Here is a 57,671-nt window from a genome sequence, read left to right on the forward strand (position 1 = left end):
TTGTCTGTTTTTACTTTACGTAATGTATTATTACCAAAGTCTTTTATTAGTTTAGGATTAATGGCACTTACGAATAAACCAGCGTCTGATAACCACTGCGCCATGGGCTCATAGTATCGGCCAGTATGTTCCATAACAATTCGAGTATCGCCATTTAAGCTTTTCAACTGGCTAATTAGATATGTTATGTCAGAAGATGTGTGTTTTACATCAAATGGTTTAGCAACAATCTCTCCGAATGGGCGGAGGATAGCGATTGTACTTTTGTTTTTTGATACGTCAATACCTACTGCATTCATTGTATTCTCCTTGTTTTGTATTTTGCCAATGGTAAGGTCGGCTTTACTCATTGCTTATTCTAACTACTGGCTGACACGAACGTAATAGCTCTACCTGCGTAAAACGAATGCTGCGAATGAGGGCAGGCTGACATTCTACCGGACGGACGCGAAGTCCAAGTGGGAAGCAGTCATACCATTGTTCCCTTCATTCTAACAGCTTGAGCAATAAGAAGGATATGGACATGGTTGGTTGTCATGTACCTTATCCATAATTCTATTGTAGTAGTGGGAAGGATATAGCCGAAAGCAAGGGTGTCCGCCGTGAGACGGAATCGGAAGGAAGCTGGATATGGGGAACATACTAACCCATGGGCAAATCTCCGGTCTGACGAACAGAAATCACATAAAAGGTTATGCATGAGGGTAAGGCTGCATAACAAGTCGAAGCCCAATAACTACACGGAATCATGCATGATAAATGTGGCAGATAGATGGAGAGAAGGAAACGTGTGGTACCCAGGGAGGTCTGTGTGGAATGCTCTGAAAGGAGTAACCATAACTGTAAGGTTATGCTGAACGCACAGAAGTCAGCAGAGGTCATAGTAGTCGAAAGATGAAGGACCGAATCAATAGGAGCCTTGAGTATGACCGAGAAAGGGAGGAATGACTTACAATGACAGAAAACATGAACAATGGCTGTTCGCAAAGAGATAGTGCGGAACATGAAGGGTATGCGAAAGCGTCTAGGTCGTTCAATCGGATATGGAAAGAAAGAGACAGTGCACAGCCGAAACTCTTAGAGGCGATACTGTACAAGGGCAACATGAACAGAGCGTACAAAAGAGTAAAGGCAAACAAGGGAGCGGCGGGAATTGACGGAATGACCGTTGAAGAAGCACTCCCATATTTAAGGGAACATCAAAAGGAGTTGACAGACCGAATATTAAGAGGGAAATATACTCCGTCTCCAGTAAGGAGAGTTGAAATCCCAAAAGCAGATGGTGGTGTGCGAAAGCTAGGCATACCGACAGTGATAGACCGAACCATACAACAGGCAATAGCACAACAGCTAATGCCAATCTATGAACCACTCTTTAGCGAAACGAGTTACGGATATCGCCCGAACAGAAGCGCAAAAGACGCAATCCTTAAGGTAAAAGAGTATGCAGAACAAGGCTATACCTATGCGGTATCGCTGGATTTATCGAGATATTTTGATACGTTAAATCATGAACTGTTATTAAACCTTTTACGCAAGAATGTAAAAGATGAAAGAGTAATCCAACTCATAAAACGATATCTGAAAAGTGGTGTAATGGAAAATGGAGTGGTAATGGAAACGGAAGAAGGTTCTCCGCAAGGTGGAAATCTTTCGCCGTTACTGGCAAATATCTATCTGAATGAGTTTGACCAAGAGTTCTTTAAGAGAGGTGTGCCTTGTGTCAGATATGCTGATGACATAGTGTTGTTAGCAAAGAGCAAGCGAGCATCAGAAAGACTGTTGGAAAGCAGTACGAAATATCTCGAAGAGAAACTGAAACTAACAGTGAACAGAAAGAAAAGCCGTACTGTCAGTGTGTTTGCAATCCGAAAATTTAAGTTCCTTGGCTTTACGTTGGGAAGGAATGGTAGTGGCATATATGTCCGAGTTCATCCAAAGTCATGGAAGAAATTTAAGTCAAAACTGAAAACCTTATCTTCCCGTAAGAAGTGTCAGAGCATAAAACCGAGTCTTGAAGAGATAAAGGTGTATGCTAGGGGCTGGCTGAATTACTACGGAATCGCAAGCATGAAGAACAACATAGAAGATATCAACGGATGGCTCTATCACAGAATACGCATGTGTATATGGAAACAGTGGAAGCTGCCTAAAACGAAAAAGAGAAATCTAATCAGAATGGGAATTCCAGAATACTATGCACATATAGCGGCTAACAGTCGAAAAGGACATTGGTTCTCTTCAAATCTTACGACAGTAAAGAGAGCTATGTTAAAAGAAAGACTGATAAACAGTGGCTTTTATGATTTAGCCACAGCCTATCAGTCTGTGCATGTCAACTATTGAAACCGCCGTGTACCGAACGGTACGCACGGTGGTGTGAGAGGACGGGAGCTAGTCACTCCCTCCTACTCTATTGATTTAATTGTCTTCTTCTGTCATGGTATAGACCTGACGTTTTCTTGCCATTTCATCGCTTGCCAGATATTCATCATAAGTTGTGATCTTATCGATCAGTACGCCATTCGGAAGGATTTCCATAATACGGTTTGCTGTGGTCTGTACGATTTGGTGATCGTGGGAAGCAAACAGAATAACGCCGGGGAACTTGATCATTCCATTATTCAGTGCTGTTATGGATTCCATATCCAGGTGGTTGGTAGGCTCATCGAAGATCAGCACATTGGCACCGGAGATCATCATTTTGGACAAAAGGCATCTTACCTTTTCACCTCCGGAAAGAATGCGGACTTTCTTCACGCCGTCCTCACCGGGAAACAGCATACGTCCAAGGAAACCGCGTACATAAGTGGCATCTTTGATTTCAGAATACTGTGTCAGCCAGTCAGCAATTGTCAAATCATTATCAAATTCTGCTGTATTATCCTTCGGGAAATAGGTCTGGGATGTGGTAACGCCCCATTTATAGGTTCCTTCATCCGGTTCCATTTCACCCATAAGGATTCTGAAGAGTACGGTTTTCGCCTGCTCGTTTCCGCCGACAAAGGCAACCTTGTCGTCATGACCAAGTGTAAAAGATATGTTGTCCAAAACTTTTACGCCGTCAATCGTTTTTGACAGACCATCTACCATTAACACTTCATTTCCGATTTCACGGTTGGGACGGAAATCAATATAGGGGTATTTTCGACTGGAAGGACGCATCTCATCCAGCTGGATTTTTTCCAGAGCACGTTTTCTGGAAGTGGCCTGTTTTGATTTGGAGGCATTGGCGGAGAACCTTGAAATGAACTCCTGTAATTCTTTGATCTTTTCTTCTTTTTTTCGGTTAGCTTCTTTCATCTGTTTGATGAGAAGCTGGCTGGACTCATACCAGAAATCATAGTTACCGGCATAGAGCTGGATCTTACCGTAATCGATATCTGCGGTATGTGTACATACCTTATTTAAAAAGTAACGGTCATGGGACACTACAATGACGGTATTCTCAAAGTTGATCAGGAACTCCTCCAGCCATTCGATGGCATCCAGGTCCAGGTGGTTGGTAGGCTCATCCAGAAGAAGAATATCAGGATTGCCGAACAGAGCCTGTGCAAGAAGAATTTTTACTTTCTGGCTTCCGGTCAGATCTCCCATGATGGAATAGTGGAGGTCTGTCTCAATGCCAAGGCCGTTTAAGAGCTGTGCCGCGTCAGATTCCGCTTCCCAGCCATTCATCTCGGCAAACTCACCTTCCAGCTCGCTGGCACGGATTCCGTCTTCATCGGAAAAATCCTCTTTGGTGTAGATCGCCTCTTTTTCTTTCATGATGTCATACAGACGTTTGTTGCCCATGATAACTGTGTCAAGTACCGGATAAGCATCATATTTGAAGTGGTCCTGCTGAAGGAAGGAGAGACGCTGTCCCGGTGTTATGGTGATATCACCGCTGGTTGTCTCCAGCTGACCGGAAAGGATCTTTAAAAATGTAGACTTGCCGGCACCATTGGCACCGATCAAACCATAGCAGTTTCCTTCCGTAAATTTGATATTGACGTCTTCAAACAGTGCTTTTTTACCGATTCGTAAAGTAACATTATTTGCTGCAATCATGTTAATCCCTCACTTTATAAAAATTTCACAATTTTCTTTGCGTAATCTCTTCCTATTTTACAGTAAAATGTGGAATTTGCAAGCATTTCTTTTAAAATACTTGATAAATTAAGTATACAAAGGTATAATGAACAGCGTTAAGAAAAAAGTGGGCAATCCCGGCCCGGTGCCGGTTTGGCAATATAAGTAAGAGAACAGTAAACGACAGGCAGATATGACTGCCGCAGACCTTGGTGTCTGACGGCTATGCCTCTTTGCATGGCGAGTTAATACCACAGAGAGCACAGGAAAGGAGCACAGGAAAATGCTGATTACAAGAGAATGCGACTACGCGGTGCGGATCGTCCGGGCACTTGCCGGAGGAGAAAAACTCTGCGTGAACCAGGTATGTGAAAAGGAGGAACTGACTCCTGCATTTGTATATAAAATTCTCAAAAAACTGGAAAAGGGAGATTTGGTGAAGAGCTACCGCGGAAGCAACGGGGGGTATGCTCTGAAAAAAGATATCGGTCAGATCACCCTGCTGGATATCTACCTTGCGGTTGAGCCTGAATTTTACATGATCGAGTGTATGAATCCCGATAAACCCTGTGTGAGAAACCAGGACGAGGAGGGCTGCAAGGTACACAAAGAGCTGTGCAGAATTCAGAAAAACCTGCTGAAAGAGCTCGGTTCAAGGTCAATCCGAGAAATTATGGAAGAAGAGTAGTCAGGATTTGTTTTTTTGGAAAAACATTCGACTTATTTTCGTTAAAAAATGGACATGCTTCGCGAATCGTGATATAATTTTGATAGACTTCGGGGAGCGAAGTGGAACATTGTTTATAACAATTTTCAAGGAGGAAAAAAACAAATGGCTAGAAAGATGAAAACCATGGATGGTAATCATGCAGCGGCTCATGCGTCTTACGCATTTTCCGATGTTGCAGCGATTTACCCGATTACCCCGTCATCTGTAATGGCAGAAGCTACAGACGAATGGGCAACACAGGGAAGAAAGAACATTTTCGGACAAGAAGTACAGGTTACTGAGATGCAGTCTGAGGCTGGTGCAGCAGGTGCTGTACATGGATCCCTGGCAGCAGGTGCCCTGACTACTACATATACCGCATCACAGGGTCTTCTGTTAATGATCCCTAATCTTTATAAAATCGCTGGTGAGCAGTTACCGGGTGTATTCAACGTATCTGCTCGTGCACTGGCAAGCCACGCACTGTCAATTTTCGGTGACCATTCCGATGTATACGCATGTCGTCAGACAGGATGTGCTATGCTCTGTGAATCTTCCGTACAGGAAGTTATGGACTTAACACCGGTTGCTCATATGGCATCTATCAAAGGTAAAGTTCCGTTTATCAACTTCTTTGACGGTTTCCGTACTTCTCATGAGATTCAGAAGATCGAGACATGGGATTACGAAGACTTAAAAGAGATGGTAGACATGGACGCTGTTGATGAATTCCGCGCACGCGCACTGAATCCTAACCATCCGTGCCAGAGAGGTTCTGCTCAGAACCCTGACATTTTCTTCCAGGCAAGAGAAGCATGTAATCCGTACTACGATGCTTTACCGGCAATCGTTCAGGAATACATGGACAAAGTAAACGCTAAGATCGGTACAGACTACAAACTGTTCAACTACTACGGAGCAGCAGATGCTGAGCACGTAATCGTTGCTATGGGTTCTGTAAACGATACAATTGAAGAGACAATCGATTACTTACTGGCAGCCGGCAAAAAAGTCGGTGTTGTAAAAGTTCGCCTGTACAGACCGTTCTGTGCTGACGCATTGATCGAAGCTATTCCGGAAACTGTAAAACAGATCACTGTTTTAGACAGAACAAAAGAACCGGGATCTCTGGGTGAGCCTTTATACTTAGACGTTGTTGCTGCATTAAAAGGAAGCAAATTCGATGCAGTTCCGATTATGACAGGACGTTACGGTTTAGGTTCCAAAGACACTACACCGGCTCAGATCGTTGCTGTATATGAGAACACAGAGAAGAAAAAATTCACAGTCGGTATCGTGGATGACGTTACAAATCTGTCTCTGGAAGTTGGTACTCCTATCGTTACAACACCGGAAGGAACCATCAACTGTAAATTCTGGGGTCTGGGCGCTGACGGTACAGTAGGTGCTAACAAGAACTCCATTAAAATCATCGGTGACAACACAGATATGTACGCACAGGCTTACTTTGACTATGATTCAAAGAAATCCGGCGGTGTTACAATGTCTCACCTGCGTTTTGGTAAAAAGCCGATTAAATCTACATACCTGATTAAGAAAGCAAACTTCGTTGCATGCCATAATCCGTCCTATGTAAGAAAATACAACATGGTTCAGGAATTGGTAGACGGCGGTACATTCCTGCTGAACTGTCCTTGGGACATGGAAGGTCTGGAAAAACATTTACCGGGACAGGTAAAAGCTTTCATTGCTAACCACAACATCAAATTCTATGTGATCGACGGTGTTAAGATCGGTATTGAGACCGGCATGGGCCCGACTCGTATCAATACAATCCTGCAGTCCGCATTCTTTAAACTGGCAGACATCATTCCGGAAGCTCAGGCTATCGACTTAATGAAAGCTGCTGCAAAAGCTACATACGGACGTAAAGGAGATGACGTAGTTGCTAAGAACTGGGCAGCTATCGATGAAGGTGCAAAACAGATCGTTGAAGTTCAGGTTCCGGAAAGCTGGAAATCTGCAGCAGACGAAGGTCTTGACCTGACTCATGCTGAGAACGGAAGAAAAGAAGTTGTAGACTTCGTTAATAACGTTCAGGCTAAAGTTACAGCTCAGGAAGGTAACTCCCTGCCGGTATCTGCATTTACAGAATATGTTGACGGTACTACTCCATCCGGAACATCTGCTTACGAGAAACGTGGTATTGCAGTAAATATCCCGGTATGGCAGCCGGAAAACTGTATCCAGTGTAACCGTTGTGCATACGTTTGCCCGCATGCATCTATCCGTCCGGTTGCTATGACAGAAGCTGAGGCAGCAAATGCTCCGGCAGCTCTTGACATGACTGGTATGAAAGAATATAAATTTGCTATCGCAGTATCCGCTCTTGACTGTACCGGATGCGGTTCCTGTGCAAATGTCTGCCCAGGCAAGAAAGGTGCAAAAGCCCTTGTTATGGAGAACATGGAAGCAAATGTGGAATCTCAGAAATTCTTTGATTACGCAGTATCTCTTCCGGTCAAAGAAGATGTTGTTGCAAAATTCAAAGAGACAACTGTAAAAGGTTCTCAGTTCAAACAGCCTCTGCTTGAGTTCTCAGGCGCTTGTGCAGGTTGTGGTGAGACACCATACGCAAAACTGATTACTCAGCTGTTTGGTGACAGAATGTACATTGCAAACGCAACAGGATGTTCCTCTATCTGGGGTAACTCCTCACCGTCTACACCGTACACTGTAAACGCAAAAGGACAGGGTCCTGCATGGGATAACTCCTTATTCGAGGACAACGCAGAGTTTGGTTACGGTATGTTACTGGCTCAGAACGCGATCCGCGGCGGCTTAAAAGAAAAAGTAGAATCTGTAATGGCAAGTGCAGAAGCTTCTGAAGAAGTAAAAGCAGCATGCAAAGAATGGTTAGATACCTACAACTGCGGTGCTACCAACGGTGCAGCTACTGACAAACTGGTTGCAGCTCTGGAAGGAATCGACTGCGATACCTGCAAAGATATCGTTAAGAAAAAAGACTTCCTGGCTAAGAAATCCCAGTGGGTATTCGGTGGTGACGGATGGGCTTACGATATCGGATTCGGCGGTGTTGACCACGTATTAGCAAGTGGAAAAGACATCAACATTATGGTATTCGATACAGAGGTTTATTCCAACACTGGCGGACAGTCTTCTAAAGCTACTCCGACAGGTGCTATTGCACAGTTCGCTGCAGGTGGTAAAGAAGTGAAGAAGAAAGACCTTGCTTCCATTGCTATGAGCTATGGTTATGTATATGTTGCTCAGATTTCCATGGGCGCAGACTTCAACCAGACTGTAAAAGCAATTGCTGAGGCTGAGGCATATCCGGGACCATCCCTGATCATCGCTTACGCTCCGTGTATCAACCATGGTATCAAGAAAGGCATGAGCAAAGCACAGACAGAGGAAGAACTGGCTGTTAAATCCGGATACTGGCACAACTTCCGCTTCAATCCGGAAGCAGAAAGCAAATTCACTCTGGATTCCAAAGAGCCGACAGAAGATTACCAGGCATTCCTGGATGGAGAGGTTCGTTACAATTCTCTGAAACGTTCCAATCCTGAAAAGGCTGCTAAACTCTTTGCTCTGAATGAGAAACAGGCTAAGGAAAGATATGAATATCTGAAGAAACTGGTTACTCTGTATGGAGATGCAGAGAACTAATTGATAGTTTCTTGGAAAATAAATGGCGGGCATCACGGTGGTGGTGCCTGCTTTTTTGGTGTTTATTTAGGGCGGACGGAAGGAAGTGGGTGGTGGGGGATGGGGGTGTGTAATTCCTTCCTGACATCAATCACAGACATCACCTTTGGATTGTTAGAAAAGATAAAAGCATACAAACGAAAAGTTGGATTCATTAGTTTATATTTTTGAGTGTTTTTGTTTTCATTTATCTTTTTTTCCTTTACGTTTCGCATGAGAAAACCAGGGATGAGGCGGGGAGAGGGAAGGGATTTGTGCTGGCGAGGTTAAGCGGAGGGTTCTGTGAGATCCACAGCTTACTAAGACTTAGGCGAGAGCCCATTGGCGAGCGTCTTAGTCGCAGTTAGCTGTTAGCTCACAGGTTCTGCAGCCTCGAGCAGGCAAAAATCCCTTCCCTCTCCCCGCCTCATCCCGTCCCTTTCCCAACCGAAACAATCCCTTGTCATTCTTTTGGATTCATATTATACTGAAACGTATAAATAATAAGGAGGTCACACAATGGGTGATAATCTGATATGGGAAGACCGGAAGCATTTTATGTGGTTTCCATGGTCATTTACGAAATATTATATAGAGAATGAGAGACTGATGATAGAAGCCGGACTTTTGAAAACTACCCTGGATGAAACTCTTTTGTATAGGATCGTGGATGTGACGATGGTACAGACTCTGACAGGTAAAATCTTTGGGACCGGGGATTTGATCGTGAAGACCAAGGTGGACAGCAATCCTGAGATTGTGCTGAAGAATATTTCTGAGCCTAAGAAGGTGCGTTCCCTGCTCTCTGAACTGGTGGAGGACAGCAGACAGAGGAAAAATGTGGTGGGCAGAGAATTTTATGGGGAACACTCCTATGCGGATGAGAATGTGGATGAGGAAGACGAATATTAATTTAAAATCAAGGGGAAGGCTATGAAGAAAATGAAAATCTGGGCGCACAGAGGGGCATCAGGGTATGCACCAGAAAATACCATGGAGGCGTTTTCCGAAGCGGTGCGGCGTAAAGCAGATGGTATTGAGCTGGATGTGCAGCTTACCAAAGACGGAGAGATCGTGGTGATTCACGATGAGAAGCTGGAAAGGGTCAGCAACGGTACAGGATGGGTGAAGGACTATACACTGAAAGAACTGCGGAAGCTGAACTTTAATAAGACTTTTCCGGAACAGGGAAGTGCCAGGATTCCTACACTGAAAGAAGTGTATGAACTTATGAAAAAAGAAGATATGCTTGTGAATGTGGAGCTGAAAACCAGTATTGTATTTTATGAGGGGCTGGTGGATAAGGTGCTGGACCTTGCGGCACGTATGGGGATGGAGGAAAAGGTTTTATATTCTTCCTTTAATCACTATACGCTGCTGGAGATAAAAAAGAAAAATCCCGGAACGCGCACAGGAATGCTTTTTGAGGATGGAATCGTGGATGCACCTGCTTATGGGAAACGTCTGGGTGTGGATGCGCTTCATCCTATATATGCGCATTTGCAGCATCCCGGTTTTCTGGAACAGTGCAGGGAGGAGAAGCTGCCTCTGCATGTGTGGACCGTGAATACAAAAGAACGCTTCCGGCAGATGGAGAAAGCCGGCGTGGATGTTGTGATCACCAATTTTCCGGATATACCATACTGGTAATTGTGTGGCGAAAAGCGTTATGGAAGGCGAAATGAACAGTCACAATTTTGTTAAAAAATACCTATTTTCAGAAATCTTCTCTTTTTTCCTCAAAAGGAGTATGGTATAATAAGCATATAAAAAAAGTAATTGGGGATTCATAAGAGGAGGTATGATTTATGGAAATGGAAGAAAGAATGTTTAAGGTATATGCATCCGGTGATGAGAAAATTCAGTTAAAGGTGATTCCGGGACATTTTGCAACCCCGCAGTCCCACATCAGTCATTATCTGGAGATGACGACAATGAAAACACGATGTGCGGAGGCTTCCAGGATTGCAAAATATCTTTCCACCAAATATGAGACTTCCACACCTGTGGACTCGATCATCTGTCTGGACGGGCTGGAGGTGGTGGGTGCATTTCTGGCGGAGGAGCTGGCAAAGGCCGGTGTTCTGTCCATGAATGCGCACAAAACTATTTATATTGTAACCCCGGAATTTAACGGTAACGGACAGCTAATGTTCCGCGACAATATTCAGCATATGGTACGGAACAGGAATGTTGTGATTCTGATGGGATCTATTACAACCGGTGAGACACTGCGGAAATGTATGGAGAGTATTCTCTATTACGGCGGTACCATTCAGGGTGTGTCTGCAATCTTCAGCGCAGTGAATAAAGTAGCAGGGCTGGATATCAATGCTGTGTTCTATAAAAAAGATGTTCCGAATTATCAGACGCACAAAGCCAGTGAATGCCCCATGTGTAAAACAGGCCAGAAACTGGATGCCATTGTAAACGGGTACGGTTATTCTAAATTGTAAAGGGGGAAAAATTTGAAAGGAAAATTCAGAAAGCTATGTCTGGCTGTGCTGGTACCGCTTCTGCTTTTGGCAGGATGCGGGCAGGGCAAAGAGCAGGCAAAGGAGCAGTCCCCGGAAGAACTTCTGAAAGAAGTGATTTCCAATCAGAAACAGTTCAAATCAGGGAAACTTCACATGACCATGAACTTTAAGGCTGCAGTGCCTCTTGAGGAGGCGCAGGAGCTGCTTGGTGACGTGCAGGAGTCTGCTATTCAGATGGATATGGATGCTGATATGGAGTTCCAGGAAGAGCGTATGCGCATGGACGGAGAATTGAATATGCAGATCATGTCCATGCAGATTCCGGTCCCCATTGAGAGTTATACGGTGAAGAGTGAAGAAAAATACATCACGTATACAAAAAACGGGGAGGAATGGCAGAAGACGGAGATGGATGCTTCCAGCGGTAATATGGGTGCTCTTGTGTTCACCGGCCAGGAACTCTATCAGGGAATCCAGGAGGAGTCTCTGTCCATGACCGAGGATACGCTGGAGCTGGACACTGAAAATTCCACTGAGTGCTATGTGATCCACGCATCCATAGGCGGTGAGGTGCTGAATAGTCTGTTTGATATGGCCAGTCAGGTCCCGGGTCAGGAAGATGTGTTGGGAGATTTCCAGGTGAATGATGAAAAAGTAAATCTGGATTTATATGTTGACAAGAAAGATAAAGAAATCATCCGGACCAGAATTGATATGAAACAGCTTATGGAAAAGATGATGTCAGATCTAACTGCCGAGGCAGGTACAGGCCAGACAATGAACATTGATAAATTTGAGCTGGCTGTTACCGTAAAATCACGTGGCGAAGCGGTGGAGGTGGAAATACCTCAGGAAGCGCTGGATGCGGCGTGACTGGGAATCAGGACAGAAGCTGTTGTCAGAATGCAGAGGCATTGACAGCAGCTTCTTTTTGCTGCTTTTATCACACTCAGTTGGAATAGCTGCAATCTTTGTTCTTTTTCCGTTTTATAATTTCAATAAATGTGGTAATATAAACAATAGAACGTACACTGCCGTAAATAGGCAGTAAATATAACCCATCAAGGAGGTTGACCATGAAAAAAGAAAATGTGCCGGCATACGAACTGGTTTCCTGCCAGGACATTCCGGATATTCACTCCAAAGGTTCACTATGGAGACATAAAAAAAGCGGTGCCAGAGTTATGGTGCTGGAAAATGATGATGAAAACAAAGTGTTCAATATAGCTTTCCGCACGCCGCCTGCTGACAGTACCGGTGTGGCCCATATTCTGGAGCACAGTGTCCTGTGCGGTTCCCAGAAATTCCCCTTAAAAGACCCTTTTGTTGAACTGGTGAAAGGCTCTTTGAACACTTTTTTAAATGCTATGACTTATCCGGACAAGACCATGTATCCGGTGGCAAGCTGCAATGATGCGGATTTTAAGAATCTGATGCATGTATATCTGGACGCTGTCTTTTTCCCGAATATCTATGAGAGAGAAGAAATCTTCCGACAGGAAGGCTGGCATTATGAGCTGGAGGATGTGGACGGACCTCTTAAATTAAACGGCGTTGTTTATAATGAGATGAAGGGGGCATTCTCCTCACCGGAGGAAGTGCTGGACCGGGAGATTTTCAATTCCCTGTTTCCCGATACACCTTACGGTGTGGAGTCAGGCGGAGACCCGTCTGTGATCCCGGAACTGAAGTATTCCGAGTTTCTTTCTTTCCACAGCCGCTATTACCATCCGGCCAACAGCTATATTTATCTGTATGGAAATATGGATATGGAGGAGCGGATGAACTGGATGGACAGGGAGTATCTGTCTAAATACGATGAGATTCCCGTCAATTCAGCGATCCCGAGACAAAAGCCCTTTGATCAGGCAAAGGAAATCATCATGGAGTATCCCATCTCTGAAAATGAGCCTGTGGAGGAAAATTCTTATCTTTCCTACAATGTGGTAGTGGGGGACAGTCTGGATGTGGAACAGTGCACTGCATTTGAAATCCTGGATTATACCCTGCTCTCAGCACCGGGAGCACCGCTGAAGCAGGCGCTTCTGGATGCAGGTATGGGAAAAGATATCCTTGGCTCTTACGATGACGGGATTTACCAGCCGTTTTTCTCCATTGTGGCGAAGAATGCGAAACCGGAAAATAAGGAGGCTTTTGTAAATCTCATTCAGGATACACTCAGAAAGATCGCAAAAGAAGGAATTGACAAAAAAGCCATTGCCGCGGGAATCAATTTCCTGGAATTTCGTTTCCGTGAGGCGGATTTTTCTTCCTTCCCCAAGGGGCTTATGTACGGCATTGATGTGTTTGACAGCTGGCTGTATGATGATGATATGCCTTTTGACCATCTGAAGAAACTGGATATCTTTGAGAGTCTGAAGCAGAAGGCAAAAGAGGGATATTTTGAAACACTGATAGAAGAGTATCTGCTGGACAATCCCCACGCGTCTGTTGTGGTAGTCAACCCGAAACGTGGACTTGCCGCCCAAAGGGATAAAGAGCTGGAAGAAAAGCTTGCCGCTTATAAGGCATCTCTGCCTGCGGAAGCAGTGGAAAAGATTGCGGCAGACACAAAACATTTGAAAGAATACCAGGATGAACCGGAGACGGAGGAGGCTCTCAAGAGTATCCCCATGCTGGAGCGCTCAGATATAGGAACCGAGACGGTTAAGATACACAATCAACCGGGATATGTGGATGACACACTGGTTCTGCACCATGATCTGTACACCAATGGAATCGGTTATCTGACACTGCTCTTTGATGTGAAAAAAGTACCGGAGGAGCTGATCCCCTATATGGGAATCCTGAAGTCCGTACTGGGATATGTGGACACGGAAAACTACAGCTATGCAGACCTGTTTAATGAGATCAATGCCAACAGCGGCGGGATTTTATTTGGCCTGCAGGTATTCGGAGATTCCAAGAATAATCAGAATACCAGACAGATGCTGGGAATCAAGGCAAAAACATTGTACAGCGGACTGCCCTTTGTCTTCTCCATGATCAAAGAGATTATCTGCACATCGAAAATGGATGACACCAAGCGTCTCTATGAGATCATTGCAAAAATGAAATCCAGGCTTCAGATGAGCATGACCAGCGCCGGACACAGCACGGCAGTAATGCGCGCTACGTCCTATTTCTCAGGAAACGCGTATTTCCAGGAGAAGATTGCGGGAATCGACTTTTACCAGTTCATTGACAAAATTGAAAGCCATTTTGAGGAGGAAAAGGGAAAAGTAATAGAAAACCTGAAGCTTCTTATGAAGATGATCTTCCGTCCTGAAAATCTGACAGTCAGCTATACGGCGGACCGGGAGGGTTATAAAGGTCTTGAGACAGAGGTACGCGGTCTGAAAGAAATGCTGCACACCGAGAAGGTGGAACTGGCAGAAGAAAAGCCGGATTATCAGGTGAAGAATGAAGGCTTTAAAACATCAGGCCAGGTGCAGTACGTGGCAGCAGCAGGCAATTTCCGGGAGGGCGGCTTTGAATACACAGGCTGTCTGCGTATTTTAAAGGTGATTCTCAGTTATGAGTATCTCTGGATGAATGTGCGCGTGAAAGGCGGCGCCTATGGCTGCATGAGCAATTTCAGAAGGAGCGGTGACAGTTTCCTGGTTTCCTACAGGGACCCGAACTTATCCAAAACACTGGAAGTGTTCCGCAATACCCCGGACTTTATCCGCGGTTTTGAAGCAGATGAGAGAGAGATGACAAAATATATCATCGGTACGGTCAGCGAACTGGATACGCCCATGACCCCATCCTCAAAAGGTGTACTGTCCCTGGAAGCATGGTTCAGCGGCATCACGGAGGAGGATCTAAAAAAAGAGCGGATGCAGATCCTGAACGCCCAGCCGGAGGATATCCGTGCACTGGGGGACGTGGTAGCGTGTGTGCTGGATCAGAACCGTATCTGTGTTATCGGAAGTGAAGAGAAAATCGAGCAGGAAAAAGAACTGTTTCTGGAAGTGAAACACCTGCTGTAACGAAGGAGAATATATGAAAACAGACTACAAATCAGGATTTGCGGCGATCATCGGACGGCCAAACGTGGGTAAATCCACACTGATGAACCATCTGATCGGACAGAAGATTGCCATCACATCCAGGAAACCTCAGACAACCAGAAATAAGATCCAGACTGTTTACACCTGTGAGGAGGGCCAGATCGTCTTTTTGGATACACCAGGAATCCACAAGGCAAAAAACAAGCTGGGTGAATATATGGTAAATGTGGCGGAGCGCACCTTCAAGGACGCGGATGTGATTCTCTGGCTGGTAGAGCCCACCACTTTTATCGGAGCCGGGGAGCGCCACATTGCAGAGCAGCTGAAAAACTGTAAACTGCCGGTGATCCTGGTTATCAACAAGGTGGACACCGTAAAGAAAGAGGAAGTGCTGAGTTTTATCGACGCATACCGGAAGATCATGGATTTTGCGGAGATCATACCCGCTTCTGCACTGAGAGGGCAGAACCTGGAAACCGTGATCCAGAGTATTTTTAAATATCTGCCTTACGGGCCGCAGTTCTATGATGAAGACACTGTTACAGACCAGCCTCAGCGGCAGATCGTGGCTGAGATGATCCGGGAGAAAGCGCTGCGGACGCTGGAGGAGGAGATTCCTCACGGGATCGCTGTTACCATTGATACTATGAAGGAACGTCCGGGCGGGAATCTGGTGGATATAGAAGCAACCATCATCTGTGAGCGGGAATCCCACAAGGGAATCATCATTGGCAAGCAGGGTGTTATGCTGAAGAAGATCGGCAGTGCGGCACGCTTTGAGATTGAACGGATGCTGGAGCAGAAGGTGAACCTGAAGCTCTGGGTAAAAGTGAAAAAAGACTGGAGAGACAGTGACTATCTGATCAAGAATTTCGGATACGATAAAAAAGAGATATGACAGATACAGTGCAGGTGACCGGCATGGTGTTATCCTCCATGCCGGTGGGGGATTTTGATAAAAGGCTGGTGCTTCTCACAAGAGAACGCGGAAAAATAACGGTATTTGCAAAGGGAGCGAGGCGGCAGAACAGCTCCCTTCTTGCCGTGGCAAATCCCTTTGTATTCGGCACCTTCTCTGTCTATGAGGGGAGGACCAGTTATCAGATGAAATCAGCCTCTGTGCTGCATTACTTCACGGAGCTGGCTTCCAGGCAGCCGGGGGTCTATTATGGATTTTACTTTCTGGAATTTGCGGATTACTATGCCAGAGAATATACCGATGAGAAGGAAATGCTGAATCTGCTCTATGTTACGTTAAAGGCTCTGGTCAGCGGGAAGATTGACAATAAACTCATACGCTGCATTTTTGAACTGAAGGCAATGGTGATCAACGGAGAATATCCCAACCTGTTTGAGTGCATGAAATGCGGAAAGAAAGAGGAGATTTACTGGTTTTCGACAGAAAGATCAGGTGTCTTCTGCGATAACTGCATAGACCAGAAGGACAGATATAAGAGTATCCGCCTGGATGCATCCTCTCTGTATGCCCTGCAGTTTATTGCGGCATCTGAGATTTCCAGACTCTATACCTTCACGGTGAGGCCGGAGGTACTGAAAACCATGCAGAAGGTCATGCGGGAATACACAGGAAAATACATAGACAAAAAGATGAAAAGCCTGCAGGTACTGGAAGTGATGGAGGGAATATAGCAAGAAATCCCTATTTTAACACATTTTCAGGCAGATAGAGGTTGAAAAGAAGGAATATTACGGTTATAATGTTACTATTCGCAGCGCCATAATACAGTTTATAAGACTATGGCAGGCGGACAGCCTTGAATCGAAAAGAAATAGGTAACTGCTGACCATGCCTGAGAGCAGAGGCAGCAGAAATAGATGAAAGTCGAGGAGATAACACGATGGAAAAGACCATGGAAAAAATCGTAGCACTTGCCAAATCCAGAGGATTCGTATATCCGGGTTCTGAAATTTACGGCGGACTTGCCAACACCTGGGATTACGGCAACCTTGGCGTGGAGCTGAAGAATAATGTGAAAAAGGCCTGGTGGAAAAAGTTTATTATGGAAAGCCCCTACAATGTAGGTGTGGACTGCGCGATCTTGATGAACCCGCAGACATGGGTGGCCTCCGGTCATCTGGGCGGTTTTTCCGATCCGCTGATGGACTGTAAAGAGTGTCATGAGCGTTTCCGCGCGGATAAGATCATTGAGGATTTCTGTGCCGAAAAAGGGATCGCCATTGAGGGCAGCGTGGATGCCTGGAGCCAGGAGAAGATGATGGAGTTCATTGAGGAACACCAGATTCCATGTCCTACCTGCGGCAAGCACAATTTTACAGATATCCGTCAGTTCAACCTGATGTTTAAGACCTTCCAGGGCGTTACAGAGGACGCAAAGAATACAGTATATTTAAGACCTGAGACTGCACAGGGTATTTTCGTAAACTTTAAGAATGTACAGAGAACCTCCAGAAAGAAACTGCCGTTTGGTATCGGTCAGGTGGGAAAATCCTTCCGTAACGAGATCACACCGGGAAACTTTACCTTCCGTACCCGTGAATTTGAGCAGATGGAGCTGGAATTTTTCTGTAAGCCTGATACAGACCTGGAGTGGTTTGCTTACTGGAAACAGTTCTGCCTTGACTGGCTGCACAGCCTGGGCCTGAAGGATGAGGAAGTGCGCTACCGCGACCATGACAAGGAGGAACTGAGCTTCTACAGCAAGGCTACCACAGACTTGGAATTCCTGTTCCCCTTCGGATGGGGCGAGCTGTGGGGTATTGCGGACAGAACAGACTATGACCTGACACAGCATCAGAATGTATCCGGCCAGGATATGACATATTTTGATGATGAGACAAATGAAAAATATATTCCTTATGTGATTGAGCCGTCATTGGGAGCGGACCGTATGGTTCTGGCATTCTTGTGCAGTGCATACGATGAGGAAGTTCTGGATGCAGAGAGAAATGATGTGCGTACCGTGCTGCACTTCCATCCGGCCCTGGCACCTGTGAAGATCGGTGTTCTGCCTCTGTCCAAAAAGCTGAACGAGGGCGCAACCAAAATCTATCAGGAGCTGTCCAAACTGTATAACTGTGAATACGATGACAGGGGTAATATCGGCAAACGTTACCGCCGTCAGGATGAGATCGGTACACCGTTCTGCGTGACATATGACTTTGAATCTGAGACAGACGGAGCGGTTACTGTGCGTGACCGTGACACCATGGAGCAGGAGAGAGTAAAGATCGAAGACCTGAAAGCTTATTTTGAGGAAAAAATGGCCTTTTAACGATTGCTGAAAGAATAGATATGCTGCTGTATCCGGCCGGTGACGGGCGGTACAGCAGCTTCTGTTATATACGGGGAAAGAGGTGCAGAAAAAATGGCCAGTATCAGAGACGTGGCAAAACAGGCCGGTGTGGGCGTGGGAACTGTTTCCCGAGCCTTGAATGGAACCGGTTACGTATCGCCGGATACGAAAAAGAAAATTGAAAAGGCAGCCGAGAAGCTGGGATATACGCCCAATGAGCTTGCGAGAAATCTGTACAGGAACCGGACCGGCATTGTAGGAGTCATGGTCCCTGACCTGGACCATCCTTTTTTCTCCTGCCTGGCAAAACATATAGAGATGGAGCTTTACCGCCAGGGGTATAAGACCATGATCTGCAATACTATAGGCATCAGCGACAGAGAGAAGGATTACCTGGATATGCTGGACAGGAATATTGTGGACGGCATCATCACAGCAGCCCATTCCCTGGACGAGGAGGAATACCTGAAGCGGAAGAAACCCATTGTCTCCGTAGACCGGGAATTTGGCCCCGGTATCCCTCTTATCGGCAGTGATCATGCCATGGGAGGGCGCATGGCGGCAGAACTGCTTTTAAAGAACGGATGCAGGAAAGTGCTGCAGATATCCGGTGTTGCCCCGGGCGTTGCCGCCCAGGAGCGCCACAGTGTCTTTAAAGAAGTCATGCAGAAACAGGGCGTGGAGATACTTAACATGGTTATGGACTGGAATGTGTTTGACTGGAACGCCCATTATACGGGAATGGAAAAGTTTCTGGAGGAACACCCTGACATTGACGGTGTGTTCGGCGGGGATATGGCTGCCATTGCCTGTATGAACGCAGTGCTGCAGAAGGGGATCCGGGTGCCGGAGGATATAAAAATCATAGGATTTGACGGCATGGATGTGACACGCATGGTATATCCAAGACTGACAGCTGTTCGGCAGAATGTACAATTATTAGCGGAGCTCTGTGTGAATACCCTTCTCGATCTGGTGGAGGAGAGGAAAGGCGTGCCTCACAGACAGGTTTTGGATGTGGAAATGCAGTTCGGCGGGACGACACTGTGACAAAGTTCTGAATTGGTGTTGCGGATAACTCATAAAAACGACTTTTGGGTTTTGGATAAATTTCATATAAAAAATGGGAAGAGACCTTCGTTTGTGCATGTTGCACAATAAAAACGGGGGCCTTTTTTTGTGTCTTATGGATTCGTACAGAAAAGCACTTGACAAAACCGTCAAACCGTCCTATACTCATATACATGGAACGGGTTCCATAAAATGTTCCAATAATACCTATATAAATAGGAGAAAAATGCTATACATTAAGGGAAAGAATTATAGAACCGGTTTTATAAAGTGCCATACAGGAGGCGAAAATATGATACAAACAGGTGAGTATACATGTCTGGAGATCATGACCAGAACAGTGGAAGGAAAAAAAGGATATGTGGTTCTGAGAGACAAAGAGGGCAGAGAGAACAGATATGAGGCAGGGAAGAAGTATTATCAGTGGCTGAAAATCCCCGTGGAAAGACAGAGCAGTTACGAACTGACAAGCCGGGATGCGGAAATATCACTGGCGTATTTAAGCGGCTGTGAAAATATCCTGGAAAAGGGGATCTGCTTCATAGAACCTGCAGACGGGGGAATTAGTCTGAGCAGCCGGGAAGCGGCAGCCTATTATGACACACCCTATCGGGAACAATATCACTTTGCGCCGTGGAAGAACTGGATGAATGACCCCAATGGCCTTTGCTGGTATCAGGGATATTATCATATGTATTATCAGTACAACCCCCATGGTCAGGAATGGTCCAACATGTACTGGGGGCACGCAGCCAGCCCGGACCTGGTCCACTGGACACATCTTCCCGTTGTTCTGGAGCCACAGAAGGAGGTGTTGGAACAGGCAGATATACGAAAAGGGGGAGCATTTTCCGGAAGTGCGGTGGTGCTGGACGATGAAACGGTTTTCTATCTGACCAGACATCTGGGACCCATGGAGGACGGAGAGGAGACCGTGCAGCAGCAGTGGATGACCAGAAGCCGGGATATGCTGGAATTTGAACCGGAGAAGCTGGTGATCGGGGAGCATCCCGTGGGAGCATCCTTTGATTTCAGGGACCCTAAGGTATTAAAAGTCGGTGATGTGTGGTACATGGTCCTGGCAAGTGCTGTGGATGGGCAGGCAGCCATACTGCTGTACCGGTCTGAAGATATGGAGCACTGGGATTACGTGAAACCCCTGGTTACGGAGCCGGAAGAAGGTGTGCGCTGCTTTGAATGCCCTGACTTTTTCCCTCTGGATGGAAGTTTTACTGCGTGGGGAGCACTTATGTGCCACAGGGATGTGTACGGCAGATATCAGATGTCCCGTTATTACATAGGAGAATTCAGGGATGAGAATTTTACCGTGAAGAGCACAGGATGGTTTGATTTCGGGAGCAACTGCTATGCCATGCAGAGCTTTGAGCACGAGGGAAGAAGAATCGCCATTGGTTGGATCTCAGATTTTTACGGCGAACATGTGGAAGTGGAGAACGGCGCCTATGGGAGCATGACCATTCCAAGAGTGCTGCATGTAAAGAATGACAGGCTTTATATGACTCCGGCGGAGGAGATCTATACGCTGAAGAGTGAGCGGCTCTATACGGGAGAAAAGGAAAATATCCATCTGGAACACATAGCGGGAAACAGTTTTTATGCGGAGATCACCTTTTCGGAGAATACGGATTTTAACCTGCTGCTGGGCAGGGATGGGAAGAAAGAGATACGTTTTATAAAAGAAAAAGACTTTGCGGGAATCCGCACATCCGGTGTGAAAAGTGAGGGAATTTCGTTTCCCGCAGACGTGGATATGGTAAGGGATATGGAGATATTTGTGGACAGAAGAGCAGTGGAAATCTTTATAAACGGCGGGGAGGCAGCAGGCATCAAGCTGTTTTACAACTCCGGCACAGAAGGGTGTTTTGTACTGGAAGCGGAGAGACCTGAGGCAGTAACACGGGCAGAAGTTACAAAGATGCAGTCAGTCTGGCAGTAACAGCAGTGAGAAGGGAGAGAGGGAAATGAAAAAACGGGCAGTTGCCATACTTCTTGCAGCGACAGTGGTATCTACTATGATATCCGGCTGTGGAAATGCAAAGGAACGGGTGAATAAAGACGGAGAGTCTGTGATCACCATCTGGAGTCCCAGTGACGAACCGGCCATTGAAGAGTGGTGGGAAGAAAAAATCAATGCTTTTAATGCGGAGCACAAGGGAGAAATCCATCTGAAAAGGGAAGCTATTGTTCGTGCGGATTCCTATGCTTATGAGGACAAGGTAAACGCGGCGATTACCTCCAAGGACCTGCCGGATATCCTGTATGTGGACGGACCGACGGTTTCCGTATACGCGGCCAATGATATTATTATCCCCTTGGATGATATGTTTGCAAAAGAGGACTGGGATGACTTTCTGGATTCCACTAAAAATCAGGGTACTTACGATGGGAAAATCTACGCCATCGGCGCAACAGAAAGTTCCGTAGCCCTCTATTACAACCGGGATATGCTTGACGAGGCAGGGATTAAGGCACCGGATAAGCTGGAGGATGCCTGGACCTGGTCCGAGTTTGCGGATGTAGCCGGGAAGCTTACAAAAGACGGTGTGATGGGCACCAACATCATTATGGATAAAGGGGAAGGTCTTCCTTATGTGCTGGAGCAGTTCTGGATCTCCAACGGCACGGATTTTGTCAGTGAGGACGGCAGCAAAGCGGATGGCTATATCAACAGCCAGGCCGGTGTGGAGGCAGCCACGTTTCTGAATGAACTGATTCAGAACGGATATGCCAATCTGGACCCCATCCAGAAGGAATTCCACAACGGAAGGGCAGCCACAATGCTGGGAGGCTCCTGGGAAGTCGCTACACTGGAAAAGGATTATCCGGATCTGAATTGGGGAGTTACTTATTTCCCCGTTGCGGACAAGGGTGGAACACCTACTTCTCCCACAGGTGACTGGGCAGCAGCCGTGACCAGGGATACACAGGACAGAGAGGCAGTGCAGGAGGTTATGAATTACCTGTTCTCAGAGGACAATGTGACCACCTACGCCAAGGCAATCTCGAAACCGCCCACAAGACAGTCAAGCTACGAAGTGCTCACAGAGTATAACGAATACCCACGCTCTCTTTTTAAAGAGCAGCTTATGGAGACAGGACATCCAAGGCCGAGAACGCCTTCCTACAGTGTGCTCTCCGCAGGATTTTCAGAGGCCATGGTGAACATTTTCACAGGTGTGGACCCGAAAGAAGCGCTTGATAAGGTGGCGGAAGATACGGATAAGGATTACAACAAGTATTATGCGGATGAAGATTGATCCGGGGAGGAGGAGAAAGATGGAAAAAGCCATTAACAAACGCAGTGAAAAGAAAGCAGCATACCTGTTTGTCATTCCGGCAGTGATCCTGCTGGCGGCATTTCTGATATATCCTGCACTGCAGACAGTCAGATATGCCTTTACCGATTACAATATTATGAGGCCCGACCATATTAAGTTCTGTGGATTTAACAACTTTACAGAGCTGTTTGGGGACGGGGATTTCTGGAAGGCGGTTACCAATACTCTTTATTTTACCGCGCTGGTCGTACCCTTTCAGACGGTTCTGGCACTGGCGCTGGCCATGCTCATATCGTCCAAAAGAAAAGGTGTCTCCATTTTCCGAGCAGCATATTTCAGCCCTCAGGTCACCTCCATGGTTGTTGTGGCGATTCTCTGGACCGTGCTCTACAACTCTAACCCGGACAGCGGACTTTTAAATGCACTGTTGGTAAAACTGGGAATGGAGCCCTGCGGATTCCTGAATGATCCAAAGACATCCATGAACTCCATTATCTTCATGTCAGCATGGCAGGGAGCCGGTTACCAGATGATGATCTTTTTAGCCGGGCTTCAGGGTATTCCGAAAGAACAGTATGAGGCAGCCTCCATTGACGGTGCAGGCAGATTAAAAAGCTTCCTCTATGTCACCCTGCCGGATCTGAAAAATGTGATCAAATATGTGATCATGATCACAGTCATCCAGGCAATGAAACTGTTCACACAGCCATATGTCATGACAAAAGGCGGCCCCCAGAATTCTACCAGGACCATGGTATATTACGTGTATGAACAGGGCTTCCAGAAGCGTAACTTCGGATATGCCTGTGCAGTGGCTGCAGTTTTCTTCGTCATTGTGGTCATATTGTCACTGGGCATGAAGAAACTGATCAAAGCGGATTAGAAAGGAGCGGAAAACTATGACACAGAAACAGAGAACCCGTCTGGGAAACGCAGTATTTTACATAGGGAATACACTGGTTGCGCTGATCTTCGTATCCCCTCTCATCTGGATGATATCCTCATCCCTGAAGCCGGAAGCAGGTATTTTTAAGGGACTGAATTCTCTGCGTACGTTTATACCCACGGGAGCGTCCCTGAGCAATTATCTGGAGGTGTTCCAGAGGATTGACATGTGGAAATTTATCTGCAACAGTTTGTTTTATGTCTTTGTCATTGTGGTGCTGGATCTGTTTATCAACTCCATCTGCGGTTACGCGCTGGCAAAGTTTGAGTTTAAAGGGAAAAATCTTCTTCTGACGCTGGTGATCAGCCTTATGGTATTTCCTCCGGAGGCCATTATGCTTCCTATGTACAGGGAGATGGCTGACTTGGGATGGATCAACCAGTGGGCAGCGCTTGTGGTTCCCTTTGTGGCAAAATGTTTCAGCATCTATATGTTCCGCCAGTTTTTCCTGGATGTGCCGAATGACCTTTTAGAGGCAGCAGCCATTGACGGATGCGGCCCGGTGAAAACCTTTTTCCGGATCGTCATGCCTATTTCAGGAACCGTGTATGCCACTGTGCTGATCCTTGATTTTGTAGCGCACTGGAACGACTTTATGTGGCCTCTGCTCGTGGTGACAGGTGAGGAAAAGAGAACTATCCAATTGGCGATTCAGACATTCTTTGGCTCCAAACCGATCAACTACGGACCGATCATGGCTTCGCTGACGATCTCGGCGATCCCCATGCTGATCATGTTCATTGTACTTCAGAAATACTATGTGGAGGGAATCGCTTCCACGGGTATTAAAGGATAAGAAAATATTTGCTGTTTCTCCGCCTGTCATATATAATATGGGAAGAAATATATCAGGCATGGGAGGAGGCAGATATGGAATTTAACGAAAAGCTGCAGCAGCTCAGGAAACAGAATAATATGACACAGGAACAGCTTGCGGAGAAACTTTATGTGTCCAGAGCGGCTGTTTCCAAGTGGGAGAGCGGAAAGGGGTACCCGAATATTGAATCCCTGAAAGCCATATCAAAATTATTTTCTGTATCCATAGATGACTTGCTGTCCGGCAATGAGTTATTGACCCTGGCGGAAACGGAAAACAGGACAAATATCAACACCATATACGGTTTGATGTTTGGAATATTGGATCTTGCTGTATTGATTTTTTTCATTCTTCCGCTTTTCGGTGAGCGTGAAGCGGATTATATCCATATGGTGACACTGCTTTCCAATACGACGATTCCCAGCGTTATCAAAACAGTTTATTATATTGTGCTCATATCTATGGCGGCCTTTGGTGCTTTTGAGATATGGATACAGCGTTTTAAGGATGAGAGGAAAATGCAAATCTGCAGTACCTGTTCTATCTGGCTGCACGCGCTGACCATTTTGGTTTTTGCCGTGTCCCAGGAGCCTTATGTGACTGTACTCTTATTTATGCTGTTCATGGTTAAAGTGGTTTTGCTGATAAAGAAAAGCAGTATGAAATAGCCTGTAATACAGGGAAAAAGCCCGTGATACGAAAAGTATCATGGGCTTTTTTGCGTTGTGACGACAGGTTTCTTGCTCTTTTGGGCATGAGAGGACAATAATACAGGTGCAGTCTGCAGAAAACTAGATTATAGAGAAAAGAGGAAAAACGATGAGTACAAAAAATAAAAAGAAATTTATTTTAACAGTAGTTTTATTTATGTTGTTCGCAGCCTTCACTGTTCTTACTGCAAAAGTAGATGTAAAACCCATTGGGCCGAAAGAATCGGAAGTGGGCCTGGCATCGCTCAATCAGTTCGTATTTCAATTGTCCGGAGTAAATCTTTTTTGGTATCATTTGACGGACTGGCTGGGTGTCATTGCCGTACTGACTGCTGTCGGATTTGCTGTTTTGGGAATGTATCAGCTTGTCAAAAGAAGGAGTTTATTTCAAGTTGACTATCGCATTTTGCTGCTTGGTGTTTATTATATTCTGGTTTCGGCGGTCTATATTTTATTTGAAAATTTTGTGATCAATTGGAGACCGGTTATTCTTCATAAAAGTCTGGAGGCATCCTATCCCTCATCCCATACAATGATCGTGATCTGCATTATGGGTACAGCCATGATGCTGTTTCACCACCTGCTTGCAGGAAAAAAGATATGGTTACGGATCGCGGACGGCATTTCCCTCCTTTTAATGGGGGTGACTGTGGCCGGAAGGCTGATATCCGGGGTTCACTGGTTTACAGACATTCTGGGCGGTTTGATACTTTCAGGTGCAATGCTTATGCTGTACAGTTCCATGGCGTCCTTTGCAGATGAGAAAAGAAAACGGCGCACACAAAAGGGGTAAACTTAAAAATAATGGAATAATTTGGTGTAGTATGTTGTAAAATATAGACAATTCCTGTCAAACACAGTATAATAAGATTATATTTTATTCCATGCAAAGAAATAACCTGCCGGATACGGCACGGCATTTACATAAAAGCGCCGCACCGGTTCCGACAGAGAACAAGGGGAATCGAGGGGAGATACACATGGATGAACTGGAAGAGGCACGCAGAAAAGAGAGAGAAAAAGACAGGAAACGGGAAGCGCTCAGGCTGAAACGTGAAGAGGAACTGAAGAAAAAGTTTATACGCACAGGGATAATCGCCGCGGCTGTGCTCCTGTGTGTGATCTTGGGAGTGGTATCTGCAGTCCGGTATTCAAAGGAAAAAGCCGCCGCAGCCGCTGCGGAGAAAAAGAAGCAGCAGGAAGCAGCACTTGAAAAAGAACAGCAAGAAAATATCATAGATTTTCTGGCAGTGGGAGACAATATCGCCCATCTGGGCATGAGGGAATCCGGCATGAGAGAGTCAGGAGACTGGAACTATGATGCCATTTACCAGCCTGTGAAGGAAGAGGTGGAGGCGGCAGATCTGGCGCTGGTCACACAGGAGACGGTATTTGTGGAAAACCGTGAGGATATATCCGGTTATCCGGCTTTCGGAACACCGCCGGAATTCGGTGACGCACTGGTGAATACAGGATTTGACGTGGTGGCCCATGCCACCAATCACATTCTGGACAAGGGGACGGATTCTGTTGCCTATACGATGAGATGGTGGAAGGAAAAGCATCCGGACACCCAAATATTGGGCATCCATGAGAGTCAGGAGGACGCGGATACCGTCACGGTGGTGCAGTGTAAAGCCTTAAAACTGGCTATGCTTGACTACACCTACGGGCTGAACGATATCCCTCTTGCTGAGGATAAATCCTATATGATCGATGTCTTTGATGAAGGACAGGCCAGAGCGGATATCAAAAAGGCAAAGGAATTGGCAGATGTGGTCATTGTGGTCATGCATGTGGGGGAGGAATATGTGCAGGACGTGGATGAGCAGACAAGGCAGTGGGTGAATTTGTTTCTGGAGGAGGGAGTGGACATTGTCATCGGTTCCCATCCCCATGTGATCCGTACCATGGAGACATTGACCGGTGAGGATGGACATAAAATGCTCGTCTATTATTCCCTGGGGAATTTTACCTCCACACAGAACGACCTGCCAAGCCTTCTGGGAGCCATGGCAAAGATCAGGATCAAAAAGGATGTAAAAACAGGAGCCATACAGATTCCGGAACATGAATTTATTCCGCTGCTCATGCACTATAATCATGACAGCCGTACCTATGGTATTTACAAGCTGGATGACTATACACAGGAGCTGGCCGACCAGCATACAGCCAATGAGAGAAATCCGGGTGAGTTTTCCATTTCGTATTATAAGGACCTCTTTGCGCAGATCAAGGCAAAGGGGAATGATGACGGAATTTGATGTATTGTGCAAAAAGTACAAAAAAACAAGAACATAATGTAAATTAATATGCAAAAAATCCAGAATGGCCTTGCTACTTCCGGATTTTTTTGCTATAATAGTCGTCAGTGGTAATGAAATACAAGGAGGACGAGGCAAAATGGCAAAAAAAAGAAATATCATTGTAGGACAGTCAGGTGGACCCACATCCGTTATCAACTCCAGTCTTGCAGGCGTATATAAAAACGCGATCGAGAGAGGCTTCGACAAGGTATACGGCATGCTTCACGGAATTCAGGGACTTTTGGACGAACAGTACGTAGACCTTTCCACACAGATTCATTCCGAGCTGGATATCGAGCTGCTGAAGAGAACACCGTCCGCATTCTTAGGTTCCTGCCGGTTTAAAATGCCGGAGATTCACGAAGATAAGACAATCTATGAAAAAATATTTGGGATTCTGAATAAGCTGGATATTTATGCGTTTATTTATATCGGCGGAAATGACTCCATGGATACAATCAAGAAATTATCCGATTACGCAATTTTGACAGGACAGACCCAGAAGTTTCTGGGAGTGCCCAAGACTATTGACAATGATTTGGCTCTGACGGACCATACACCCGGTTTCGGAAGTGCTGCCAAATATATCGGAGCATCCACAAAAGAGGTGATCCGCGATGCACAAGGTCTGACATATAAGAAAAACATGATTACCATTATGGAGATCATGGGACGTAATGCCGGATGGCTGACCGGTGCCACAGCTCTTGCAAAGACAGAGGACTGTGACGGTCCGGATCTGATCTATCTTCCGGAGGTTGCCTTTGATATTGAGCGGTTCTTACATAAAGTCAAAGAATTACTGAAGAAGAAATCTTCTATCGTCATCGCAGTCTCAGAGGGCATCAAACTGGCTGACGGCCGTTATGTATGTGAGCTTGGCAGCGTGGGAGATTATGTGGATGCATTCGGCCACAAGCAGCTTCAGGGAACCGCTACCTACCTGGCTAATTTCCTGGCAGCGGAGTGCGGCTGTAAGACAAGGGCCGTTGAACTCTCCACACTCCAGAGAAGTGCTTCCCATATGGCATCCCGTGTGGATATTGATGAGGCATTTATGGTAGGCGGTGCTGCCGTGAAAGCCGCAGATGAGGGTGACACGGGCAAGATGGTAGTGATCGACCGCGTGTCCGACGACCCGTACATGAGCGCCACTGGTATCTACGATGTACACAGGATCGCCAACGAAGAGAAACTGGTTCCGAGGGCATGGATGAACAAGGACGCCACTTATGTGACAAAAGATTTTGTGGATTATGTAAAACCGTTGATCCAGGGAGATTACCAGCCGATCATGGTAAACGGTCTGCCAAGACATCTTGTGCTGAAAATGAAACGGAAATAGAACGGTTATTGATTTTGGGGAAAAGAGAAGGTATATGCATATAGAAACCGGATGCGCCGGTGCTTGGGGAAGCATTGGCGCATCCGGTGTTTTATTCTGTTTTATTCTGTTCTGTACAGGGAAGAGCAGGCTTCTTTCCATAAGGAAGGGCAATATCGATCAGTGTTCCCTGTCCGGGAAAGCTGTCAATAGTAAGTCCGTATTCCTTTCCGTAATAGCTCTGAATCCGCTGCTGTACATTTCTGATGCCTATGGAGTGATTGGAGGAAGTGTCAGCAGGGAAGTCTATCTCTTTGTCAAGAGAATCCACTAACTCTTCCAATTCATTTTTTTCCATTCCCTGTCCATTGTCGGCGATGAGAAAGTGCAGGGTATTTCCTTCCAGGTTAGCGCTTATGCTGATGTAACAGTTTTCTTCCCTTTCGGAAAAACCGTGTCCAATAGCATTTTCAACAAAGGGCTGCAGAATAAACGCGGGAATTTCAAGTCCCAGAAATTCGTCGGGAATATCATAATCAAATGAAAATTTTCCGGGAAAACGTATATTTTGTATGGTCATATAGCGCCGGATCTGTAAGAGTTCCTCTTTTAAAAGAACGATGGGAACCTTTTTCAGATTGTAGCGCAGCAGTTCGGACATACACATGGCAATGGTTTTGATCTCCGGGACATTGTGAATATCAGCCAGGGATTTGATCACATTCAGGGTATTGTACAGAAAATGATGATTGATCTGTGCCTGCAGAACTTGGATGTGCATCTGCTGTTCATTCAGACGGCTTTGGTAGTTCTGCTGCAGACTCTGGGTCAGGCGGCTGTTCAGGCGGTTAAAGCTATGTACTACCTTCTGCAGTTCCTGGTTGGATATTCGACCCTCCACGGTTATGTCGCTGTAATTGGAGGTATCCCTGGAATCGATTTTTTCGCAGAGCTGCCGGATGGAGCGGGTCAGACCTCTGGACAGTAGCGCGGCAAGTATCAGTCCCAGGAAGATTGCCAGGAGAAAAATACCGGCATAGTGGTACAGGTTGTTTCTGTATGCCTGAGTGATCAGAGAATTGTTCATAAAATGCACAATATGCCATCCGGTGGTTTTGTTATAACATCCGTTTATCATGTAGGAATCAGACCCTACATTTAATTTTTCAGTCCGTACAGAGCTCTCTTTTGTTATTTTCTGGTTGAAGTTCTGTATGGCCTTTTTCAGTTCAGGGGAAGCATCCTTTTCTACAAAATCCTTATCAGAGGAGTAGGCAAGGCCGCCGTCCGCATTGTAAATAAGCATAACATTATTCTGGGTCTGGGCAGAGTTTGCAATGTTTTCAACTGCGGAAAAATTGATACCCACATAGCAGGTCCCGATTTCCTTGAAAGTATAGCTGTCGTACAGGACTTTTACCATGGGAAGGATACTTTTTTTTACGGTAGAGGACTGCTGTACAGGGGCAAAATACGTGTAGTAATCAGAATTCCGCGCAGTCCCTGCCCATTCGTCCATGTGGTCCAGAATGGCGTACTGATCCTTCACATTTGGAATATTGTAATCAAAGGTATAGCCGTAACGGTTCTTGAACATACAGGTAGTGACATTGGAATTCAGCCGGTTGGCCTGTATGAGCTGGGAGGAGAACAGATAGCTGTCCTGGGAATAGCTGAGCAGATCGTCCTCGTAATTGGTGATCATAGCTTTCCGGATATCTTTATTCAATATGTGCAGATCAGCAACCTTAGTGGCATCCTGAAGGAGGGTATCCAGGGTCAGGTCAGCCTGGGTGGTGATGGTGTCCATGGAGCGGCTGAAATCCTCCTGTACCTCATTGGAGGTTCTGTTCGCTGTGGCAATGCCCAGAATAATGGTAGGCAGAATAACAAGCAGAAGCGAAGAAAAGAATATCTGGGTTCTGTAAGAAAAATTTTGTAGTTTCATAAGGTCTCTCCTGTGATTGAATCTGTTGAAATTATAGAATGAAAAGCGGAGAAATACAAGAAGATAAGAAGAAATAGATAAAAATAGTGAGGGAAACTAAAAATAATTATATATTTTACCTAAGAATACTCCTATTTTACGGACACCCACTTGAGTATAATAAGTTCATATAATACAAAAGGGGGAAATGAAAAATGAACAAGGCACAGCGTGTAAAAGCAGTTATGAACCGGGAAGAGACAGATTATATACCGGCTGGTTTCTGGTTCCATTACAAACCGGATTTTACCGTGGAGGAAATGATCGGGGAACACTTAAAACTCTATCGGGAAACGGATATGGATGTGATAAAGATCATGCAGGATTATGCTTACCCGGTAACCGGTGAGATACACTGCGCCGATGACTGGTTTCACATCGGTATCAAGGGAACGGACAGTAAAGAACTGAAAAAAATGACAGAGGTTATCCGGGGCATCAGAGAGCAGGCAGGCGATGATGTGCTGCTTTTTCAGACAATGTTCGGGCCTTTCAAAGCGGCATCCATAGCCTTTGGGGATGATGTACTCATGAAGTACAGCAAGGAGGCACCGGAGGCAGTCAGAGCGGGCATTCAAAAACTGGCAGACGGGCTTGAAGCGTGGGCAGAAGCATATCTGGATGCGGGAGCTGACGGTATTTATTACTCCGCACAGTATGGTGAGGAAGGGAGATTTACGAAAGAAGAGTGGGAACAACTGGTACGGCCCTTTGATTTACAGATTTTACAAGCAGCGGATAGAAAAAAGGATAAGAATAATATTCTGCATATCTGCGGGGAGCCGGAATATGCGTTCAAAACACATGTGGACTGGTTTTATGACTATCCGGCAGACCTGGTAAACTGGTCCGTAAAAGACAATGGATACAGCCTTAAAAAGGGCAGAGAGAACTTCTCATGTGCTATTCTCGGCGGCCTGAACAACAAGGGAAATATTCTCAAAGGACCGAAAGAAGAGATACGAAAAGAAGTACAGGCAGTGCTTGAAGACTTCGGAACAAAGGGCATTATGATAGGTGCGGACTGTACCATACAGGGGGAAGGCATCCGTCTTGACTATATCAGGGAAGCCGTGGAAGCAGCACATACATACAGAAAAGGAGATGAGTGATTATGAAGAAGAAATTAGCGGTTTTATTGTGTACAGCAATGGCTGTTTCCAGCCTGGCAGGCTGCAGCAGCGGCGCGAAAGATCCAGGTAAGGACCAGGAGAAAACCAAAAAGGAAGACACTCAGGACAAGACTGAAGGAAAAGAGGATGGCAAAGATGTGCTGACACTTGAATTTTTCCAGCAGAAGTCAGAGGAAGCAGCCCAGGTAGGGTACCAGAATATCATAGACAAATTCAATGAACAGAACCCGGATATCAAGATTGAGATGAACACAGTACCCGATGCACCTACAGTATTAACCTCCCGTGTTGCATCCGGTGATATCCCTGTGATTTTCACAGACTTCCCTACACAGCTTCAGTTCCATCAGAAGGTGGCTAACGGATATGTACAGGATTTATCAGAACAGGGATTTTTGAAAAATGTGGAGCAGTCAGCCCTGGATATGACGAAGCAGGAGGATGGAAAATACTATGCGCTTCCCTTCAGCCGAAACTATATGGGGGTTTGGTACAATATGACGATCTTTAAGGAAAACAACTTGGAAATTCCGAAAACATGGGAAGAGTTCGTCAGTGTATGCAACACATTAAAGGAAAAGGGAGTAACACCACTGGGACTTCACGGAAAAGACCCGGGACGTGTAGGCCATACCTTCCAGTGCTGCACCGTTGCCTTTGATCCGGAGGGTGTGGAGACCATTGAGAAGACAGTTGCCGGGGAAGGTAAGATTGAAGGTGACGAGGGCTTTCAGAAGGTTGCGGAAAAGATGCTTACCCTGCTGGATTACAGCAATGAGGATGCCCTTGCCCTTTCGGATATGCAGTGCTATGAGAACTTTGCCAATGGACAGTATGCTATGTGCATCACAGGCTCTTATGCCCGCGGTACCATTATGATCGCCAATCCTGATTTGAAGCTGGGCGTCTTCCCTCTTCCAAATGACACGAGAGAGACTACAAATACTTTATCCGGTATTGACGCAGCAGTCTGTATTTCAGCCAAGGCATCCGAGGAGGAAAAGGCAGGTGCCTACAGATTTCTGGAGTTTTTGGCACAGCCGGAAAATGCACAGCTTTTCTGCGACGCTGAGGGTGCGCCTTCCTGTATCACAGGTGTGGTCCATAAGGATGAGGGAGTACAGCCAATGCTGGAACTGATTTCCGACGGACAGGTACATGACTGGATGGCATCCACCATTGACAATAATGTGGTGACAGACCTTTACAATGTGACCCAGGGCTTCTGGAGTGAGAAAAATGTGGACAATTATCTGAAGCAAATGGATGAATCCATTGCGATCACATCTGCGGAATAAGTAAGGCGGAATATGCAGAGGAAACGGCAGTGCCGGCATCGGCCTGCCGTTTTATTACTAAAATCATGAAAAACAGAAGGGGGTTGACAAAATGGATACAAAATGGAAGAAAAAGGGCTCCGGAAAATGGATATATTTTGGGTTTACACTGATTCCGGTGGCTCTTTACAGTTTCTTCTATGTATACTCCGTGATAAATGGCGTCCGCTACAGTTTTACAGACTGGGATGGGATGTCCACTACGTTTCATATTGTAGGGTTTAAGAATTATATATCCCTGTTTAAAAATCCAAATTTCTGGGGTTCCTTAAAAACTACGGTCTGCTACAGTATTCTTTTGGTGGCGGGAGTGGTAACGCTTTCTCTGGCGCTTTCTTTATCACTTAATTCACTGAAAAAATTTAGAACATTTACAAAATCTGTATTTTTTGTCCCTGCCATGATCGGGGGAATCACGATCGCCCTTATCTGGGACCAGCTTTTTTACAGAGTGGTTCCGCTGGTAGGGCAGGCACTTGGAATCGGATGGCTTTCACAGAGCCTTCTCATGACGGGAAAAACAGCTCTCCCCGCAGTGGTTTTTGTACATATCTGGCAGGCTGTGGCACTTCCGACGGTGATCTTTGTGGCGGGTCTGCAGCAGATTCCTGACGAGCAGTATGAGTCTGCAAAAATGGATGGGGCCACACCCTTTCAGCGGTTCCGGTTCGTGACATTTCCGTATCTGGTGCCCACACTGACTGTCAATCTGGTTTTGATGATCAAACAGGGATTTACCTCCTTTGACTTCCCATTTGCGTTGACAGGAGGAGGTCCGGTGCGGTCTACAGAGGTAATTGGCATCCTTATTTACAATGATGCCTTTAAGAACATGCGGTTTTCCATGGCAAACGCAGAGGCCTGTGTGCTCTTTTTGGTTGTGGCTGTCTTTTCCCTGACACAGTTAAAGCTTACCAGTAAAGGAGGCGTCCACGAATGAAATTAGAAAAAGAAGGTATGGGATGGATTATCCTGCGAAATCTATTGATCCTTATGGGGCTGTTCCTCATTTTGTTTCCTCTGTATCTGGTTGTCATCAACTCTTTTAAGACACTGGAGGAGGCAGGAAAAGATTTCTTTGCCCTGCCGTCAGGACTGAATCTGCACAATTTTAAGGAGCTGTTCCAAAACAATAATTACTGGGTATTCGCGAAGAATTCGCTGATCATTTCTGCGGTATCCGTGGGGCTTATCCTGGTTTTGGTACCCTCTGTATCCTATGCTATTGCCAGGAATTTTAACGGGAAATACTACAAAGGCGTGTACTATTATCTGCTTATGGGACTCTTCATTCCTTCTCAGGTCATCATGCTTCCGGTCACAAAACTCATGACAAATCTGAACATGCTGAACCGTCAGGGGCTGATCTTACTCTACGCCGCCTACAGTCTGACACAGGGAGTATTCCTGTTTGTGAACTACATCAGAGGGCTGCCTTTTGAGATTGAGGAGTCTGCTTATATGGATGGATGTAACGTTTTCCAGACTTATATCAGGATTGTAATTCCCCTGGTGAAACCTATGCTTGCCACACTTTTGATCATGGATCTTCTGTGGATTTGGAATGACTTTATGCTTCCGCTGCTTATTTTAAACCGTTCCAAGGATATCTGGACTCTTCCCTTATTCCAGTATAATTTTAAGACGGAATATTCTTTTAATTATACCATGGCATTTACGGCATACCTTATGTCTATGCTCCCTATGCTGATCGTCTACTGTATGGGACAAAAACACATTATAAAAGGTTTGACAGCCGGTTCTGTAAAAGGGTAAACTTTTTTTAACGGCAGCAGCCGGAGGAATGTTTTTAGCCGCCGGAAAGAGGGGATACGCAGATGATGAAAATACTGATTGCAGAGGACGAGATTTATGCCAGAAAATCCATGAAAAAACAGATAATGGAGTTGGATTTCGGACGGGAATTTCAGATCCTGGAGGCTCAGAACGGGGAACAGGGGCTGGCGCTTTTCAGGCAGGAAGAGCCTGATCTGGTATTTACAGATATCCGTATGCCCAGGATGGACGGCCTGGAACTGCTCAGGGAGATAAAGAGAGAGGACCCGGAGGCGAAGGTGATCATGGTCAGCGCTTATGCTGATTTTGAGTACGCCAAATCAGCCATAAAGTTCGGAGCCGAGGGGTATCTTCTGAAGCCAATAGAGGATGCGGAGCTGGAAGAATTTCTGATGAAATTCAGACAGCAGAGCACAAGAAAAAAAGAACAGGCCATGTTCTTGGGAAAGGATATGGTGACCAGATTTATAGCCCAGAGTGTACAGGAAGAGGAAACCGGAAAAGATTTGCTGGCAGAGCGGATGTTCGGTAAAGTCTTCTGGAGATATCAGGTTCTGGTACTCTGGTTTTCAGGGAGAAGGTATCCTGAGCGGGAGGAATTTATGCTCTGGCTCCACAATATATACGGGCAGGAGGTCTGGACTGCCTTTCGTCTGATAGAGCTCGAGAAGGGCATATGGATGATCGTTATGGGGGCAGACGGACAGAGCCGCTTTAGGCAGAAGCGTATTATACAGAAACTTCTGGAAGAGAAGTATGACTGTTACCTGGGAATCAGCGCAGAAAATCAGGCGCCGGGGGAATTGAAAAATGCCCTTGCACAGGCGACTGCAGCGTTGGAAAACAGGATTTACAGTGATGAACATCTGTTGGAGTACAGTGTGATTACTGATATAAAGGCAGTAAAATATGAAATGACAGAGGAACAGAAGAATTTCCTGCAGATTTCTCTGGAGAGAAAGAGCAGGGACAGGATACAATCCGCGTTAGATGAGATTTTCCGTGATATGGAGGAAAGAGGGAGGATTCATGTGGACAGTCTGGAAATCTTCCTGGCTCAGGCTGCCGTGCTGATTCATCAGGCGGCAGGCAGACCCATACCAAGGCTGCGTCTCATGGATTTTTCCAGTATGGGAGATATGAAGCAGAGACTCCTGGAGACCGCGGAGGAATACTGTGCCTGTAATGGGGAGGGCCAGTCTTCCAAGGGGGAAGATATCATCCTTGGAATGAAAGCGTATGCGCAGAAGAATTATTATATGGATATCTCGGTCAAAATGCTGGCGGAAAAGGTGTTTTTTATGAATGCAGCTTATTTGAGCCATCTCTTCGCAGAGAAGACAGGCATCAGCTATTCTGCATATATCCGCCGGATTAGAGTGGAAAAAGCAAGAGAATTTCTGGAGAAGGATACTTACTCTATCACAGATATCGGATCTATGGTCGGGTATAATGATACTTCCCGGTTTATACAGATATTTAAGCAGGAGACAGGGATGACACCAAAGAAATACAGGGGTCAGAACCCGGACAGAAATTGATGGAGGACAGAAAATGGAGGAGAGCAGAAGGGCGTTTTACCAGAGTCTGCTGCACCGGGAGATAGCGCCGGCACTGGGATGTACCGAACCTGCAGCGGTTGCGCTGACTGCGGCCTGTGCCGCAGCATGCCTGGGAGAGATACCGGAGGAAATCTCGGTAAAGACAAGCCAGTATATACTCAAGAATGCCATGAATGTGGGAATTCCGGGTATAGGTATGACGGGACTTGATATTGCTGTGGCATTGGGCGCATTGTCGGCCTGTCCCGAAAAAGAACTTATGATCTTAAGCGGTATCGGCCCGGAGGAAAAAAGGCAGGCAAAAGCCCTGGCAGAACAGGGAAAAGTCAGGATAGAACTGGCTTCTACAGAGGAGAAAGTTTACATAGAAGTAACCGTTCGGGCGGGCAGCCATATGGCAAAGGCTATTACAGCAGAGACACATAAGAACATAGTTTATGTGGAAAAAGACGGCAGGGTCTGTTATCAGAAAGAGAGAAAATTAGGAAAGGCAGAAGAAACAGCAGAGGAGCCATATACGGTTACTCTGGAAGAAATTCTGGATTTTTCTGAACATGCAGTTTTTAAAGAGCTGGAATTTTTAAGAGAAGTCATGCAGATCAACCGGGAGATAGCCCTGGAAGGCATCAGCCATAAGTATGGACTTCAGGTGGGAAAAAATCTCATGGACGGCACAGAAAACGGACTTGTGGGACAGGACGCTGCCAATTATGCAGCAGCTATGACAGCGGCTGCCGCGGATGCCAGAATGGCCGGTTGTGAAAAACCTGTGATGAGCGCAGCCGGCAGCGGCAACCAGGGGCTTACGGCTACGATTCCAATTGCTGCGATTGGCGAGAAGCTGGGAATAGAGGAGGAGAAAATCCTGCGCGCGCTGGCCCTGAGTATCCTGCTCACAGTACATACCAAGCATTATCTGGGAAGGCTCTCCGTGCTGTGCGGATGTTCCATTTCCTCAGCCATGGGTGTGGCCTGCGGCATTGTCTTTATGCTGGGCGGGACTTATGCACAGATGACCTGGGCAATCAACAGTATGGTGGCAGATATTTCCGGTGTTGTCTGTGACGGGGCAAAGCCAGGCTGTGCACTTAAAATAGCTACGGCAGTCCAGTCCGCTGTGCGGGCAGCCAACATGGCACTGAATGGGAGCGGAGCGGACAGCCATGACGGAATCGTCCATGTCAATGCAGAAAAGACGTTGGAAAATCTGGGGATTCTGGGCAATTCAGGCATGAAGGATGCGAACCGGATCATACTTGATCTGATGCTGGAAAAGCAGAAGACATAAGGAGGATACTGTGAGAAATATGGCAACAGACAGGGAGCTGGAAGTGTGGCTTTCAGAAAAAGAAAATGCCATGGTGGAGGATATTGCCGCCCTGGTGGAAATACCCAGCATCTCCGGGGAGTCAGAGGGCAGCGCACCTTACGGAAGGGCCTGTCGGGAGGTACTTTTAAAGATATTGGAAATAGGAAGCAGATGGGGCTTTTCCTGCCGCTCTTTTGAAGATAAATGTGGGGTGATCCAATATGGAACAGGTACAAAAACGATCGGGATCTGGGGCCATCTGGACGTGGTCCCGGAGGGGACGGGATGGCTGTATCCGCCCTTTTCCTGCAGCAGGGAAGGGGATATTCTCATAGGCAGAGGTGTGCAGGATAATAAGGGACCGGTGGTGGCTTGTATGTACGCAATGGGGTATCTGAAGGAAAAGGGAATGGTTCCCAGAGTGACATTTCTGCAGATATTGGGATGCAGGGAGGAGGTAGATATGGAGGATGTTGTTTCATATTTAAATGAGAATCCAGCTCCGGACATGTCCTTTGTGACAGACTGTGCCTTTCCTGTGTGTTATGGGGAAAAGGGAATCTGCAGGGTGGAATTTGCCTCAGAAAAACTGGAAGGAAACATGATTCTCTCAGGCGGAAACGCCGTAAACAGCATCCCGGCATATGCAAAGGCTGAGCTTCGGCTTTTAGGAGGAAGAAAAAAAGAAATTTGGGCTGAGGGGATTTCCGGTCACGCAGCATTTCCTCAGGGGGCCCAAAATGCCCTGGGGATTCTGGCAGAGAAGATATACAGTGAGGATAAGAACTTATCTGTACTCTCAGAAAAGGAAAGAGCAGTTCTGGAATTTCTGGATAAAGCCTGTGCGAACGGTTTTGGAAGAGAACTTAACATAGACTGTGCAGATGAATTTTCCGGTGCGCTTACCGCATCCGGTACGGTTGTAAGAATGGAGGAAGAAAGGGCAGTCCTTGATATGGACATTCGCTATCCCATCACTGCAAAAGCAGAGAAGATTCTTGAACAATTGGGAAGAACTGCAGGAGAATACGGGTTTTCCATCCGCAGTTTTAAGGATGATCCGCCTTCTTATGTGGACAAGAATACGCCGTTTGTCACCTGTCTGACTAATGCCTACGAGGAAATCGTAAAGGATGGAAAAAAGCCGTACGTCATGGGCGGGGGGACATATGCCAGAAAGATTCCGAATGCAGTGGGATTTGGCCCGGGGCTTCAGTCTGACTGGGAAAAAGCAGGACTGCCAAAAGGCCATGGAAGCTGTCACAGTGCGGATGAGGCCCAGTCACTCAGCAGTCTGAAAACGGCAGTGCGGATTTATGTGAAAGCTTTACAAAACCTAAATGAACTGTAAAGGAAAGAACACGCAGACAGAATAGTTACAAGAAAACAAAAATATCCGGTGAGGATAAAAGCAGAGAAAGGGGAAGAAAAATGAAAAAAATAGAGATTGGAAAAGGAAAAATAAGCGCGTCGGAAATAGGGCTGGGCTGTATGAGGATCACCGGCCTGCCTTCTGTAAAGGAAGTCAGAGGCCTTATTGATACCGCTGTGGACTGCGGAATCAATTTTTTTGATCATGCAGACATATATGCAGGGGGAGAGGCCGAACGAATTTTTGGTCAGGCTGTAGACGCGGGGCTGAGAGAGAAGATTTTCATTCAGACCAAATGTGCTATCCGCCCGGGTATCTGTTATGATTTTTCCAAAAAACATATTTTGGAATCCGTTGACAAAAGCCTTGCCCGCCTTAACACGGATTATATTGATATCCTGCTGCTGCACCGCCCCGATACGCTCATGGAGCCGGAAGAGGTGGCAGAGGCATTTGACATTTTGGAAAGAGCGGGAAAAGTGCGCTATTTTGGGGTCAGCAACCAGAATGCCATGCAGATTGAGCTTCTGAATCATTACTGCGGCAAAAAGATTTTAATAGATCAGCTCCAGTTCAGCATTGCCCATTGTGACATTATTGATTCCGGGATCAATGTTAATGTGCACAATGATGCCGGTGCCAACAGGGACGGCAGTGTGCTGGAATACTGCCGTCTGAAGGATATCACCATTCAGGCGTGGTCACCCTTTCAGTACGGAATGTTTGAGGGTGTCTTTTTAAACAGTGATAAATATCCGGAACTGAACCGTCTGATCGGCGAACTTGCCGAGAAGTATCAGGTGACCGGCAATGCCATTGCAGTTGCCTGGATCCTTCGTCATCCCGCCGGGATACAGACCATTGTGGGCAGTACCAGCAGGGAGCGTATACAGGGAATCTGCCGGGCATCCGATGTGCGTCTCACCAGAGAAGAGTGGTATGCTTTGTATATGGCTGCCGGAAAACAGCTTCCGTAAGCACAGACAGTCCGAAATGACGAATTTCGGACCGCTTTTCCCATAAAAACATGGGAAACCCCCAATTTTCATGATTTTTACCATTCTTACTTGACTAATATTCCCAAAATGATTAAAATAGGTTGTGTGCGGGCTTTGCCCGCCGGCGTGATACGGCAGAGGGGGATACGCTTCTCTGTACAAGTCATACAACTACTTTTAGGAGGAATGTTCAAAATGGCAAAATGGGTTTACTTATTTAGTGAAGGAAACGCCAACATGAGAAACCTGCTCGGTGGTAAAGGTGCCAACCTGGCAGAAATGACCAACTTAGGTATGCCGATTCCGCAGGGCTTCACTGTAACAACTGAAGCTTGTACAAACTATTACGACAATGGCAAAAAAATCTCTGAAGAAATCCAGGGTCAGATTTTTGAGGCTCTGACAGAACTGGAAAAAATTCAGGGAAAGAAATTTGGAGATAATGAAGATCCGTTACTGGTATCTGTACGTTCTGGTGCGAGAGCATCTATGCCTGGTATGATGGATACCATCCTGAACCTGGGTCTGAACGACATCGCAGTGGAAGGTTTTGCTAAAAAAACCGGAAACCCGAGATTCGCATATGATTCCTACAGACGTTTTATCCAGATGTACTCTGACGTAGTTATGGAAGTGCCGAAATCTTTCTTTGAAAAAATCATTGATGAAGTAAAAGAAGCAAAAGGCGTTCAGTACGATACAGAGTTAACTGTAGATGATTTAAAAGAGCTGGTGCAGAGATTCAAAGCTATCTACTCTGAGGAGATGAATGGTGAAGAATTCCCGCAGGATCCGAAGGAGCAGTTACTGGGAGCAGTAAAAGCTGTATTCCGTTCCTGGGACAACCCGCGTGCTATTGTATACCGCCGTATGAACGACATCCCGGGAGACTGGGGAACAGCCGTTAACGTGCAGGCAATGGTATTCGGTAACATGGGCGAGACATCCGGTACAGGTGTTGCGTTTACACGTAACCCATCCACAGGTGAAAAAGGTATCTATGGTGAGTACCTGATCAACGCTCAGGGTGAAGACGTTGTTGCCGGTGTTCGTACACCGCAGCCAATCAGCAAACTGGCAGAAGACCTGCCGAAATGCTACAAACAGTTCATGGAACTGGCTATGAAACTGGAAAACCATTACCGCGATATGCAGGATATGGAATTCACAATTCAGGAAGGAAAACTGTACTTCCTGCAGACACGTAACGGTAAGAGAACTGCTCCGGCAGCTATCCAGATCGCCTGCGACCTGGTAGACGAAGGCATGATCACACCGGAAGAGGCAGTTTGCCGTATTGAAGCAAAATCCCTGGATCAGTTACTGCATCCTACCTTTAATGCAGATGCATTAAAAGCAGGCGAAGTGATCGGTTCCGCTCTGCCGGCATCTCCTGGTGCTGCAGCAGGTAAAGTTTACTTCACAGCTGACGAAGCAAAAGCTGCTCACGAAGCCGGCGAAAGAGTTATCCTGGTTCGTCTGGAGACATCTCCGGAAGATATCGAGGGTATGCACGCTGCTCAGGGTATCCTGACTGTACGTGGTGGTATGACTTCTCACGCAGCCGTAGTTGCACGTGGTATGGGAACATGCTGTGTATCCGGTTGTGGAGAGATCAAGATCAACGAAGAAGAGAAATGGTTTACATTAGGCGGATATACATTCAAAGAAGGAGATTACATCTCCCTGGATGGAACATCCGGTAAAATCTATAAAGGTGATATCCAGACAGAGGAAGCTTCTGTAGGCGGAAACTTCGGCCGCATCATGAGATGGGCTGACCAGTTCCGTAAACTGCAGGTTCGTACCAATGCAGATACACCGGTTGATACAGAAAATGCTGTAAAACTGGGTGCAGAAGGTATCGGACTTTGCCGTACAGAGCATATGTTCTTTGAGCCGGATCGTATTCCGAAGATTCGTAAGATGATCCTGTCTGACAATGTAGAAGCAAGAGAAGCAGCCCTGAATGAGCTGATTCCTTTCCAGAAAGCAGACTTCAAGGCTATGTACAAAGCTCTGAGAGGACGCCCGATGACTGTTCGTTACTTAGATCCGCCGCTTCATGAGTTCGTTCCGACAGATCCGGAAGACATCAAAGCACTGGCTGACGATATGGGTCTGACAGCAGAAGAAGTACAGGCTAAGTGTGATGAACTGCACGAGTTCAACCCAATGATGGGTCATCGTGGATGCCGTCTGGCTGTTACCTATCCGGAAATTGCCAAGATGCAGACAAGAGCCGTGATCGAAGCTGCTATCGAAGTAAAAGAAGAGATGGGATATGATATCGTTCCGGAGATCATGATTCCGTTAGTAGGCGAGAAGAAAGAGCTGAAATTCGTGAAAGATGTTGTTGTTGCAACAGCAGAGGAAGTTATGAAAGAGAAAGGCGAATACATCAACTACCATGTAGGAACCATGATCGAGATTCCTCGTGCAGCTCTGACAGCAGATGAGATCGCTGAGGAAGCAGAATTCTTCTCCTTCGGTACCAACGACTTAACTCAGATGACATTCGGTTTCTCCCGTGATGACGCTGGTAAGTTCTTAGGTTCCTACTACAGCAACAAGATTTACGAATCTGACCCATTTGCAAAACTGGATCAGACAGGTGTAGGCCAGTTAGTACAGATGGCTGCAGAAAAAGGACGTAAGACAAACCCGACTCTGAAAATGGGTATCTGCGGCGAGCACGGCGGAGATCCGTCTTCCGTAGAGTTCTGCCACAAAGTGGGTCTGAACTACGTTTCCTGCTCACCGTTCCGTGTGCCGATCGCAAGACTTGCAGCAGCACAGGCAGCGCTGAATAATAAATAATCTATTTTGCCAATAGAATAAATGTACGCGAAAGCGTATTGTGTCCAAGCAGAGGCTCCCCCGTATGAAAATGCGGGGGAGTTATTTCATGTCAGTAAGAGAACAGGAATCACGAAAGGCAGGACTATAAAATGCTGCAGCCATACTTTTTAGAGCATATGGTAAATCTGATCCATACTCCGTTTCATTTATTTAGTACAGATAAAGAAATTATACAGAAATTCGGTGCCAGGGACATAGAAACTTTGATTTTCGAGAAAAATCCGGAATTTGTGGAGAAAGTATTTTCCCAAAAAAGTGAACAGCATCCGGTTATTTTCACGGAGAGCAGCCTGGTCTATGCAATATTTGCCCAAGGGCTGTCAAAGGGAGCGGTAATCATAGCCGGTCCGGTAACGATCGGTCCTCTGAGCCAGGAAATTCTCATTCAAATCCGCAGATACTATAACCTGGGAAGGAAGAGCGGTTACATACCTCCTGTCTGTCCTCTGGACAAGTTCGTTTCCGGAGTTTTGCTTCTGCACTGGCATCTCACCGGTGAAGAGCTGTCGGCGGCCCGGCTGTGGAAAAGAAACCAGCAAAATTATACAGCCACCATGAATTTACAGAACCGCATCTCCCAGGATATTTTTGAACGGCAGGAAAGCGCGGGTCTGCATAACCCTTATGAGCAGGAACTGCGGGAACTGGACAGCATTGAAAAGGGCGATATCCAGGCTCTGACAAAGAGTATATCAGAGACTTATGAGGGAGAGATCGGAGTCCTTGCAAAAGATCCGCTCCGTTCCCATAAAAATGTGGCGGTTGGCAATATCACGCTGGCATCAAGAGCCGCCATCCGGGGAGGAATCAGCGTGGAGAAATCCTTTTCCCTGGCAGACAGCCTCATTCAGCAGGTGGAGGAGATTGATAATGTTCCTGAGGTGGAGGCATTTAAGCGCGAGGCGCAGTTTGTCTATGCCAGGCTTGTGGATGAAGAGAACATACAGGGAGGAGAGAAGCAGAAGACAAAGACAAATCCTCTGATCGGACAGGTAAAGGATTACATATTCAGTCATCTGCATGATCCCATTCAGGTAGCTGACATTGCGGAACATATGGATATCAATGCAGACTATCTGTCCCATCTTTTCAGCTCTCAGGAAAAGATCACCATCACCAATTACATCCGCAGAGAGAAAGTGCGGAGGGGAGAAAATCTTTTAAAGTATTCGGATTACCGGATTCAGGAAATTGCCTTTTATCTTGGATTCTGCTCCCAAAGCCATTTCGCCAGGGCATTTCAGCAGGTGGTGGGTATGAATCCCAATGAGTACAGAAGGAAATTCGGAAATAGGAAAAAATGGAAAATGAAATAAGATATGTGACTTTTGGCTAAGATATGTGATATATTTTAGCCGTTTTTTTATTTATAATTAGAAATGGTAGGCAGCATGACCGGCAGGACATGCAGCCCGGGAAATATCTGGGTGTACCAAAAAGGAAAAAAGGAGGAAAGAGAATGAGAAGTTTTAAAAGAGGGATTGCTGCAGCCACTACCGCAGCACTTTGCCTGACATCCATACCGTTAGGCGGACTTCAACTGGTCTCTGCAGCGGACGCGGACAGAGTGATCAAGCTTCAGCCGGGCCTGGCATCTACCTTTCATGACACCAATGAGGATGGACTTGGTGAATTTGAGGGATGGGGTACATCACTTTGCTGGTGGGCAAACCGCCTTGGCTACAGTGATAAGATGACAGAGGAAGCGGCAAGGGTTTTCTTCAGTGATGAGGGCCTGGATATGAACATTGGCCGTTACAATGTGGGCGGTGGTGATCTGGTAGGAGAGCCGACAAAAGTGCCGGTAAACGAAAAAGCAGAATTTTACGACCTGGAGACAGAAGGACGCAAACCAGAGTACAAAGGCAAAAAAATGTCTGTCGGAACAAATACAGCAATGAAAAGCCTGAAATACACAGTATCTGATGCGGACTTCGGTATTACTAAAGGCAGTGAGGTTGGTAGCTTTCAGTCGATTGGCTGGATAAACAAACTGGATGACGAGCCAGGCGATGGTGACAATCTGCGTTATACTGTTAAAGCCGAGGAAACAGGAAATTATACGGTTAAACTGCTCCTTACTCTTACCGGAAGCAATAAGCGTGATGTAGCAATACGTGTTAACGATGAAAAGGATTATCTTGTCGATGCAGACACCATTAATAGCCATATCATTGCTTCAGGCAATAATAATATGCTGTTTCTTGTAACAATCTCCGATGTTGCGCTGAATGCAGGAGACAATACGATTAATATCGCCGGTAAAAGTGACTGGACACTTGATTTTGTAAAAATGGCAGTCATCAAATCCGGTGAGGAAGGCAAACTGCCGGAAGGGGAAGAATTCCTTCACAGTGAGCATATCACCCGTTCTGATTCCGCAATTCCGGGATATGCAACGGATGTAACAAAGATAAATGAAAGTGAACATGAGCTTGCATGGTATGAAGAGAATTACGACAGAGCCGACGCAAGCTGCGGCTATGCCTGGAATTATAACTGGAAAGCAGATGAAAATCAGATCAATATTTTGAAAGCAGCTGCTGAGGCCAGCGGTGAAGACTTCATAGCCGAGGCATTTTCCAATTCCCCGCCGTATTTTATGACAAACAGCGGATGCAGTTCAGGGGCAGTAGATTCCAATAAGGATAATCTAAGGACTGACTCTTATCGTGCATTTGCAGTCTATATGGCTGATGTGATCGAGCACTGGAACAAGGAGGGTGTTATCACCTTTCAGAGCACAACACCTATGAATGAGCCGTATACAAGTTACTGGGGAGCTTACAGCAATAAGCAGGAAGGCTGCCATTTTGACCAGGGAGAATCCCAGTCAAAGATTATTGAGATGCTGAATGAAGAGCTGAAGAAGCGGGAAATCAATATCATAATCTGTGGCACAGATGAGACAAGTATTGATACGGCCATTACCTCCTACAATGCTCTTTCTGATGAAGCAAAAGGAATCATCCAGAGAATCGACACACATACATACGGCGGTTCCAGACGTGCTGAGCTGAAAGAACTGGCAGAGAAGGAAAACAAGAATCTGTGGATGTCAGAGGTTGACGGTGCCTATACTGCAGGAACAGATGCAGGAGAGATGAGCGCAGCCCTTGGTCTGGCAAAACAAATGATGACAGATGTAAACGGACTGAAAGCAAATGCATGGATTTTATGGAATGCCATTGATATGCATGTGGATAAAGAGATAAAAACAAGCAGCGATGCGGATTATGCCAGTCTGGAAGAGCTCTATAACCGTGTTAACATGAACAGCGGATACTGGGGAATCGCCATCGGCGATCATGACAATCAGGAAATACTGCTTACAAAGAAATATTATGCATATGGCCAGTTATCCAGATATATTCGTCCCGGATATACAATTATCGGTTCCAGCGATGACACACTGGCAGCATATGATCCGGAAAGCGGAAAAGTTGTCGTTGTGGCAGTGAACACAGCAGGAGAGGACAAAACATGGAAATTTGATCTGTCCAGCTTCAGTACCATGGGCGACAATGTGACTGCTATACGTACAAGCGGAACATTAAAAGACGGTGAAAACTGGGCTGATGTGTCTTCAGAAGATACCATTGCGGCAGACACTGCAAAGAAGAGTATTACTGCAGTACTGAAGGCAAATTCCATCACAACTTATATTGTGGACGGTGTGACTTATGACAGCAGTACAGAAGAAATCGTCAGGATTGATGATGTAAATGTATATACTGTGGAAGGCGTTGCAGCAGAACTGCCGGATACGGTAGAAGTGGTTACAAACAAAAACAATACGCTGGAGAAAAAAGTTACATGGGATCTGGAAGGCGTTGACCTGACAAAAGATACAAAAGTTACAGGTACCGTGGAAGGCACCACAATGACAGCAACCGCTAACGTACAGGTTGTGGCTCCAAACATGATTTATTTCATTGACTGTAACAGCCCGGAATCTCCAAAATACGCAGCTATGGACCAGTATGCAGATCTTTTAAATGAAACAGCAGATCAGGCGTATACAGAAGGTTCATGGGGATACCTAGATGAATATGGTAAGTATAACGGAACGGTGACGGATGAATATGATACAGGTTGGTATGCGAATAAAGATCAGGTAATTAAGTATACCATTCCGCTGGAAGCGGGTAATTACAAAGTTAATTTTGGCTTTAAGGAGTGGTGGAATCAGCAGCGAGAAATGGTTATTACTGCAGAACAGGACGGAAAAACTGTAGAGATTGGAAAAACCAACACTTGGAATGGAAACAACCCGTGGAACACATACTCACAAGATATTACAATTGAAAATGCCGGGGATGTAACATTCTGTTTGGCAAAGCAGAAAAATAACGATCCTGTACTTTCCTTCATCCAGATTCAAAAGGTTCTGGATTTAAGTGAACTGCAGGATGCCATAACAGCAGCGGGTGAAGTGGACAGAGCCCAGTACCCGGCAGCAAAGCTGGCAGTTCTGGATGCAGCAGTAGCAGCAGGCAGAGAGCTGATGCTGAAATCTGCAACAACACAGGACCAGATCCAAGAAGGCGCAGCGGCGATTCAGGATGCCATTACAGGATTAGGAGAAGGCTATACGGAAGAACAGATAGCAGCTAATGATTATGTTCTCTATCTTGTAAACTGCGGAACTTCTGATGCCTCTGTCGTTCCGGATGGTTACAGACGTGGTTTATATCAGTCAAATGTTGACCAGGAATACAGTGCAGATGCGGAAACAGGCTTAAGCTGGGGATATGAGCCGAATGATGAAAATTCAAAGATCGTTAAAGGCGGCAGCGGTGCAGCGGATATCACAAGCAGTTATATCTATATGGCCGACACAGGCGTAACGTTTATCAAAGATGTCAGTGGATTCAAATATAAATTTGAAGTTCCTCAGAGATCCAATAATGATTATGTTGTAACAGCCGGTTTCAAAAATCCGTGGGATACCAGAAATGTGGATATTAAGCTGGAAGGAGAAACTGTTGAGAGCGATCTGAAACTCACAAAAGGCCAGTTAGTTGAGAAATCCTATAAAGTTGAGGTTCATGACGGAGAACTGAATGTGATGGTTCACAGCCCAAAACGTACGAACCAGTACGGAGACCCGGTTCTCAGTTATCTTATGGTAGAGGCAGTTGCAGCTTATACGGTGGAGGGCCTTGAGGCTAAGATCAATTCCTATGAGGCATCAATGGATGGACACAGCTATTCTGACGCGACAAAAAAAGACTTTGATCTTGCTGTGACAGAGGCAAGAAAATTGATCGAAGAGCAGTCAACAGACCAGAAAGCCATTAAAAATGCGCTGAATGCACTGGAAGAAGCATATAATGCGCTGAAAGAAGTATTCACCTACAGCTCTATCACAGGAACGAACGGAGCACAGCTTTTTGACAACAACGGTAATAAGATACAGGCACACGGCGGACAGATTCAGCAGTTCACCATCGATGGAGAAACAAAATATTACTGGTACGGCGAAGATAAGACAAATGGATACCGTCCGGTAGTAGGTGTTCATCTGTATACCTCTACAGATTTGTATAACTGGACAGATGAAGGTGCCGTTCTCAAGAGTATTCCGGTATCCGAAGAGGATTACGGTAAAGACCAGGAAGAGGGCTATGAGGCCGATCTTTCTATCTTTGAGACAGACGAATATTTCAGCAGCCTGTACGGAGATTATAAAGACCAGGCACCGGATGATACAGAGAATTACAGCAGCAAACTGGAAGAGGTTTACTGGAATCTGGCTGAGGACAGAACCGTTATTGAGCGTCCGAAAGTTCTGTACAATGACGCAACAGGAAAATATGTCATGTGGTTCCATGCAGACGGACGTACACCGACCAACACAGCAGACTACGGCAAAGCAAGAGCTGGTGTTGCCATCAGCGACAGCCCGACAGGTCCATTTAAGCTTTTAGGCACATACAAACTGCACGACAGCGCGGATGCAAACCACAGTTGGGATAATGTGGGCGGAGCCGTGCGTGATATGAATCTGTTCAAGGACGATGACGGACAGGCGTATGTGATCTATTCTTCTGATGGAAACCTGACAACTTATATCGCAAAATTAAACGCAGATTACACAGGACTGATCGCAGATCCTGCGGATGCAGTGGAAGGAACAGGCAAAGAAGGAGAAGAACTGACAGCGTCGGATTATACAAGAAACTTTATCGATGCTTCCAGGGAAGCTCCGGCTATGTTTAAGTACAAAGACAAATATTATATCATCAACTCCGGCTGTACGGGATGGAGTCCGAATAAAGCACAGTATGCAGTAGCGGATCATCCTCTTGGACCGTGGACCGTTATGGGAGATCCCTGCGTTGGCGATACAAAAGGTACTACCTTTGATACGCAGAGCACCTGTGTATTCCCTGTGGATGCAGCAAACGGCAAATTTATTTACATGGGCGACCGCTGGTTCAATCCGGATTCCGGCGGGGATTTAAGTGATTCCAGATATGTATGGCTGCCGGTAGAATTCCTTCCGGGCAATCAGATTCAGCTGAAAAATTATGCAAACTGGACACTGGAAGAACTTGAGAATAAGGCAAGCTTTGAAGTGACTAGTGAACTTCCGACAGTTGTCAGTTCCGTATCCGAGATTGCAGACGTTCTGCCGGATACTGTTATGGTAGACTTCGGAAGTGGTTCCGTTGAGAAAGAAGTGACATGGGATATCGGCAGTCTTGATGAAAATAAACTGGGTGTTGCCGCAGTGACAGGAATTTTGACTGATGGAAACAGAGAGTTTACACACGAGATCAGCATTGTAAATCCCAAGTTGATCTACTTCTTCGACAGTGGAGCAGATACATCAGAATACTATGACACTGTCAATGCAAATCTGTTGGGAAGACTGAAAAATGCAGTACCGGACGAAGCCTATACGGAAGAAAACGGCGCCGGATATGTCGGTGTTACAAATTTAGTTGACAAAGATAAATTTGATCTGGGACATCATGCCGGTGATACTTACCTGTCAAATGGCTGGTGGGCTGCAGGCGGAAAGAATATTGTATATGCCTTCAATCTGGAACCTGGTATTTATACAGTATCGGCTGGTTTCCAGGAATGGTGGAATACCGGCAGACCTTCAAAAATGACGATTACTTCCGGCGATAATTTATTGGCAGAAAAAGCATTTACCGTTTATAACACGAGCACAGACCTTCAGGTAAATCAGACATTTGAAGTGACAGAAGAAACCAAAGGAAAGGTCACAGTTACAATCAGTAAGACCGGAAATCCGGATCCTGTAATCAGCTGGATTGGTGTAACTCATAATGATGCTGCTGTCAATAAAGACAAATTGAATACTCTGATCACTGCCGCAGATGCATTGAAAAAGGACAATTATTCAGAGGAAACCTGGGAAGCGCTGTCCATTATATTGGAAGAAGCAAGAATAGCTTCCGGAAATGAAGAAGCTGACCAGAAAGCCATTGATGAGGTGACAAAGGCTCTTGCAAAAGCCCTGGAAGATTTGGAAAGCACTGCAAATAAAGATGCGCTGAATAACCTGATCGCTGAAGTAGATGCCATGGATAATTCCATTTATACATCTGCGTCCTGGGCAGAATATCTGTCTGCAGTAGAATCTGCCAGAGCAGAAGCCCAGACAGTGGCAGACAATAAGGCTGCATTAAAAGATGAAATTGATGCAGCAGTGGAAGCACTGCGCGCAGCATTTTACGCAGGCAAGGAAAAATTAGTTACGATCCAGTCCGTTCTGGAAAAAGGCATTGCCACAAATACAGTTCCGGAGAGCAGTAAAGACAGTTATACGGAAGAGAGCTGGGCTGATTATGCGGCAGCATTGGAAGCTGCGCAGGCATTGATAGGCTCAAATGATGAGCAGGCTGTAAACGATGCAATCGCTGCACTTGAGGCGGCAAAAAATGCTTTGGAACAAAAACCTGAACATGTTGTAGATAAAACAGCTCTTACAGAGGCAATTGAAAATGCGCCTTCAGAAGAAGAGGCAGGACTGTATACAGCAAAATCCTGGGCATTATATGCAGATGTACTTACAAATGCAATCGATGTACGTGACAGTGAACTGGCAACACAGCTCGATGTTGACAATGCAGTGACAGCACTGACCCAGGCGCAGGCTGAACTTGTAACACTGGAAGAGAAACTTGCCGTTATGATAGAAGGCTATGAATCCCATGTTTCTTCTGCAGAAAGTTACACAGAGGAAAGCTGGACAATATATGAAAATGCTCTTGCAGCAGCAAAAGCACTTCAGAATAAACCAGGACTTACAGAGGAAGAAATAGACACAGCAGATCTGGCATTGTCTGAGGCGTATAATGGCCTTACTCCGGTGGAAGTTACCGTAGTGGATAAAGGCGGACTGCAGGCAGTGATCGAGCAGGCAGAACAGCTGAACAAAGAAGATTATACAGAGGAAGCATGGAAGGCTTTTGAAGAATCACTTAACAAGGCAAAAGCTGTTTATGATAACAAAGATGCATCTCAGAAGGATGTAAATAAAGAGATTACTGCACTGGCAGAAGCCATGGCAGAGCTTAAAAAACATCCTGCAAAGACAGAGGAAGAGACAGATAAATCCGCATTAAAAGCCCTGATAGATGAAGCTTCACAGCTGAAAAAAGATGACTATACAGGAACAACATGGAAAAAATTCCAGAAAGCCTTTGATGATGCGGCAAATATCTATGAAAGTGAAACCGCAACACAGGAACAGATTGATGCAGCCACGGCAGCTTTGCAGGCAGCAATGGACCAGCTTGAAAAAGTTACAGCCGGACCAAATCCAAAACCCCAACCGCCGACTGACAACAATAAAGACAAAGGCAAAAATCCAAGCAGACCATCCGGCGGTGGAAGCCAGAAAGGAACCTCTTCTGCAAAAACAGGGGATGAGACACCAATCGGCATGTTTGCAGGTTTGGGCGCCGTTGCACTGATCGCTATATTTGCCTGCACACTCAGTATCTTGAGAAAAAGAAAAAGGTCATAATCAAAAACAGAACAGCATAAAACGCAGTTCTTTTATCCCCCGGAAGATGACAAAAGTTCATATGCCGGGGCCGGGGGAAATCAGGAAGGAGAAAGTACCCTTTTTTAAAAAGAAAATATAATTTCAATAGGTGCGAATCCCAAGTGAACACAAAATTCCAGGGAGATTCGCACCTATATTTTTATGGAAAAAGGAGGATAATTATGTTAAAATAAAAAATAAGGAATTATATATGTGTAATATTTGTGCAAGATGTTCTAAAACGATGTTGGTATTTTGGGAGATTTTGCTGTCACTCTCCGCGAGGAGGGTGTGGATTGAAATCGGCATCATATGTGGCATATGACTGTCTGTATAAGTCACTCTCCGCGAGGAGGGTGTGGATTGAAATCGGTACCGGACAAGCTCAAAGAAGTGTTATTGCGTCACTCTCCGCGAGGAGGGTGTGGATTGAAATTATACCCATAAGGTGCAACACTTGAAATAAATTTGTCACTCTCCGCGAGGAGGGTGTGGATTGAAATCTATCAGGTAGACCGTGTGATTGCCAACATGGGAGTCACTCTCCGCGAGGAGGGTGTGGATTGAAATGATGGATACGGCAAGAGCGTTCCTGAACACTATCCTGTCACTCTCCGCGAGGAGGGTGTGGATTGAAATAGCAGAAAGCGCTGTTGAGTAGATACGAAAATCAGTCACTCTCCGCGAGGAGGGTGTGGATTGAAATTTATTTGATAATACTCTGTATACGCAATCTTTGTCACTCTCCGCGAGGAGGGTGTGGATTGAAATAGCGTAACGGAACCGTCAGAGTTTTGAGTGATTTCGTCACTCTCCGCGAGGAGGGTGTGGATTGAAATCCTTGATATAACCACCCTGCTCCTGTCCGGCGGTTGTCACTCTCCGCGAGGAGGGTGTGGATTGAAATATATTTACAAGTCCCCTTTTTAGTCACCTCGTATAGTCACTCTCCGCGAGGAGGGTGTGGATTGAAATACTGCCAGCAGTAAAGCAGACTATCCCCCTGAGGTGTCACTCTCCGCGAGGAGGGTGTGGATTGAAATGGAAGAGGAGCTTCCGGATATCGTACAAAGGTGGGTCACTCTCCGCGAGGAGGGTGTGGATTGAAATTTATCGGCATATAGTATGGAGGCAGTATGAGAAGTCACTCTCCGCGAGGAGGGTGTGGATTGAAATTGAATTAGTGCATTAAGTAGCGGGGCAACCACAGTCACTCTCCGCGAGGAGGGTGTGGATTGAAATTCTGCTTTTTGGAAAACATTGAACGCATCCTGTAGTCACTCTCCGCGAGGAGGGTGTGGATTGAAATATGGGTACTTTGATACGCTTACTTGTAACAGGGGTCACTCTCCGCGAGGAGGGTGTGGATTGAAATCTGTCTCAAATCCCGTTTGTGGAGGACCCAGACGAGTCACTCTCCGCGAGGAGGGTGTGGATTGAAATCGATAAAAGCATTGATTGCGATAGTCTCGTCGCTAGTCACTCTCCGCGAGGAGGGTGTGGATTGAAATTTCCATGACTGTCCGTGTCTTACCTGCCCCCGTCTCGTCACTCTCCGCGAGGAGGGTGTGGATTGAAATATATTCAACCAGCGAGCGGATTTGGCGGTCTATCAGTCACTCTCCGCGAGGAGGGTGTGGATTGAAATTCTTTGCTTCTTCACTGCTTAGATGTCTTATCGGGTCACTCTCCGCGAGGAGGGTGTGGATTGAAATCGGATGGTAATATAGACGCCTGGCATAAGGTTGTGGTCACTCTCCGCGAGGAGGGTGTGGATTGAAATTACGATCATCAACATTTTTATCTGTAGACCGCTTAGTCACTCTCCGCGAGGAGGGTGTGGATTGAAATGGTGCATAAATCTTTGCCATTATCTGCGCCTCCTTGGTCACTCTCCGCGAGGAGGGTGTGGATTGAAATTAACTTGCCCATGTCATAGTTACGTGGCAAAAAGGTCACTCTCCGCGAGGAGGGTGTGGATTGAAATTGCAACTCCACAAGGCTATACATGTAATCACCCGTCACTCTCCGCGAGGAGGGTGTGGATTGAAATTTTTTGGGTAAATCATAGTTAATACACGTTTTATGTCACTCTCCGCGAGGAGGGTGTGGATTGAAATGTATAGTTCTCCAGGTCAATGTCAACAATTGAGGTCACTCTCCGCGAGGAGGGTGTGGATTGAAATAATAGTCAAAAAGAAACAAAGTGGTTATCTCGATTGTCACTCTCCGCGAGGAGGGTGTGGATTGAAATGTCATAAATCATTATATAAGGGCTGTATCCCAAAGTCACTCTCCGCGAGGAGGGTGTGGATTGAAATTCCAAACGGACTCGCGGACTTGTGGGCACAGGTGTGTCACTCTCCGCGAGGAGGGTGTGGATTGAAATAAAAGACGGTAATGGACGTTATGAGAAGACCATAAAGTCACTCTCCGCGAGGAGGGTGTGGATTGAAATTCCGCCTGATGACAGATTTACCAAATCAGAGTTGGTCACTCTCCGCGAGGAGGGTGTGGATTGAAATGTCTATGCCATCTGGCATTGTCATAAATCCGTCTGCGTCACTCTCCGCGAGGAGGGTGTGGATTGAAATAGAGCATCTAATCGTGCTTTTATATCCACAGTATGTCACTCTCCGCGAGGAGGGTGTGGATTGAAATGTGTAACCGGTATTACATACCTTTTTCCCCTCACGGTCACTCTCCGCGAGGAGGGTGTGAATTGAAATTCATCCTTTTGTACATTGCTCCGTTTGGCTCTGTGTCACTCTCCGCGAGAAGGGTGTAAACTGAAACAGCAATAAAACCAAATACCCAAAAAAGGAAAAATCCACTCTTTACAAATCAAGTGCAGAATAGAGCCATTTATATCAGCGCTGCATTTGGAGATACCGTAGTTGTTCACAAACAACCAATCTCCCGATTACGCAAATCCCCTTGACCATCATGACAAAACCCATTGACACCAGCAAAAAATCTAACTATAATAATGGCACAGTAACCCGGTAATTTACCTACAGCGTTGGTCGTTGGGCTGGCGCTGTTTTGTTATGCAGGATTTATTCTTGGATTTGGGAGAATATAACTGTCGGAGGATGAACATGGCAACAATCAAGGAAATTGCAAAGGCATGTAACGTCTCAATCTCAACGGTTTCTAATATACTAAATGGCAAGGAAAAGGCCAGACAGGAGACAAAGGAACTGGTTTTGCAGAAAGCAAAAGAGATGAATTACGTGCCAAATTATATGGCAAAAAATCTGAAACAAAAAAATACCAAAACAATCGGAATCATAGCAGAGGATCTGACTATATTCCATACCCCTGCCATTGTGGACGGCATAAGCGCCTGTCTGGAAAAAAAGGGCTATGCTCTGCTTATGGGCAACATGAGAATGTATCAGAAATACGGCAACGCTTTCTATACGTATAAAGAATACAGCAGCCTGGTTCAGGGCGAAATGCAGGAGATGCTTGCGAAAAGAGTGGAAGGTATCATATATGTGGAAGGCCATTACCATGTGATGAAACAATTTCCGGAACTGTTAGCGGTCCCAACAGTAGCAGTATATGGAAAAGTGGACAGCAGTGAGGTACCTTCGGTTATTTATGATGATGAACAGGGCGGATATGAGGCAGCAAAAACACTTATTTCCATGGGACATAGAAAAATAGGAGTCATCACAGGAAATCATCAAAGCCACCATACAATGGAACGAATGAGAGGATTTATGAAAGCTCTCTTTGACAACGGAATCCCATTCAATCCGTGTTGGGAAATAAGTGGAGAGTGGAATCGTGCGAACGGCTATACAGCTGCGGAACAGTTGATTCAGCAGGGAGTCACTGCGATTTTCGCTATGAATGACATTATGGCAGGCGGCGTATATGACTATGTCAATGAAAAAGGTTTGAAGATAGGAACGGATTTATCAGTTATTGGTTTTGATAACAGAGAAATTAGTGAAGCGTTTTACCCAACGCTGTCTACGGTTGCACTGCCATTGAGCTATATGGGAAATATAGCGGCAGAACTTTTGACCATGAAGTTAGAAAATCAGGCAGGAGAGGCGGAAAAGAGGGAATATAAAATACCCTGCCAGGTAATATACCGCAATTCCATTTGCAGGATTCAGTAATACTATCATCTGTTTCATAAAATCTACAAAGAACAAAAATATCATATCTCGATTCAACAGTCAAAAAACCGGTATATCACACTGACATCAGCCGATATTTTATCCAATTGCAGAAGAGCACGGTACTATCCAGTGATATAAACAGGTGAAATAAGTAAAACGTTATACTAAAATATAAAATTTCATACACAAAGTTCCTTAAATTGTATTGTTATTTAGACAAAATAGTAGCGTAAATAGGAAAAATAATATAAAAGGTACAAGTAGCCTGATGATTGCAGACTTGTACCTTTTCTGTTTTCCATTGCCAAAGTAAAACGAATTAAAATTGTATAAAATGTACAATAATAGGGCGATAAAATTTTCTAATTATCACAAAAACCATATAAAATAAGAAAAAAATGTTGTACACGGTATTGTTATAAAGTATAATTCTTCCATAGTTAGTAAAACGTTTTAAAGAAAGGGAGAATAAGATGAAAAAGAATCAATACGCACTCTCAGGATTGTCTTTAGCCCTGACAGCAGCCATGACTCTTGGAACCTGTCTGCCGTATCTCGGCCCAATAGAGATAAAGGCAGCAGCCCGGGAATTCATCGCAGAGAAGACAGATAAGGGATATCATCTCCGCAATGAATATTTTGATGTAGAGACCGGCAGGTACGGGGAAATTACATCCTTGAAAATTGTCGGAGACGAATATGATACCAACTATGTCATGAACGTCAATGACAATCCAAAACAGGACACGCCTGCCCATGAATGGATGGGTGACCTGATGTTCAAGACAAAGAAGAGCGGGGAGGAGAACTGGACAGAAGCGCTGACAAATTCCTCTGATGCGGGAAGAAGCGTGGAGTTAAAGGACAATAAGATTGTTGTAACCTACGACAACACGAAAACGGAAGGGGAGAGAGCCATCAGGGATTTCAGGCTGGTGGAGACCTATTCCCTGGCGGATGACCAGCTTCGCTGGGAAATCACCGTAGAAAATACCACGGACTCAGATCTTATTTTCGGTGACTTTGGTGTGCCTCTGGCATTCCATGAAATATGGGTAAACCAGGGAGAGGCATACGAAACCTGCACTGTGGACCACAGCTTTGTGGGAAAAGACTCTTCCTATGTGTATGCCACAAGACCAAGCGGTGAGGGGCATTTTCTGCTCATGACTCCGGATACGGAGACAGGTGCAGGATTTGAATACCAGGACCACTGGCAGGTGGGACAGAGAAGAGCAGAAGAAAAAGAGTGGTGTATGGATCAGGCTGACTGGGCAAATGGTCTGAATGTATTTTATATTCACGCAGATGCTGTCAGTGCAGATGAGAAATCAGGCAATAAGGGCTATATGGACAGTACCAGTATGACGCTTGAAGCCGGAAAAAGCAAAACCTACGCGTTTGAATTCACAGGTGTGGCGGATGAAAAAGAGATGAAAGAT

The 57,671-nt window shown here is 45.8% G+C and carries 37 protein-coding genes and 1 CRISPR repeat array (2 of these 38 running past the window's edge); of the genes, 34 read left to right on the top strand and 3 right to left on the bottom strand.

Annotation, left to right across the window (positions count from 1 at the left end):
- On the bottom strand, positions 1-299 hold the 5' end (the start) of the coding sequence (locus LC508_RS27675; protein ID WP_054353837.1) for an IS110 family RNA-guided transposase. The gene continues 907 nt to the left of window position 1, outside the view; the window shows 299 of its 1,206 coding nt (coding positions 1-299); it begins with the start codon at positions 297-299; the stop codon falls past the left edge of the window.
- 473 nt (positions 300-772) lie between these two features.
- Here LC508_RS27675 and LC508_RS28285 point away from each other — a divergent pair, with 473 nt between their 5' ends.
- Complete coding sequence (locus LC508_RS28285; RefSeq protein ID WP_255611085.1) at positions 773-898, top strand: hypothetical protein; 126 nt, start codon at positions 773-775, stop codon at positions 896-898.
- Positions 899-954: 56 nt separating this feature from the next.
- A complete protein-coding gene (gene ltrA / locus LC508_RS27680) occupies positions 955-2,346 on the top strand; it encodes a group II intron reverse transcriptase/maturase (protein ID WP_054353838.1) in 1,392 nt (463 codons plus the stop codon).
- A 75-nt stretch (positions 2,347-2,421) separates the two neighbouring features.
- Here the strand turns inward: ltrA and LC508_RS27685 are convergent, their stop codons facing one another.
- Positions 2,422-4,053: an ABC-F family ATP-binding cassette domain-containing protein gene (locus LC508_RS27685; protein WP_118594045.1), complete on the bottom strand. Its 1,632-nt coding sequence runs from the start codon at positions 4,051-4,053 to the stop codon at positions 2,422-2,424.
- A gap of 304 nt (positions 4,054-4,357) precedes the next feature.
- Here LC508_RS27685 and LC508_RS27690 point away from each other — a divergent pair, with 304 nt between their 5' ends.
- The 19 genes from LC508_RS27690 to LC508_RS27780 all read left to right on the top strand — a co-directional run bounded on the left by LC508_RS27690 (position 4,358) and on the right by LC508_RS27780 (position 28,717).
- Positions 4,358-4,762: an RrF2 family transcriptional regulator gene (locus LC508_RS27690; protein ID WP_033144040.1), complete on the top strand. Its 405-nt coding sequence runs from the start codon at positions 4,358-4,360 to the stop codon at positions 4,760-4,762.
- Between the two features lie 144 nt (positions 4,763-4,906).
- The gene (gene nifJ, locus LC508_RS27695) at positions 4,907-8,437 is read left to right on the top strand and encodes a pyruvate:ferredoxin (flavodoxin) oxidoreductase (RefSeq protein ID WP_033144041.1); all 3,531 of its coding nucleotides are present in this window, start codon (positions 4,907-4,909) and stop codon (positions 8,435-8,437) included.
- A 537-nt stretch (positions 8,438-8,974) separates the two neighbouring features.
- A complete protein-coding gene (locus tag LC508_RS27700; protein ID WP_033144042.1) occupies positions 8,975-9,367 on the top strand; it encodes a PH domain-containing protein in 393 nt (130 codons plus the stop codon).
- 21 nt (positions 9,368-9,388) lie between these two features.
- Positions 9,389-10,105 carry a glycerophosphodiester phosphodiesterase gene (locus LC508_RS27705; RefSeq protein WP_033144043.1) on the top strand — a complete coding sequence of 239 codons (717 nt, stop codon included), beginning with the start codon at positions 9,389-9,391 and terminating at the stop codon, positions 10,103-10,105.
- Between the two features lie 164 nt (positions 10,106-10,269).
- Positions 10,270-10,911, top strand: a complete 642-nt coding sequence (locus LC508_RS27710) for a phosphoribosyltransferase (protein ID WP_054353466.1) — start codon at positions 10,270-10,272, stop codon at positions 10,909-10,911.
- Between the two features lie 12 nt (positions 10,912-10,923).
- The gene (locus tag LC508_RS27715; RefSeq protein ID WP_054353444.1) at positions 10,924-11,805 is read left to right on the top strand and encodes a hypothetical protein; all 882 of its coding nucleotides are present in this window, start codon (positions 10,924-10,926) and stop codon (positions 11,803-11,805) included.
- 203 nt (positions 11,806-12,008) lie between these two features.
- Positions 12,009-14,927 (top strand): insulinase family protein, encoded by a 2,919-nt coding sequence (locus LC508_RS27720; protein WP_118594044.1) that lies wholly within the window; start codon positions 12,009-12,011, stop codon positions 14,925-14,927.
- Between the two features lie 13 nt (positions 14,928-14,940).
- Complete coding sequence (gene era / locus LC508_RS27725) at positions 14,941-15,846, top strand: GTPase Era (RefSeq protein WP_033139293.1); 906 nt, start codon at positions 14,941-14,943, stop codon at positions 15,844-15,846.
- The gene (recO, locus tag LC508_RS27730) at positions 15,843-16,598 is read left to right on the top strand and encodes a DNA repair protein RecO (RefSeq protein WP_033139294.1); all 756 of its coding nucleotides are present in this window, start codon (positions 15,843-15,845) and stop codon (positions 16,596-16,598) included. Before era ends, recO begins: the two co-directional genes overlap by 4 nt.
- A 209-nt stretch (positions 16,599-16,807) precedes the next feature.
- A complete protein-coding gene (locus LC508_RS27735) occupies positions 16,808-18,202 on the top strand; it encodes a glycine--tRNA ligase (protein WP_225305278.1) in 1,395 nt (464 codons plus the stop codon).
- Positions 18,203-18,295: 93 nt separating this feature from the next.
- Positions 18,296-19,273, top strand: a complete 978-nt coding sequence (locus LC508_RS27740) for a LacI family DNA-binding transcriptional regulator (protein ID WP_033139296.1) — start codon at positions 18,296-18,298, stop codon at positions 19,271-19,273.
- Positions 19,274-19,586: 313 nt separating this feature from the next.
- Complete coding sequence (locus LC508_RS27745; protein ID WP_103732204.1) at positions 19,587-21,251, top strand: glycoside hydrolase family 32 protein; 1,665 nt, start codon at positions 19,587-19,589, stop codon at positions 21,249-21,251.
- Positions 21,252-21,276: 25 nt separating this feature from the next.
- Positions 21,277-22,572, top strand: a complete 1,296-nt coding sequence (locus tag LC508_RS27750; protein WP_103732205.1) for an ABC transporter substrate-binding protein — start codon at positions 21,277-21,279, stop codon at positions 22,570-22,572.
- 19 nt (positions 22,573-22,591) lie between these two features.
- A complete protein-coding gene (locus LC508_RS27755) occupies positions 22,592-23,476 on the top strand; it encodes a carbohydrate ABC transporter permease (RefSeq protein WP_054353445.1) in 885 nt (294 codons plus the stop codon).
- Positions 23,477-23,492: 16 nt separating this feature from the next.
- Positions 23,493-24,335 (top strand): carbohydrate ABC transporter permease, encoded by an 843-nt coding sequence (locus tag LC508_RS27760; protein WP_033139300.1) that lies wholly within the window; start codon positions 23,493-23,495, stop codon positions 24,333-24,335.
- Positions 24,336-24,409: 74 nt separating this feature from the next.
- The gene (locus tag LC508_RS27765) at positions 24,410-25,024 is read left to right on the top strand and encodes a helix-turn-helix domain-containing protein (protein WP_103732206.1); all 615 of its coding nucleotides are present in this window, start codon (positions 24,410-24,412) and stop codon (positions 25,022-25,024) included.
- Between the two features lie 151 nt (positions 25,025-25,175).
- The gene (locus LC508_RS27770) at positions 25,176-25,859 is read left to right on the top strand and encodes a phosphatase PAP2 family protein (RefSeq protein WP_033139301.1); all 684 of its coding nucleotides are present in this window, start codon (positions 25,176-25,178) and stop codon (positions 25,857-25,859) included.
- A gap of 187 nt (positions 25,860-26,046) precedes the next feature.
- Complete coding sequence (locus LC508_RS27775) at positions 26,047-27,330, top strand: CapA family protein (protein WP_033139302.1); 1,284 nt, start codon at positions 26,047-26,049, stop codon at positions 27,328-27,330.
- A 139-nt stretch (positions 27,331-27,469) separates the two neighbouring features.
- Positions 27,470-28,717 (top strand): 6-phosphofructokinase, encoded by a 1,248-nt coding sequence (locus LC508_RS27780; RefSeq protein WP_054353447.1) that lies wholly within the window; start codon positions 27,470-27,472, stop codon positions 28,715-28,717.
- A 91-nt stretch (positions 28,718-28,808) separates the two neighbouring features.
- Here the strand turns inward: LC508_RS27780 and LC508_RS27785 are convergent, their stop codons facing one another.
- The gene (locus tag LC508_RS27785; RefSeq protein WP_054353448.1) at positions 28,809-30,644 is read right to left on the bottom strand and encodes a sensor histidine kinase; all 1,836 of its coding nucleotides are present in this window, start codon (positions 30,642-30,644) and stop codon (positions 28,809-28,811) included.
- 194 nt (positions 30,645-30,838) lie between these two features.
- Here LC508_RS27785 and LC508_RS27790 point away from each other — a divergent pair, with 194 nt between their 5' ends.
- The 13 genes from LC508_RS27790 to LC508_RS27850 all read left to right on the top strand — a co-directional run.
- The gene (locus tag LC508_RS27790; protein ID WP_225305279.1) at positions 30,839-31,795 is read left to right on the top strand and encodes a uroporphyrinogen decarboxylase family protein; all 957 of its coding nucleotides are present in this window, start codon (positions 30,839-30,841) and stop codon (positions 31,793-31,795) included.
- A 2-nt stretch (positions 31,796-31,797) separates the two neighbouring features.
- The gene (locus LC508_RS27795; RefSeq protein ID WP_033139306.1) at positions 31,798-33,114 is read left to right on the top strand and encodes an ABC transporter substrate-binding protein; all 1,317 of its coding nucleotides are present in this window, start codon (positions 31,798-31,800) and stop codon (positions 33,112-33,114) included.
- A 91-nt stretch (positions 33,115-33,205) separates the two neighbouring features.
- Entirely contained in the window at positions 33,206-34,093 is an 888-nt protein-coding gene (locus LC508_RS27800; protein ID WP_033139307.1) for a carbohydrate ABC transporter permease, read from the top strand.
- Entirely contained in the window at positions 34,090-34,929 is an 840-nt protein-coding gene (locus LC508_RS27805; protein WP_033139308.1) for a carbohydrate ABC transporter permease, read from the top strand. Before LC508_RS27800 ends, LC508_RS27805 begins: the two co-directional genes overlap by 4 nt.
- Positions 34,930-34,991: 62 nt before the next feature.
- Positions 34,992-36,491 carry a response regulator transcription factor gene (locus LC508_RS27810; RefSeq protein ID WP_103732110.1) on the top strand — a complete coding sequence of 500 codons (1,500 nt, stop codon included), beginning with the start codon at positions 34,992-34,994 and terminating at the stop codon, positions 36,489-36,491.
- Positions 36,492-36,504: 13 nt separating this feature from the next.
- On the top strand, positions 36,505-37,800 hold the full coding sequence (locus LC508_RS27815) for an L-cysteine desulfidase family protein (protein ID WP_118594043.1): 1,296 nt from the start codon (positions 36,505-36,507) through the stop codon (positions 37,798-37,800).
- A gap of 19 nt (positions 37,801-37,819) precedes the next feature.
- Entirely contained in the window at positions 37,820-39,172 is a 1,353-nt protein-coding gene (locus LC508_RS27820; RefSeq protein ID WP_103732618.1) for a Sapep family Mn(2+)-dependent dipeptidase, read from the top strand.
- A gap of 80 nt (positions 39,173-39,252) precedes the next feature.
- Positions 39,253-40,170: an aldo/keto reductase gene (locus tag LC508_RS27825; RefSeq protein ID WP_033139311.1), complete on the top strand. Its 918-nt coding sequence runs from the start codon at positions 39,253-39,255 to the stop codon at positions 40,168-40,170.
- A gap of 216 nt (positions 40,171-40,386) precedes the next feature.
- A complete protein-coding gene (gene ppdK, locus LC508_RS27830; protein ID WP_033139312.1) occupies positions 40,387-43,011 on the top strand; it encodes a pyruvate, phosphate dikinase in 2,625 nt (874 codons plus the stop codon).
- Between the two features lie 131 nt (positions 43,012-43,142).
- Positions 43,143-44,369, top strand: a complete 1,227-nt coding sequence (locus tag LC508_RS27835; protein ID WP_103732617.1) for a helix-turn-helix domain-containing protein — start codon at positions 43,143-43,145, stop codon at positions 44,367-44,369.
- A 143-nt stretch (positions 44,370-44,512) separates the two neighbouring features.
- A complete protein-coding gene (locus LC508_RS27840; protein WP_103732607.1) occupies positions 44,513-52,066 on the top strand; it encodes a family 43 glycosylhydrolase in 7,554 nt (2,517 codons plus the stop codon).
- A 291-nt stretch (positions 52,067-52,357) separates the two neighbouring features.
- Positions 52,358-54,883: a CRISPR direct-repeat array (repeat unit 33 nt; unit sequence GTCACTCTCCGCGAGGAGGGTGTGGATTGAAAT).
- 305 nt (positions 54,884-55,188) lie between these two features.
- Positions 55,189-56,226 carry a LacI family DNA-binding transcriptional regulator gene (locus LC508_RS27845; RefSeq protein WP_118594042.1) on the top strand — a complete coding sequence of 346 codons (1,038 nt, stop codon included), beginning with the start codon at positions 55,189-55,191 and terminating at the stop codon, positions 56,224-56,226.
- A 476-nt stretch (positions 56,227-56,702) separates the two neighbouring features.
- A protein-coding gene (locus tag LC508_RS27850) for a DUF5695 domain-containing protein (protein WP_103732567.1) crosses the window boundary here: on the top strand, positions 56,703-57,671 show its 5' portion. 6,939 nt of this gene lie beyond the right edge of the window; the window shows 969 of its 7,908 coding nt (coding positions 1-969); its start codon is at positions 56,703-56,705; the stop codon falls past the right edge of the window.

Origin of the sequence: Blautia parvula (assembly GCF_020215665.1) — a bacterium.
GTDB classification, from domain to species: domain Bacteria; phylum Bacillota; class Clostridia; order Lachnospirales; family Lachnospiraceae; genus Blautia; species Blautia celeris.

Bases quoted from the DNA above. Each gene is read 5' to 3' on its own strand.
- LC508_RS28285 (WP_255611085.1), top strand. From the start codon at position 773: ATGGAGAGAAGGAAACGTGTGGTACCCAGGGAGGTCTGTGTGGAATGC.
- ltrA (WP_054353838.1), top strand. From the start codon at position 955: ATGACAGAAAACATGAACAATGGCTGTTCGCAAAGAGATAGTGCGGAA.
- LC508_RS27685 (WP_118594045.1), bottom strand. From the start codon at position 4,053: ATGATTGCAGCAAATAATGTTACTTTACGAATCGGTAAAAAAGCACTG.
- LC508_RS27690 (WP_033144040.1), top strand. From the start codon at position 4,358: ATGCTGATTACAAGAGAATGCGACTACGCGGTGCGGATCGTCCGGGCA.
- nifJ (WP_033144041.1), top strand. From the start codon at position 4,907: ATGGCTAGAAAGATGAAAACCATGGATGGTAATCATGCAGCGGCTCAT.
- LC508_RS27700 (WP_033144042.1), top strand. From the start codon at position 8,975: ATGGGTGATAATCTGATATGGGAAGACCGGAAGCATTTTATGTGGTTT.
- LC508_RS27705 (WP_033144043.1), top strand. From the start codon at position 9,389: ATGAAGAAAATGAAAATCTGGGCGCACAGAGGGGCATCAGGGTATGCA.
- LC508_RS27710 (WP_054353466.1), top strand. From the start codon at position 10,270: ATGGAAGAAAGAATGTTTAAGGTATATGCATCCGGTGATGAGAAAATT.
- LC508_RS27720 (WP_118594044.1), top strand. From the start codon at position 12,009: ATGAAAAAAGAAAATGTGCCGGCATACGAACTGGTTTCCTGCCAGGAC.
- era (WP_033139293.1), top strand. From the start codon at position 14,941: ATGAAAACAGACTACAAATCAGGATTTGCGGCGATCATCGGACGGCCA.
- recO (WP_033139294.1), top strand. From the start codon at position 15,843: ATGACAGATACAGTGCAGGTGACCGGCATGGTGTTATCCTCCATGCCG.
- LC508_RS27735 (WP_225305278.1), top strand. From the start codon at position 16,808: ATGGAAAAGACCATGGAAAAAATCGTAGCACTTGCCAAATCCAGAGGA.
- LC508_RS27740 (WP_033139296.1), top strand. From the start codon at position 18,296: ATGGCCAGTATCAGAGACGTGGCAAAACAGGCCGGTGTGGGCGTGGGA.
- LC508_RS27745 (WP_103732204.1), top strand. From the start codon at position 19,587: ATGATACAAACAGGTGAGTATACATGTCTGGAGATCATGACCAGAACA.
- LC508_RS27750 (WP_103732205.1), top strand. From the start codon at position 21,277: ATGAAAAAACGGGCAGTTGCCATACTTCTTGCAGCGACAGTGGTATCT.
- LC508_RS27755 (WP_054353445.1), top strand. From the start codon at position 22,592: ATGGAAAAAGCCATTAACAAACGCAGTGAAAAGAAAGCAGCATACCTG.
- LC508_RS27760 (WP_033139300.1), top strand. From the start codon at position 23,493: ATGACACAGAAACAGAGAACCCGTCTGGGAAACGCAGTATTTTACATA.
- LC508_RS27765 (WP_103732206.1), top strand. From the start codon at position 24,410: ATGGAATTTAACGAAAAGCTGCAGCAGCTCAGGAAACAGAATAATATG.
- LC508_RS27770 (WP_033139301.1), top strand. From the start codon at position 25,176: ATGAGTACAAAAAATAAAAAGAAATTTATTTTAACAGTAGTTTTATTT.
- LC508_RS27775 (WP_033139302.1), top strand. From the start codon at position 26,047: ATGGATGAACTGGAAGAGGCACGCAGAAAAGAGAGAGAAAAAGACAGG.
- LC508_RS27780 (WP_054353447.1), top strand. From the start codon at position 27,470: ATGGCAAAAAAAAGAAATATCATTGTAGGACAGTCAGGTGGACCCACA.
- LC508_RS27785 (WP_054353448.1), bottom strand. From the start codon at position 30,644: ATGAAACTACAAAATTTTTCTTACAGAACCCAGATATTCTTTTCTTCG.
- LC508_RS27790 (WP_225305279.1), top strand. From the start codon at position 30,839: ATGAACAAGGCACAGCGTGTAAAAGCAGTTATGAACCGGGAAGAGACA.
- LC508_RS27795 (WP_033139306.1), top strand. From the start codon at position 31,798: ATGAAGAAGAAATTAGCGGTTTTATTGTGTACAGCAATGGCTGTTTCC.
- LC508_RS27800 (WP_033139307.1), top strand. From the start codon at position 33,206: ATGGATACAAAATGGAAGAAAAAGGGCTCCGGAAAATGGATATATTTT.
- LC508_RS27805 (WP_033139308.1), top strand. From the start codon at position 34,090: ATGAAATTAGAAAAAGAAGGTATGGGATGGATTATCCTGCGAAATCTA.
- LC508_RS27810 (WP_103732110.1), top strand. From the start codon at position 34,992: ATGATGAAAATACTGATTGCAGAGGACGAGATTTATGCCAGAAAATCC.
- LC508_RS27815 (WP_118594043.1), top strand. From the start codon at position 36,505: ATGGAGGAGAGCAGAAGGGCGTTTTACCAGAGTCTGCTGCACCGGGAG.
- LC508_RS27820 (WP_103732618.1), top strand. From the start codon at position 37,820: ATGGCAACAGACAGGGAGCTGGAAGTGTGGCTTTCAGAAAAAGAAAAT.
- LC508_RS27825 (WP_033139311.1), top strand. From the start codon at position 39,253: ATGAAAAAAATAGAGATTGGAAAAGGAAAAATAAGCGCGTCGGAAATA.
- ppdK (WP_033139312.1), top strand. From the start codon at position 40,387: ATGGCAAAATGGGTTTACTTATTTAGTGAAGGAAACGCCAACATGAGA.
- LC508_RS27835 (WP_103732617.1), top strand. From the start codon at position 43,143: ATGCTGCAGCCATACTTTTTAGAGCATATGGTAAATCTGATCCATACT.
- LC508_RS27840 (WP_103732607.1), top strand. From the start codon at position 44,513: ATGAGAAGTTTTAAAAGAGGGATTGCTGCAGCCACTACCGCAGCACTT.
- LC508_RS27845 (WP_118594042.1), top strand. From the start codon at position 55,189: ATGGCAACAATCAAGGAAATTGCAAAGGCATGTAACGTCTCAATCTCA.